This is a genomic window from Acidobacteriota bacterium, assembly GCA_020845575.1.
In the GTDB taxonomy this organism is placed as follows: Bacteria; Acidobacteriota; Vicinamibacteria; order Vicinamibacterales; family Vicinamibacteraceae; genus Luteitalea.
In genome coordinates, this window is sequence record JADLFL010000076.1 from 1 (window position 1) to 56,346 (window position 56,346).

At 67.3% G+C, this 56,346-nt stretch carries 58 protein-coding genes and 1 pseudogene (1 of these 59 only partly in view); 31 read left to right on the forward strand and 28 right to left on the reverse strand.

Features of this window, described 5'->3' with window-relative positions; all coding sequences use genetic code 11:
- Positions 1–692: efflux RND transporter permease subunit (locus tag IT182_19095; GenBank protein ID MCC6165458.1), on the forward strand; the 692-nt coding region annotated here is incomplete at its 5' end.
- Between the two features lie 164 nt (positions 693–856).
- Here the strand turns inward: IT182_19095 and IT182_19100 are convergent.
- Positions 857–2,149, reverse strand: a complete 1,293-nt coding sequence (locus IT182_19100) for an MFS transporter (GenBank protein MCC6165459.1) — start codon at positions 2,147–2,149, stop codon at positions 857–859.
- Entirely contained in the window at positions 2,146–2,742 is a 597-nt protein-coding gene (locus IT182_19105) for a TetR/AcrR family transcriptional regulator (GenBank protein MCC6165460.1), read from the reverse strand. Before IT182_19105 ends, IT182_19100 begins: the two co-directional genes overlap by 4 nt.
- Before the next feature lie 78 nt (positions 2,743–2,820).
- On the opposite strand from IT182_19105, the gene IT182_19110 reads away from it, so the two are divergent.
- The 4 genes from IT182_19110 to IT182_19125 all read left to right on the forward strand — a co-directional run bounded on the left by IT182_19110 (position 2,821) and on the right by IT182_19125 (position 5,564).
- Positions 2,821–3,498 carry an alkylmercury lyase family protein gene (locus IT182_19110; GenBank protein MCC6165461.1) on the forward strand — a complete coding sequence of 226 codons (678 nt, stop codon included), beginning with the start codon at positions 2,821–2,823 and terminating at the stop codon, positions 3,496–3,498.
- 17 nt (positions 3,499–3,515) lie between these two features.
- Positions 3,516–3,926 (forward strand): PaaI family thioesterase, encoded by a 411-nt coding sequence (locus IT182_19115; protein ID MCC6165462.1) that lies wholly within the window; start codon positions 3,516–3,518, stop codon positions 3,924–3,926.
- Between the two features lie 187 nt (positions 3,927–4,113).
- Complete coding sequence (locus IT182_19120) at positions 4,114–4,509, forward strand: GntR family transcriptional regulator (GenBank protein MCC6165463.1); 396 nt, start codon at positions 4,114–4,116, stop codon at positions 4,507–4,509.
- Positions 4,506–5,564, forward strand: coding sequence for a DUF1648 domain-containing protein (locus tag IT182_19125; protein MCC6165464.1), 1,059 nt, complete (start codon positions 4,506–4,508; stop codon positions 5,562–5,564). Before IT182_19120 ends, IT182_19125 begins: the two co-directional genes overlap by 4 nt.
- Positions 5,565–5,628: 64 nt before the next feature.
- Here IT182_19125 and IT182_19130 read toward each other — a convergent pair whose 3' ends face one another.
- A complete protein-coding gene (locus IT182_19130; protein ID MCC6165465.1) occupies positions 5,629–6,855 on the reverse strand; it encodes an MFS transporter in 1,227 nt (408 codons plus the stop codon).
- Between the two features lie 121 nt (positions 6,856–6,976).
- Here IT182_19130 and IT182_19135 point away from each other — a divergent pair, with 121 nt between their 5' ends.
- The 3 genes from IT182_19135 to IT182_19145 are packed head-to-tail and all read left to right on the forward strand — an operon-like array spanning position 6,977 to position 8,601.
- On the forward strand, positions 6,977–7,204 hold the full coding sequence (locus IT182_19135) for a CopG family transcriptional regulator (GenBank protein MCC6165466.1): 228 nt from the start codon (positions 6,977–6,979) through the stop codon (positions 7,202–7,204).
- A gap of 9 nt (positions 7,205–7,213) precedes the next feature.
- Positions 7,214–7,696 (forward strand): VapC toxin family PIN domain ribonuclease, encoded by a 483-nt coding sequence (locus IT182_19140; protein ID MCC6165467.1) that lies wholly within the window; start codon positions 7,214–7,216, stop codon positions 7,694–7,696.
- Positions 7,696–8,601, forward strand: coding sequence for an amidohydrolase family protein (locus tag IT182_19145; protein ID MCC6165468.1), 906 nt, complete (start codon positions 7,696–7,698; stop codon positions 8,599–8,601). The genes IT182_19140 and IT182_19145 overlap by 1 nt, the downstream gene beginning before the upstream one ends.
- 293 nt (positions 8,602–8,894) lie before the next feature.
- On the opposite strand, the gene IT182_19150 is transcribed toward IT182_19145, so the two are convergent.
- From IT182_19150 to IT182_19165, 4 genes are all read right to left on the reverse strand, one after another.
- On the reverse strand, positions 8,895–9,095 hold the full coding sequence (locus IT182_19150; protein MCC6165469.1) for a UPF0175 family protein: 201 nt from the start codon (positions 9,093–9,095) through the stop codon (positions 8,895–8,897).
- 131 nt (positions 9,096–9,226) lie between these two features.
- Positions 9,227–9,730 (reverse strand): hypothetical protein, encoded by a 504-nt coding sequence (locus IT182_19155; GenBank protein MCC6165470.1) that lies wholly within the window; start codon positions 9,728–9,730, stop codon positions 9,227–9,229.
- A 78-nt stretch (positions 9,731–9,808) separates the two neighbouring features.
- Positions 9,809–10,033, reverse strand: coding sequence for a hypothetical protein (locus IT182_19160; GenBank protein MCC6165471.1), 225 nt, complete (start codon positions 10,031–10,033; stop codon positions 9,809–9,811).
- 76 nt (positions 10,034–10,109) lie between these two features.
- The gene (locus IT182_19165; protein MCC6165472.1) at positions 10,110–10,538 is read right to left on the reverse strand and encodes a phage tail protein; all 429 of its coding nucleotides are present in this window, start codon (positions 10,536–10,538) and stop codon (positions 10,110–10,112) included.
- A 250-nt stretch (positions 10,539–10,788) separates the two neighbouring features.
- Between IT182_19165 and IT182_19170 the strand changes: the two genes are divergently transcribed.
- From IT182_19170 to IT182_19180, 3 genes are all read left to right on the forward strand, one after another.
- A complete protein-coding gene (locus IT182_19170) occupies positions 10,789–11,040 on the forward strand; it encodes a hypothetical protein (protein MCC6165473.1) in 252 nt (83 codons plus the stop codon).
- Between the two features lie 72 nt (positions 11,041–11,112).
- Positions 11,113–11,376, forward strand: coding sequence for an AbrB/MazE/SpoVT family DNA-binding domain-containing protein (locus tag IT182_19175; protein MCC6165474.1), 264 nt, complete (start codon positions 11,113–11,115; stop codon positions 11,374–11,376).
- The gene (locus IT182_19180; GenBank protein MCC6165475.1) at positions 11,373–11,780 is read left to right on the forward strand and encodes a type II toxin-antitoxin system VapC family toxin; all 408 of its coding nucleotides are present in this window, start codon (positions 11,373–11,375) and stop codon (positions 11,778–11,780) included. Before IT182_19175 ends, IT182_19180 begins: the two co-directional genes overlap by 4 nt.
- 50 nt (positions 11,781–11,830) lie before the next feature.
- Here IT182_19180 and IT182_19185 read toward each other — a convergent pair whose 3' ends face one another.
- From IT182_19185 to IT182_19205, 5 genes are all read right to left on the reverse strand, one after another.
- Positions 11,831–12,316: an SRPBCC domain-containing protein gene (locus tag IT182_19185; protein ID MCC6165476.1), complete on the reverse strand. Its 486-nt coding sequence runs from the start codon at positions 12,314–12,316 to the stop codon at positions 11,831–11,833.
- Complete coding sequence (locus IT182_19190; protein MCC6165477.1) at positions 12,313–12,684, reverse strand: winged helix-turn-helix transcriptional regulator; 372 nt, start codon at positions 12,682–12,684, stop codon at positions 12,313–12,315. Before IT182_19190 ends, IT182_19185 begins: the two co-directional genes overlap by 4 nt.
- A gap of 72 nt (positions 12,685–12,756) precedes the next feature.
- Positions 12,757–13,809, reverse strand: a complete 1,053-nt coding sequence (locus tag IT182_19195) for a PEP-CTERM sorting domain-containing protein (protein ID MCC6165478.1) — start codon at positions 13,807–13,809, stop codon at positions 12,757–12,759.
- 68 nt (positions 13,810–13,877) lie between these two features.
- Entirely contained in the window at positions 13,878–16,793 is a 2,916-nt protein-coding gene (locus IT182_19200) for a serine/threonine protein kinase (protein MCC6165479.1), read from the reverse strand.
- 67 nt (positions 16,794–16,860) lie between these two features.
- On the reverse strand, positions 16,861–17,508 hold the full coding sequence (locus IT182_19205; GenBank protein ID MCC6165480.1) for a sigma-70 family RNA polymerase sigma factor: 648 nt from the start codon (positions 17,506–17,508) through the stop codon (positions 16,861–16,863).
- Between IT182_19205 and IT182_19210 the strand changes: the two genes are divergently transcribed.
- From IT182_19210 to IT182_19225, 4 genes are read left to right on the forward strand one after another with little or no spacing between them, the layout of a single operon-like run.
- The gene (locus IT182_19210; protein MCC6165481.1) at positions 17,482–18,879 is read left to right on the forward strand and encodes a sn-glycerol-1-phosphate dehydrogenase; all 1,398 of its coding nucleotides are present in this window, start codon (positions 17,482–17,484) and stop codon (positions 18,877–18,879) included. The two genes, IT182_19205 and IT182_19210, sit on opposite strands and share 27 nt — an antisense overlap.
- Positions 18,876–19,724 (forward strand): HAD-IIA family hydrolase, encoded by an 849-nt coding sequence (locus IT182_19215; GenBank protein MCC6165482.1) that lies wholly within the window; start codon positions 18,876–18,878, stop codon positions 19,722–19,724. Before IT182_19210 ends, IT182_19215 begins: the two co-directional genes overlap by 4 nt.
- A gap of 26 nt (positions 19,725–19,750) precedes the next feature.
- Entirely contained in the window at positions 19,751–21,019 is a 1,269-nt protein-coding gene (locus IT182_19220) for an MFS transporter (protein MCC6165483.1), read from the forward strand.
- On the forward strand, positions 21,016–22,590 hold the full coding sequence (locus tag IT182_19225; protein ID MCC6165484.1) for a ribulokinase: 1,575 nt from the start codon (positions 21,016–21,018) through the stop codon (positions 22,588–22,590). Before IT182_19220 ends, IT182_19225 begins: the two co-directional genes overlap by 4 nt.
- A 29-nt stretch (positions 22,591–22,619) precedes the next feature.
- Here IT182_19225 and IT182_19230 read toward each other — a convergent pair whose 3' ends face one another.
- From IT182_19230 to IT182_19245, 4 genes are all read right to left on the reverse strand, one after another.
- On the reverse strand, positions 22,620–23,063 hold the full coding sequence (locus IT182_19230) for a hypothetical protein (GenBank protein ID MCC6165485.1): 444 nt from the start codon (positions 23,061–23,063) through the stop codon (positions 22,620–22,622).
- A 110-nt stretch (positions 23,064–23,173) separates the two neighbouring features.
- Positions 23,174–23,989: a GNAT family N-acetyltransferase gene (locus IT182_19235; GenBank protein ID MCC6165486.1), complete on the reverse strand. Its 816-nt coding sequence runs from the start codon at positions 23,987–23,989 to the stop codon at positions 23,174–23,176.
- A gap of 84 nt (positions 23,990–24,073) precedes the next feature.
- Positions 24,074–24,397 carry a type II toxin-antitoxin system RelE/ParE family toxin gene (locus IT182_19240; protein ID MCC6165487.1) on the reverse strand — a complete coding sequence of 108 codons (324 nt, stop codon included), beginning with the start codon at positions 24,395–24,397 and terminating at the stop codon, positions 24,074–24,076.
- Entirely contained in the window at positions 24,385–24,642 is a 258-nt protein-coding gene (locus tag IT182_19245) for a type II toxin-antitoxin system Phd/YefM family antitoxin (GenBank protein ID MCC6165488.1), read from the reverse strand. The genes IT182_19240 and IT182_19245 overlap by 13 nt, the downstream gene beginning before the upstream one ends.
- A gap of 114 nt (positions 24,643–24,756) precedes the next feature.
- On the opposite strand from IT182_19245, the gene IT182_19250 reads away from it, so the two are divergent.
- From IT182_19250 to IT182_19265, 4 genes and pseudogenes are all read left to right on the forward strand, one after another.
- On the forward strand, positions 24,757–25,968 hold the full coding sequence (locus IT182_19250) for a beta-lactamase family protein (GenBank protein ID MCC6165489.1): 1,212 nt from the start codon (positions 24,757–24,759) through the stop codon (positions 25,966–25,968).
- Positions 25,907–26,158: pseudogene (locus IT182_19255) on the forward strand (hypothetical protein). Before IT182_19250 ends, IT182_19255 begins: the two are co-directional and overlap by 62 nt.
- Before the next feature lie 7 nt (positions 26,159–26,165).
- On the forward strand, positions 26,166–26,540 hold the full coding sequence (gene folB / locus IT182_19260; GenBank protein ID MCC6165490.1) for a dihydroneopterin aldolase: 375 nt from the start codon (positions 26,166–26,168) through the stop codon (positions 26,538–26,540).
- Positions 26,541–26,715: 175 nt separating this feature from the next.
- Positions 26,716–27,084: an FKBP-type peptidyl-prolyl cis-trans isomerase gene (locus IT182_19265; protein ID MCC6165491.1), complete on the forward strand. Its 369-nt coding sequence runs from the start codon at positions 26,716–26,718 to the stop codon at positions 27,082–27,084.
- A gap of 103 nt (positions 27,085–27,187) precedes the next feature.
- On the opposite strand, the gene IT182_19270 is transcribed toward IT182_19265, so the two are convergent.
- Complete coding sequence (locus IT182_19270; protein ID MCC6165492.1) at positions 27,188–27,808, reverse strand: class I SAM-dependent methyltransferase; 621 nt, start codon at positions 27,806–27,808, stop codon at positions 27,188–27,190.
- Between the two features lie 50 nt (positions 27,809–27,858).
- Here IT182_19270 and IT182_19275 point away from each other — a divergent pair, with 50 nt between their 5' ends.
- From IT182_19275 to IT182_19290, 4 genes are all read left to right on the forward strand, one after another.
- Positions 27,859–29,058, forward strand: coding sequence for a YeeE/YedE family protein (locus IT182_19275; GenBank protein ID MCC6165493.1), 1,200 nt, complete (start codon positions 27,859–27,861; stop codon positions 29,056–29,058).
- A 257-nt stretch (positions 29,059–29,315) separates the two neighbouring features.
- A complete protein-coding gene (fdhF, locus tag IT182_19280; GenBank protein MCC6165494.1) occupies positions 29,316–32,333 on the forward strand; it encodes a formate dehydrogenase subunit alpha in 3,018 nt (1,005 codons plus the stop codon).
- A 15-nt stretch (positions 32,334–32,348) separates the two neighbouring features.
- Complete coding sequence (locus IT182_19285; GenBank protein ID MCC6165495.1) at positions 32,349–32,816, forward strand: DUF1641 domain-containing protein; 468 nt, start codon at positions 32,349–32,351, stop codon at positions 32,814–32,816.
- A gap of 42 nt (positions 32,817–32,858) precedes the next feature.
- Positions 32,859–33,698 carry a flap endonuclease gene (locus IT182_19290; GenBank protein MCC6165496.1) on the forward strand — a complete coding sequence of 280 codons (840 nt, stop codon included), beginning with the start codon at positions 32,859–32,861 and terminating at the stop codon, positions 33,696–33,698.
- A gap of 79 nt (positions 33,699–33,777) precedes the next feature.
- Here the strand turns inward: IT182_19290 and IT182_19295 are convergent, their stop codons facing one another.
- On the reverse strand, positions 33,778–36,522 hold the full coding sequence (locus tag IT182_19295; protein ID MCC6165497.1) for an ABC transporter permease: 2,745 nt from the start codon (positions 36,520–36,522) through the stop codon (positions 33,778–33,780).
- Between the two features lie 26 nt (positions 36,523–36,548).
- Positions 36,549–36,881: a PadR family transcriptional regulator gene (locus tag IT182_19300; GenBank protein ID MCC6165498.1), complete on the reverse strand. Its 333-nt coding sequence runs from the start codon at positions 36,879–36,881 to the stop codon at positions 36,549–36,551.
- Positions 36,882–37,111: 230 nt separating this feature from the next.
- On the opposite strand from IT182_19300, the gene IT182_19305 reads away from it, so the two are divergent.
- On the forward strand, positions 37,112–38,062 hold the full coding sequence (locus IT182_19305; protein ID MCC6165499.1) for a TlpA family protein disulfide reductase: 951 nt from the start codon (positions 37,112–37,114) through the stop codon (positions 38,060–38,062).
- Positions 38,063–38,127: 65 nt separating this feature from the next.
- Here IT182_19305 and IT182_19310 read toward each other — a convergent pair whose 3' ends face one another.
- Entirely contained in the window at positions 38,128–38,685 is a 558-nt protein-coding gene (locus IT182_19310; GenBank protein ID MCC6165500.1) for a DsrE family protein, read from the reverse strand.
- 104 nt (positions 38,686–38,789) lie between these two features.
- On the opposite strand from IT182_19310, the gene IT182_19315 reads away from it, so the two are divergent.
- The 4 genes from IT182_19315 to IT182_19330 all read left to right on the forward strand — a co-directional run bounded on the left by IT182_19315 (position 38,790) and on the right by IT182_19330 (position 41,531).
- Positions 38,790–39,017, forward strand: coding sequence for a DUF433 domain-containing protein (locus IT182_19315; GenBank protein MCC6165501.1), 228 nt, complete (start codon positions 38,790–38,792; stop codon positions 39,015–39,017).
- A 6-nt stretch (positions 39,018–39,023) separates the two neighbouring features.
- Positions 39,024–39,377, forward strand: coding sequence for a DUF5615 family PIN-like protein (locus tag IT182_19320; GenBank protein MCC6165502.1), 354 nt, complete (start codon positions 39,024–39,026; stop codon positions 39,375–39,377).
- Between the two features lie 132 nt (positions 39,378–39,509).
- Entirely contained in the window at positions 39,510–40,439 is a 930-nt protein-coding gene (locus tag IT182_19325; protein ID MCC6165503.1) for a sugar phosphate isomerase/epimerase, read from the forward strand.
- 63 nt (positions 40,440–40,502) lie between these two features.
- Positions 40,503–41,531 carry a substrate-binding domain-containing protein gene (locus tag IT182_19330; GenBank protein ID MCC6165504.1) on the forward strand — a complete coding sequence of 343 codons (1,029 nt, stop codon included), beginning with the start codon at positions 40,503–40,505 and terminating at the stop codon, positions 41,529–41,531.
- 31 nt (positions 41,532–41,562) lie between these two features.
- Here the strand turns inward: IT182_19330 and IT182_19335 are convergent, their stop codons facing one another.
- Complete coding sequence (locus IT182_19335) at positions 41,563–42,999, reverse strand: glycoside hydrolase family 140 protein (GenBank protein MCC6165505.1); 1,437 nt, start codon at positions 42,997–42,999, stop codon at positions 41,563–41,565.
- A 469-nt stretch (positions 43,000–43,468) separates the two neighbouring features.
- Between IT182_19335 and IT182_19340 the strand changes: the two genes are divergently transcribed.
- Together IT182_19340 and gdhA are read left to right on the forward strand one after the other, a co-directional pair.
- Entirely contained in the window at positions 43,469–45,613 is a 2,145-nt protein-coding gene (locus tag IT182_19340) for a patatin-like phospholipase family protein (GenBank protein ID MCC6165506.1), read from the forward strand.
- Between the two features lie 187 nt (positions 45,614–45,800).
- Entirely contained in the window at positions 45,801–47,150 is a 1,350-nt protein-coding gene (gene gdhA / locus IT182_19345; GenBank protein MCC6165507.1) for an NADP-specific glutamate dehydrogenase, read from the forward strand.
- 51 nt (positions 47,151–47,201) lie between these two features.
- Here gdhA and IT182_19350 read toward each other — a convergent pair whose 3' ends face one another.
- From IT182_19350 to IT182_19380, 7 genes are all read right to left on the reverse strand, one after another.
- Entirely contained in the window at positions 47,202–49,427 is a 2,226-nt protein-coding gene (locus tag IT182_19350) for a carbohydrate binding family 9 domain-containing protein (GenBank protein MCC6165508.1), read from the reverse strand.
- A 104-nt stretch (positions 49,428–49,531) separates the two neighbouring features.
- Positions 49,532–50,101, reverse strand: coding sequence for a hypothetical protein (locus IT182_19355; protein ID MCC6165509.1), 570 nt, complete (start codon positions 50,099–50,101; stop codon positions 49,532–49,534).
- A gap of 19 nt (positions 50,102–50,120) precedes the next feature.
- Positions 50,121–52,685 carry an outer membrane protein assembly factor BamA gene (gene bamA, locus IT182_19360; GenBank protein ID MCC6165510.1) on the reverse strand — a complete coding sequence of 855 codons (2,565 nt, stop codon included), beginning with the start codon at positions 52,683–52,685 and terminating at the stop codon, positions 50,121–50,123.
- An 8-nt stretch (positions 52,686–52,693) separates the two neighbouring features.
- Positions 52,694–53,281, reverse strand: a complete 588-nt coding sequence (locus IT182_19365) for a hypothetical protein (GenBank protein ID MCC6165511.1) — start codon at positions 53,279–53,281, stop codon at positions 52,694–52,696.
- Between the two features lie 310 nt (positions 53,282–53,591).
- Complete coding sequence (locus IT182_19370; GenBank protein MCC6165512.1) at positions 53,592–54,299, reverse strand: response regulator transcription factor; 708 nt, start codon at positions 54,297–54,299, stop codon at positions 53,592–53,594.
- A gap of 91 nt (positions 54,300–54,390) precedes the next feature.
- Entirely contained in the window at positions 54,391–55,572 is a 1,182-nt protein-coding gene (locus tag IT182_19375) for a M20 family metallopeptidase (protein ID MCC6165513.1), read from the reverse strand.
- On the reverse strand, positions 55,563–56,150 hold the full coding sequence (locus IT182_19380) for a 4'-phosphopantetheinyl transferase superfamily protein (protein ID MCC6165514.1): 588 nt from the start codon (positions 56,148–56,150) through the stop codon (positions 55,563–55,565). Before IT182_19380 ends, IT182_19375 begins: the two co-directional genes overlap by 10 nt.
- A gap of 168 nt (positions 56,151–56,318) precedes the next feature.
- On the opposite strand from IT182_19380, the gene IT182_19385 reads away from it, so the two are divergent.
- Positions 56,319–56,346, forward strand: the 5' portion of a protein-coding gene (locus IT182_19385; protein MCC6165515.1) for an iron ABC transporter permease. 1,043 nt of this gene lie beyond the right edge of the window; only the first 28 of its 1,071 coding nucleotides appear in the window; it begins with the start codon at positions 56,319–56,321; its stop codon lies beyond the right edge, outside the window.

Consider the following 56,346-nt stretch of genomic DNA (forward strand, 5'->3'; position numbering starts at 1 on the left):
CCCTCACGCTCGTCCTGGTCGTCATCCTGCTCTACCTGTCGATGCAGGGATGGCCGCAGACGCTGCTCGTGTTGTCGAGCCTGCCCTTTGCGGTGGCGGGGAGCGTCTGGCTGCTGTCGTACATGCATTACAACCTGTCCACCGCTGTCTGGGTGGGACTCATCGCCGTAGCCGGTGTCGCAGCGGAGACCGGCATCGTCATGGTGGTCTACCTCGACGAGGCGTTCGCCCGGTACATGCGCGAGGGGCGAATCCTTGTGCCGGCCGACGTGGACGCAGCCGTCATCGAAGGCGCGTCGGCACGTGTCCGCCCGCTGCTGATGACCGTGGCGACGACCGTGCTCGGATTGCTGCCCCTGCTCTGGGAATCGGGCGTGGGTGCCGATGTCTCGGCGCGGACGGCCGCCCCGGTGGTCGGTGGTCTCTGGTCGTGCATGGTGCTCACTCTGCTCGTGCTGCCGGCCGGATACACGATGTGGCGCCGAGGGCAGGTCCGCCGTGCGATGCCAGTTGCGGCGCTGGCCAACACCGAGGCGGTGGACCCCGCGCAGACGCCCGGACTTGCCGAAGCGAGCACCCTTGTCCCTCGCGAGCAGGAGCCGTCACCCGTCGATGCGGGCGCCACGGTCGCTTCTGAAGATCCTCCCGCTACACCGTCGTCCACGAAGCCGGATTCGGAGGTGTCGTCGTGACACGGCATCGTCGACGCTGGCGAGAGCCAGGTGTGGTGTCGTGGGACGATGTGGCCCAAGTCAGGAGCACTCTCACTGAGAGTGGTTCGAATCCCGAAGCGTGTCTCCGCAGCCGCGGAGCAGTGCCCGCCGACACGTGTGCAGACTCTCAACCATGTCACCGCCTATGAAAACGTGGGGACACCGATCTGCGTCCCCGTCCGTCTCGGTTGCAGCGCCACGCAGCCGACGATGATGAACGCCGCCCCGGCGAGCAGGCAGAGCCCGCCTGCGATCAGAAAGGCGAGCCGATAGTCGCCCAATGTCGTCCGAATCGCTCCGGCGCCGAATGCCGCCAGCGATGCACCCAGCTGATGACTCGCGCCGATCCACCCGTAAACCACACCGGTGTTCTCGCGTCCGAATGCGTCCGTGGTGAGCTTTACTGTCGCCGGCACCGTGGCCACCCAGTCGAGACCGTAAAACACGGCGAACACCGCAAGGCCAGTGCCGCCGTCGAGTAACGTCGCAGGGAGGAACAACAGCGACAGGCCGCGCAACGAGTAGTAGGCAAACAGCAGGTGGCGTGCCGAGTATCGATCGGTGAGCCATCCGGATGCCGTGGTGCCGAGAATGTCAAACACCCCCATCATCGCGAGCAGATGCGTAGAGCGTGTCGCGGGAATCCCGACGTCATGGCAGGCCGAGATCAGGTGAGTCCCAATCAACCCGTTGGTGCTGGCGCCGCAGATGAAGAACGTCCCGGCCAGCAGCCAGAACGCCGGCGTGCGAATGGCGTGCGCGAGTGCGGCGAGCGGACGCATGGCGATGGCTCGCACTGGGCTCGCAGCCTGTGGATCGTGGCCATAGGGAGTGAGGCCGAGATCGGACGGTCGGCCTCGCATCAACACGAGCACCAGCACGAAGACCGCAGCGGCAGCGCCAGCCACCACGAAGGTCGCGGAGCGCCAGTTCGACGCCTCGACGACCTTCGCCAGCAGCGGCAGGAAGAGCAGCTGCCCCGTCGCATTGGCGGCCGACAACATCCCCATCACGAGGCTGCGATGCCGATCGAACCAGCGTGTCGCGACCACGGCACCAAGCACCAGGGACGTCACGCCGGTCGTCATGCCGACGAGGACTCCCCAGAGCAAGAAGAACTGCCACTGGCTCGACATCTGCGCCGACAGGGCGACCGCCGTCGTCATCACCGCAAGCGCGCACAGGACGACACGTCGTAACCCCCAGCGATCCATCACCGACGCGGCGAAGGGGCCAACGAGACCGAACAGCGCAATGTTGACGGCGATCGCCGCCGAGATCGTCGCGGTGCTCCACCCGAACTCCAATTCGAGCGGCACGATGAAGAGACCAGGTGTGGCGCGGACCCCGGCGGTGATCAGCATGACGACGAAGGTGACGCCGGCAATGGTCCAGGCGTAGTGCCAGCGGTCCTGCGTTCCGGGCGCGCCGATCACCGCGGACGTCCTTCCTGAACAAGCTGTGCACGGACCGCACCGGCAATCTCGTCGGCAAGAGGATCGCCATGCGCCGCACGGGCCAGCAACAACCCACCCATCATCGTCGCCAGTCGAACGCATGCCGCCGCGCGATCGCGGCGCGCGTCGCCGGAGTCCATCAATGTCGCAAGCGTCTCGATCTGCTGACGCACCCCCTCGAGGTAGGCCGGCCGGATTGGATGACCGTGTCCAACCCGCGCGACGTCGGTGGCCAATGTTGCGGTGGGGCACGTGGCGACCGCCGGATCGCGATTCTGGGAGCTGAGGTAGCCTTCGGCAATTCTGCGGCGCGCAATGGTTGGTGATGGGGCCGCATCTATGCGCCGCCGCCACTTCTCGGCCGACATGGCGAACGCCGCTTCGCACGCGCTCGCTGCCAGCGCATCCTTCGAAGGAAAGTGCCCGTAGAACCCACCGTGGGTGAGGCCGGCTTCGCCCATGACGTCAGCAATGCTGACGGCATCCAGCCCCCGCTCGCGGAACAGTTTCGACGCCGCATCCTCAATCGCACGGTGATTGGCCTTGGCTTGCGCTCTGGAGACTCTTGACATCGCTGTCGTCCATCATATATCTATTCATGATGTATGTCATGTAATCCAGCGCGCTTCGCACGCAGGTCGGGGCGCACGATGACCGACTCGAGCCTGCACCACACGATCATCGCGTCGTTTCTGGAGCGTCAGCGTCCTCCGACCATTGCGGAGATCGCCGCACGCTTCGAATCCAGCGAGGTCGACGCTCGGCGCGCGCTCCGGCAGCTTGCAGCCAATCACGGAGTGGTACTTCACTCGAGTTCAGACGAGGTCTGGGTCGCACATCCGTTCTCCGCGGCGCCGACGACCTTCGTGGTGAGATCGGGCGCACGCACCTGGTGGGGCAATTGCGCCTGGTGCTCGCTGGGTGTGGCCCATCTCGCCGGCGGTACCGCCACAGTTGAGACGAGGCTCGGCGCGCTCGATGACCAGGTGGCGATCCGGATTGAGAACGGCAGGGTGATCGACACGGATTACGTCGTGCACTTTCCCATCCCCATGCGTCACGCGTGGGACAACGTCATCTACACCTGTTCGATCATGTTGTTGTTTCGCGACGAGGCACAGGTGACCGCATGGAGTGCTGCGAGGGGGCTCCCTCGGGGTGACGTGCGGCCGATCGAGCAAGTGTGGGCGTTTGCGTCGGAATGGTACGGACGTCATGCCGCGCCCGACTGGACCAAGTGGTCCACTACCGAGGCGGCGGAGATGTTCTGCAGGCACGACCTGACGGGACCGGTCTGGGCGCTCTCGAATGGCGCCGCACGTTTCTGAGCTGGCAACGAGGAGCCATGAGTTCTGAAAGAGATCCCTTTTGTTTCGTGTGCGGCTCTGAGAATGCCTCGGGCCTGGGTGTTGTGTTTCACCGCGGCGAGGACGGACACAGCCTGACGACGTACCGTGCCCGTCCCGAACATGAGGGTTGGCCCGGCATGATGCACGGAGGCGTGTTGTTCGCGCTCCTCGATGATGCGGTGGGCTGGGCAGCACGGTTCAGCGGAACGCCGACAGTGACAGCGAAGGCAGAGATCAGGTATCGGAGAAGCGTCCCGACCGATACCGCATTGCTCATCGAAGCGCGAATCGTCAGCCGGGGCCGCATGCTGACGGCCGAAGCTCACGCGAGATGTCGCGACACCGGCGTCGTGTATGCAGAACTCGGCGCACGCTTGTTCCCGCTTGACAAGATCAGAGAGCGCTAGCAGCCGTCCCCGAACGACAACCGGGGAGTGAGCGTGCCCCTCGCCGCGACGATGGGGAGATGCACCGGAGCGTCAGACTGGAGATCGCTCCAACAGCGTTGGGCGGTTCGTGCGTAACTGGTCTCCTGCGGCATCGCGATCGCACGGACTTGCGGGGGCAGTCGTAATTGTATATGATGACTATACAATGACGACCGTTCCGCTCGTCGAGATCCACGTCGACTCTCCTGTCCCGGTCTATCGACAGATCACAGACTCGCTGCGCGGCCACCTCGTGGCCGGCCGCTTGGAGCCCGGCGACCTGCTGCCGCCGGTACGGCAACTGGCGATGGACCTCGGCGTGCACTTCAACACCGTGGCGCACGCCTATCGCGACCTCGCCGAAGAAGGGTGGCTCGACCTGAAGCGCCGGCGCGGCGCGATGGTCATCGCACGCGGCCGGCCCGGGAAGCCTGACCAATCGCGCATCGGCATCCTCATGACGCGGTTACGCGATCTGACGGCTGAATTGCGCAGCGCTGGTCTCACCGACGCGCAGGTCGCCGCGGCGCTGCGACACGTCAGCAAGGGATCGAAGCCGTGACGCTCGCCACGCTCCCGTCAGTCGCCATCATCGTCAACGCGCTGATCTTCCTCGTCATCCCGGCGCTCAGCCGACATGACATCTTCTTCTCGATCACGGTGTCGCGGGATTTCCGCGACACGACGATCGCCAGGGCCACCCTTCGTCGGTATCGCGTGGGCGTACTGGCAGGTTCGATCGGCGCGCTCGTGGCCGTGCAGATGGCGACGTCATCACCACACCTGATCGTACCGGCGGTCTTCGTCCAGACCATCGCGGCCACCGCCGCGTGGGCCTGGGCCCATCGCACGATCCGGCCGCACGCGGCGATACCCTCCGCCGTTCGAGTGGCCGCGCTTGTGCCACGAGACCTGAGCTATCCCGGCGGTGCGGTCGCGATCGTCGGACCGTTCCTCGTGCTCGGCGCCGCCGCGTGGCTCCTGCACGCGAACTGGGATTTCATCCCCGATCGGATCCCCGCACACTGGAACATCTACGGCACACCCGATCGCTGGACAACGAAATCGGGCCGCGGCATGTTCGTCCCATTGGCATTCGCGGCGGTCATCATCCTGGCGGTGCAGGTGCAGGCGTGGTTCATCGTTCGCCGGACACGGCAGATCGTCGTGACTGGTGCGTCGGCCGACGCAGAGCAGCAGTTCAAGCGGCGCACGGCGGCATACAGCGTACTCTCGACCTTCAACGTTGCCGCGCTCTTCGGCTACTTCGCGATGCGCACTGTCGTGACCTCCGACGACAACCTCGGTTGGGGTTTCGCGCTCATCATGGGCCTGGTCGTCCTGTCCGGTCTCGGCTTCGCCGGATGGCTGTTGATCGCGGGCCAGGGCGGTCAGCGTCGCGTGGCGCCAGACGCCCGGTCAGCCACGCTCGGCGACGCCTCGCCCGACAGCGCCTGGAAGGCAGGCGTGTTCTACTTCAATCCCGACGATTCGGCGATCCTCGTCGAGAAGCGCATGGGCCTGGGCTGGACGCTCAATCTCGGCAACAGACTGGCGTGGTTGTTCCTGCTTCTCGCGATCGGCGTGCCGTTTCTCATCGCGCTGTTCATGCGCTGACGCGCGCAACCGCATTCGGTCCGCGTGGCCTGACACACGCTGGCGCTCACGCGGGTCCGGACCATCAATGCGGCAGCGGCGCCGCGCGCCGCGCGCGGCGCACGTTGAAGGCGCTGACGATCAGCACGCCCTGCACCAGCGCCAGGCCGAGGATCACGGCGCCGTGGTGACCATGGTCCATCAGCGGGCCGAAGATCAGCGGTGTCACTGCCTGACCGATGTCCAGACCCGCGTAGACCACGCCGTACACGCGCCCGCTGGCGTTGGCCGGGGTGGAGCGCTTGACCAGCAGGTCGCGCGAGGGACCGGCGATGCCCGTCGCGAAGCCCATGGCGCCGAACAGCACCGGCACCACCGCCGGCGGGAAGTCCGCCAGCACCATCACCAGCGCGAAGACGGCCGCGATGCCGAATCCGGCGCCCACGATGCGCTCGCAGCGCGACGGGTCGGCCGCGAGGAAGCCGCCCACCGCCATGCCCATCGAACTGGCCACCATGTACACCGTCAGGCAGATCGCCACCAGTGCCACGGGTACCGCGTGCAGATGGCCCGCGGCGGCCGGCGCGAAGGTCTGCACGATGCTGAGGACCATCGCGTAGAAGAAAAAGAAGCCGAAGCACATCCACACCGCGGGGATGCGCAGGAAGTCGAAGGTGCCGGCGTCCGGTGCATCGTCGCGGCTCGCCGCCTTCTGCGCGGTCCTGACGTCCAGCGCCAGCCCGCCGCGGTTGACCCACAGCACGACCAGCACGGCCAGCGCCAGCACGCCGGCGGCCGCCAGCGCTGCGCGCCAGCCCCAGGTCATGGCGATCGGCACCACGAAGGCCGGTGCCAGCGCCCAGCCCAGGCTGCCGGTGATGCCGTGCACGCTGTAGGCATGGCTCAGACGAGTAAGCGACACCTTTCTATTGAGCAGCGTGTAGTCAACCGGGTGGAACACGCCGTTGCCCACGCCCGCCAGCACGGCACCGGGTAGCAGCACCCAGTAGTTCGGCGCCAGCGCGTAGACGAACGCGGCCAGGCTCAGGCAGCCCAGGCCGACAAACAGCACCGGGCGCGGCCCGAGCCTGTCGACCACGAAGCCGGAGGCGGCCTGCACCCCGCACGACACGACGAAGAACATCGTCAGCACCGCGCCCAGCTCGGTATAGCTCGCGCCGAAGGCGTCTTTCAGCCAGGGAAACAGCGGCGGGAGGATGAGCTGGCCGAAGTGGCTGAGGGCGTGTGCCAGGCCGACAAGGCCGATCAGCCTGGCATCGGAACTGATGGACGGAGTGGAGGCGGAAGACATGCGGGAGGGGCGGCCCACCACCGACGGCAGACGACAGGAAACAGTAGGGCTGTTTCGTCGTGGGCACAAACGAACCCTCCTTCTGTTGACATCGTGATGCGCGATGCGTGATGCTTGATGCGTGCGTACGACCTTCGACCTCGATCTCGACGTTCTCCTGGCTGTGAAGGAGATTGCCGGTGCCCGGCGCAGCACCGTCGGCAAGGTGCTGTCGGAACTCGCGCGCAAGGCACTGCAGCCGGCCGAATCGCCTGCCGTACGGAACGGCGTGCCCGTGCTGCCGCGCCGGCCGGCCACGGCCCCGCGGCCGACGATGGCGCTGGTCAACGCGCTGCGGGACGGCGACTGAGCCACTGCCATGGCGCGTGTCGCTCTGCTGGACGTCAACGTTCTCGTCGCGCTGTTCGATCCCGATCACGTCCACCACGAGATTGCGCACGACTGGTTCGCCGAACATCGAGACGGCTGGGCCACGTGTCCGCTCACCGAGAACGGTCTCATCCGCGTCATCACCAACCCGGCGTATCACCCGGACGCCATCCGTCCGGCGCAGGCGGGTGGTTCGCTGCGGAAATTCCGTCGCAGCGGTGGTCATCACTTCTGGGTGGATTCGCTGTCGCTGACTGATGCCAAGACGTTCGATCTGACGCTCGTGCGCGGTCATGCGCAGCTCACGGACATCTACCTGCTGGGGTTGGCTGTGAAAAACGACGGCTGTCTGGTGACGTTCGACGGGAAGATGCCCCTGGGCGCCGCCGTGGGCGCGACGCGGGATCATCTCGCCGTGCTCGGTCCCGTCCCGGAGAGTCGACAACAGACCGACGCGAGGGACACCCACTGATGACGACGCACGATTCGCGAACGCCCGTCCTGATCACAGTGGCGAGCATCGCCATTGTCTTCGCACTGACGCTCACCGGATCGGCCACGCAGGTGCCACCGTCGCGGTTCGTGATCGACGCGCACCAGCACTGGCGCTCCGCATCGGACTACATCCAGACGCTCGTCAGGACGTATCGCCCGCGCAATGCGATGGCCTGCGTACTGACGCCGATCGCGAGCCTCGACGCGTTGATGGCCGCGGCGCGCGAACACCCTGACGTGATCATTCCGTACGGCTATCTCGACGTCGATCATCCCGACGCCCGGCGGCAGCTCGACACGTTCATCAAGGCCGGCGTCAAGGGCATCAAGATGCACCGGCCGAAGTACAACTGGGACGATTTCGGCTACTTCCCGCTGTATGGGCGCATGCAGGAGGCCGGGCTGGTGGCGCTGTTCCATACCGGTATCGTGTCGGGCAACGGCACCGGCGAGCCCGAGCCATCGTCGATGGCCCGGATGCGACCGTCGTTCCTCCACACGATCGCGCGGTCATTCCCGGCGCTGAAGATTCACGGGGCCCACCTCGGCAACCCGTGGTACGACGAGGCCGCCGAAGCCGCGCGCTGGTCGCCGAACCTGTACTTCGACGTCACGGGATCGACGCTGCAGAAGAAGCAGCACAACCTCTCCGTCTTCCGCGAGTACCTGTGGTGGGACGGCCCCGCCGAGCACAGTCCCTCCACCGCCGTGTATGCGTTCGAGAAACTGGTCTTCGGCACTGACGAGGGACCGGAGGCCCTCGACAGTGTTCTCAGCCGCTACGAAGCGATGCTCGACGCCAACAAGGTGCCCGAAGCCAGCCGCAGGAAGATCTACGGCGAGACGATGGCGCGCCTGCTGGGCATCAAGGTACGCGGCTGATCCGATGATGCAGACGCTTCAAGGCATCAGCCATCGAGCGAGCGCGATAGCGGCACGCTCACCAAGGTCCAGATCGTCAGTGATCCTTGCGGCGCTCTCCGGTGAGACGAGACGAACGTCCACCCATGATGGCGGTCTCTCGATCCACTCCCGGACGGCAGGAGGAGCACCGGCGGCGGCCAGCTCATTGGCGACGAAATCCGGTACGACGACGGGACTGTAGAAGCGCTGAAGGAGCTCCGCGTGATCCAGGAGGATCAGCTAGTGCAGCGGCCCTGCGTCGGCCACGACGATCATCGGCCGGGCAGGACTCCGAGTTCGCGTTGCGTGTCCAGGTCGTCTTCCAGATCCTGCGCGGTGTACTGCAGGGGCACATGATGTGCCTTGAGCAGCGCGTGCACCTGGAAGCGCGACTCGAGCCCCAGCAGCCGGCGCACCTGCGGCTCGGTCAGGACGCCGGTGCGATATGCCTCGACTGCGAGTGCTTCGAGCACACGCGACGCGGCACGTCGTCCCACTGTCCTTGCAGGACCGCGGAGATGTCGTCGGGCAACTGAATGGTGACCCGCATATTCCGATTGTATCGCGTCGATCTCCCGCCTGGGCCCAGGGGGTGCCAAGCGCATCACACCTGTCGCAGCGCTTCGGTTGGTTGAATGCGCAGCGCTCGACGCGCCGGGCCGGCGCAGGCCAGCACGCCCATGGCGGCCATGACGAGGGACGTGACGATCGACGACACGATGAGATCCACTGTCAGGTTGTCGCTGCGCCATGCGAAGAAGAAGATGAGACTGTTGCCGGCGAGGATCCCGCCGCCGAGTTGACGGCCGGCACGGGCGAAGACGCTGCGGAGCGCGCGCCGTGGGTTGGCGCCGAGGGCGATACGGATCCCGATCTCGCGCGTGCGATGCGCCACGGCAACGGCCATGAGCGCGTGCGGACCGGCCGCGGCGAAGACCAGCGCCACGAGCAGGATGCTGCCGAAGACGACGCTGCCGATCGCCATCCGCATCTGCTCCTGTGCGGCGATGTCATCGAGCGTGAGGATCTGTCCGATGTGCAAGCCCGCGTTGACCTGTCGCGCAAGGTCGGCAAGGCGGGGTGCAAGCGGCGCCGCATCGCCGGCCACGTGCGCAGGCGCGTGGGAGGCGCGTCATCCTGTCTTGCTGTCAAGAGGAGAGGCGCCGGTCGGGCTGACGGCTCTGACTCAGCTCAACAGATCTGCCAGTTGCGGCAGGGCCGTCGTGAGCGGCAGAACCTTGATACCGTCGACTTCGTACGCACGCGTCCCGCCATAGAACAGGAATGGACGTGCCATGGGATAGTCGCGTACGAACAGGCGCAGCGGCGAGAGGTCGGCATCACGGAAGACCGACGCGCGCTTCACCTCGATCGCCACGAGTCCTCGCTCTCCGTAGAGCGCGAAATCCACTTCCTTCCCATCGCGCGTGCGCCAGAAGTGCAGGGCGTATTACGACGCCGTTTTGTCGAGGTGTCTCATTCCTCCGTCAGTCCGCCCAGTCGAGACCCTCGTGCGTGATCACGAGGGTTTCGGTGGCCACGTCGTTGCCCAGTCCCTCGAGCGTCGGGCCCTCCCACTTCGACGGCCAGCCGCTCGTGAACCTCCAGCGCGCCACCGGCTGCCCTGTGCCGTCGAGCAGCACGATCACGCCGTCGCGGCGGTCGACCTGTCCATCGATGACGGCCTTGCGCCAGAGCCAGAGGGACCGGTCGGTGGTGAGACCCCGTTTCATCGTGATGTCGGAGACCTTGTGAATGCCGGGGACGCGTCGCACGCGCGAAGGATCCGTCCCGTCGCGATGCGCGATCACCTCGGACTCGCTGATGAGGCCGGTCACCTCCGCGAACTCGCCGACCACCAGGCCATCGATCTCCGCACGGAAGCGGAAGTTGCCATACGGATCCGGACGTGCCATCGCTGTGCTCCTCTGAAGGGACAACGACGCACCCGCACCGATCGCACGCGATCGAATGACGGGTTACCGCACGGCAAAAGGATTGACGATCTGTACGCCGGCCTTGCGGAAGTCGGAGCCATTGCGCGTTGCGACGGTCAACGAAGTAGCCCTTCTCCGGGCAGGCGAGCAGCCAGTCGATCGCGCCATCGTTGGGCCGAGCCGCCCGCCGGTCCAGGCGCAATCCGATTGTGCGACGTTCCTCCGTGGCGTGGAGAAGCCCGTCGGCAAGGGTTACCAGATGCCGGCGATGTCTGAGTCCGAGTCTGCACGCGTCAGGGCGACGAGGAGCCGCATCGACGACCTCCATTCCACTCTCCTCGCCACGCCAGAGAAGCACTTGATGGAACAGATGGAGACCGAGATTCACGGGCTTGTCGCGGCTGTGAGGGACTTGCCCGGACATCGTCTCGGTGAGGTCGGCCGCCAACAACACGCCGCCATCGTGCAGGACGGAAGCTGAACGGCGGCTGAACGCGTCGGCACCGTGCTGTGGCCACGTGTCTTACATCGTAAGCCAGGCTACAATGACGTCATGTCCACTCTCGTCATGTCGTCCAAGGGGCAGATCGTCCTGCCGGCATCCACTCGGCGCCGACTGGGGCTCGGCGCCGGTTCGACGCTCGAGGTGCTGGAAGAGGGTGACGGCCTGCGGTTGCGCGTCGTGCGAGCCGTTGCGCAGACCGACGTGACCGACCTCGCGGGCCTGGTGAAGGCGCCCTCGCGCGGCGTGCCGCGCAGGCTCGATGATTTCGACGCCGCGTCACTCACCGCGCGCACGCCGCCGAGCAGGCCATGAAGGCGCTGGACACCAACGTCCTCGCCCGCTTCTTCATCGACGACCCTGATGACCCTCAGGCCGCCAGACAGCGGCCCGCGGCGGTAGCGGCACTGTCCGCGCGGGCGTTCGTGTCCGTCACGGTGTTGCTCGAGTTCGAGTGGGTGATGCGTGGCTTCTACGGCATGACGCGCAAGGACATCGCTCGCGTGCTGCGCGCGCTCGCCGGGATCGAGCACGTGACGATCGAGGATCGCGGTGCCGTGCTGGGCGCATTGGACGCGTTCGACAAGGGCTTCGACCTCGCCGATGCGCTGCACGTGTGTCGCGGCGGACGCGCGGCGGGATTCGCCACGTTCGATCGCAAGCTGGCCAGGCGGGCCAGGCGCGTGACCCTTCCGCAGGAGATCGATCTTCTGACCTGATTGACCAGGGGCTGAAGCCCCTGGCCTCCATCAGAAGGACGCCTCGGAGATCAGCGCGGCTCTGCGAGCAGGGCATCGAGCTTGGCGTATCCCTCGTTGACGCCGGTCTCCATGCCCGAACGCAGCCACGCGTCGCGGCCTTCGAAGCTGTCGACGAGAGACTGGGCGTGCAGCCGCGTCCAGCCGTCGCCGAGATCCTCGAACCGCAGCGTCTCTAGCGCGACGTCGTCGGGCATGCCTTCGAAGGTGAACGTCTGCACGATGCGGGTATCGGTGATCTGGTGGAAGCATCCGCGGAACCCGTACGCCTGGCCGCTGCGCTCCGCGACGTAGCGCCACTCGCCGCCGTTCCGTGCGTCCCACGTGAGGATGTGCGTGTCCATGCCGTTCGGGCCCACCCATCGCGCGAAGAGCCGCGGATCCGTGTGGGCGGCCAGGAGCTGACTCGGCGTGGCGGCGAAGTCACGAGTGATGCGGATGACGGGCAGCTTGTCGTCGGCTTCGATCGTGGCGGTGGCGATGCGGCGTGCGGTCATGAGAGACGTCCTTTCCGAATGGCCCGCTTCGGGGCTTTGGCGTTCATCTCGGCGAGCAGCGAATCGAGTCGCCGATAGCGGCTCTCTGCCTGACGCCGGTATCGTTCGATCCACGTGGTCATGAGATTGAGGGGGGCGTGCTCGAGGTGCACCGTTCGTCTCTGGGCATCCCGGGTCTTGGTGACCAGGCCGGCGTCTTCGAGGACCCGGAGATGCTTGGAGATGGCTTGCAGGGTGACGTCGTACGGCTCGGCCAGCTCACCGACCGTGGCGTCCGATCCGGCCAGACGGGCCACGATGTCGCGCCGGATGGGATCGCCCATCGCGGAGAAGACTTTCGACAACGTATCCACCTCATTCTCAATCATTGAGTTGACAATGGGCCAGGTCTCCGCATTTGTCAACCGTACGGTTGAGAATGCCTGCGTCTCAGCCTTCGATCAGCGACGCCGCCTGCGGGCCAGCGAGGCGATCGCGGTGAGGCCGGCTCCAAGCGATGTCAGCGATGCCGGTTCCGGCACCGACTGTACAGGTGACCCGAGCGTCGAGTACCGAGTGCCGTCGGACCCCGTCACGATCGCGTCTGGCAGGAGGTTCCCGGCCGCGTCGTACACTTCGAGGCCTCGAAACGTCACGGTGTTCGAGAAGTCGGAGTCCAGGAGGAACTCCAGCGCGCCGGCGTCCAGGTTGAGCAACTCCATTTCGACGAGGCTCGACAACCACAGGTTGATCGTGGCCGTGCCATCGGCGCCGATGTCGAAACGCGGTGAGATCACGGATTCGTTGGCCGGGGTTTCGTCATACTGGAACTTCGTGTTCCACGCTTCGGGCTGCCCGGTGAACGCCGCACGATAGAGTTCGTCGTACGTGGGCGCGGCGTCGGTCGAACTGCTGAACGAGAACTGTGTCTCGAGGTGGTAGCGCGGGATCGTGTACCCCCCGGGAGGGACGTCGGCGAGCCAGTCGACCCACCTCGCGTTCAGGCCATCGATGTCGTACACCAGACGCCCCGTGGAGGGCGTCCCGGAGGCGCTCGTGATCCTGAACTCGTCGAAGACCAGGGCTTCGGCCAGGACGCTGAACTCGTAGGTCTCCCAGTTGTAGGCGTCGTTGAACGCACAGAAGGGCGTGTCGATCGGGCACGTCGCCGGGTTGTAGACCGGGGCGACCACGCCTTCCATGGAGGCGCGGGTCTTCAGGTTCATGGCGTTGGCCGTGGCAGTGGCCGTGGCGTGGACCGCGGCCGCGTACGAGTCCCAGCGGACATCGGCGTCAGCGGCGCCAATCGACCCGGTCCACCGGTCGCCTCCCGACTGGATCACGGGCGGACCACTGGTGTTCGTGGCGGTCACCGGCGTGACGCCGCTCTCGCGAACGATGACCTCCGTGCCTGCGCCCGTGAACCGCACCAGGGTGATGACGTCGGCGCTCGCGGGGACGACGGCGAGCAGTGAGGCGGCCGTCAGGGCCGCCAGGGTGAATCCATTGCGCACGTGATGCCTCCTGTGACACGAAACCGGATGGTCTCGTCATCACTGGCGACATTCGTGGCGACCGTTGGTCACGGCAATCGGCGCGAGCGATCCCCCGTGTGAGCTGTCGCGTCCAGCGCCCTGGCGCGCAGCGACAGCGCCTCACCCAGCCACCGGCTCTCGGGCGAGAGCTGCCGCCAGACGGCTGCGGCGGCATCCGCATGGACCAGTGCGTCGTCTGGCTGCCCTTCGCGAAGATCGATCCGGGCGAGTGCCACGTGCGCGTCCGCGTGCGCAGGCGTCTCCACCGGATACAGCTCGCGCAAGCGAGCGAGGCTTCGCTCCAGAGCGGCCCTCGCCTCGGGCGCTCCGTCCTCGGCGGCCAGCAGCGCCAGATCGACGTGCATCTGCGCGACATCGCGCGCGGCGGCTGGCACCGTGCCCGACACCTCCACCGCTTCCTCCAGTTGTTGACGCGCAACGTCGCGGCGCCCCGCCAGCGCGTTGAGGCGCCCGGCCATGAACAGGACACGCGCGACAGGCTTGCCCGCCGCGCGCATGTCAGCCACCACCTGGTCGATCTCGCGCGTGGCCGTCGCGAAGCGACCCGCGTACGCGTGGCCGAGCGCGCCATACGTCCTGTTGCTCAGCACGATCGGGTGCGTCGGGCCCAGGAAGTCCCTCGTCGCCTTCATCCCGCGATCGATGGCAGTCACGGCATCGTCTCCGCGCCGGACGAGCGCCATGAGCATGCCGCGCAGGTTCTGCACGTGGACGAAGTCGAGCGCGTCGGCGTCGAGATGCTGTTCGAGAATCGCGAGTGCCTTGGTGTTGTTCGCGATCGCATCGGCCAGGCGACCGATGCGCATCTGGTTGCCGGACAGGTTGTGGGTGCTGATGCCGACGCCACGCGACGATTCGCCCTGCATCGCGATCTTGATCGCCAGTGCCTGCTGCAGCTCGGTCACCGCCGGTACGAGATCGCCAGCGTCCGCGAGGGCCTTGGCGCGCAGTTCCCGCGCGCCAAGTACCCACGGGTGATTGGGTTGGCTCGCATGCGCCGACAGCGTGCGCTCCAGGGCCTGCGCAGACACTTCTACAGCCTCTTCGGAGTGCTTGGCCTGCTGGAGCGCTTCGCCGAGCGTGCGCCATGACGCCGCGGTCTCCTGGTGATTCCTGCCGAGATATCGTTCGCCGAACTCGATGGCTCGCCGCGCCGCCGCACTCGCGTCGGCGTACTTCCCGCCGACGATGGCGACGTCGGCGCGCAGGCGCAACGCACGCGCCAGGTCCAGGGCTCTCGCGTCCGGGCGACGCTCCATCAGCGGGACGATCGCGTCGAGCACCGCGGTGGCCTCGACAGGCTGGCCGCGCTGCATGTGCGACGAGGCGCGCAGCATTCGCGCGTGCAGGGCTTCCGGGTGATCGACGGGGAGCGCGGCGGCGGCTTCGGTCTCGGCCTGGGCGACCACGGCGTCGAACTCGTTCGATCGTCCGAAACCGCGCAGCCCGTCGCCGATGAGATTCAGCAGTTGCACGCGCACTTCGGGTGGCGCCTGGAGTTGGGACACCTGCTGGTGCGCGCGTCGCAGCAGATCGACGACCAGCAGTGGCGACTGACTGTCCGGGGCATCCACATTGGCGTCGCGAAGAATCGAGGCGACAAAGCCCGCCACGCTCTCTGCCCGCTGCTGGGCCACACGAGCCTCGCGGGCCTGCCACACGGCGATGGCTGCGCCTCCGAGGACGGCCAGCAGCGCCACCACCGCCGCCGTTACGGCCATCCGATGACGATGCATGAACTTCGACGCGCGGTACCACGTGCTGTCCGGCTGTGCCGTCACGGGTCGCCCGTCGAGCCACGCCGCGACATCGTCGGCGAGCCGGCCCGCCGATTCGTAGCGCCGCTCGGGATCGGGCTGCAGGGTCTTCGCGACGATCGTGTCGAGGTCGCCGCGCAGCATGCGCGACAGCTCGGTCGGCGTCGAGGCGCGGCTCGCGGCCAGCGTCTCCGGTGCCGCGACACTCGTGTGCTTCAGCACGAGACGACTCGGTCGAGGCAGATCTCGCGTCACGATGTCGTCGGCCGTTGCCGGAGTCGAGACCTCGTGAGGCAGCCGGCCGGTCAGCAGCTCGTGCAGGAGCACCCCGAGCGCCCACACGTCGGTGGCCGGAGACGGCGCCTGGCCGCGCAGTTGTTCCGGCGCCGCCCGCTCGGGTGTCATCGGTGCGGGCAACTCACGCGTCACGCCGCCGTCTTCTTCCGCGGGATCCGGTTGGAGAACCTTGGCGATGCCGAAATCCAGCAGCCGCACGTCGCCTTCCGGCGTGACGAGGATGTTCGACGGCTTCAGGTCACGGTGCACGATGAGACGCGCGTGGGCGTACTGCACGGCCCGGCACACCTGAAGGAATTGACGCAGCCGGCCGCGCACGTCGAGGCGGCGCGCGTCTGCGGCGCGTGTGATGGGTTCACCGTCGACGTACTGGAGTACGAGATAGGGACGTCCGTCGTCTGCCAGTCCGCCATCGAGGAGCGGCGCGACGGCCGGGTGGGTGAGGCGCGCGAGAATGCGGCGCTCGCGCGCGAAGCGCTCGAGAGCATGACGGCCGGTCAGACCCGTCCTGAGGATCTTGAGCGCCACCTGCTGTGTGTACGGGGCATCTGTCTTCTCGGCCAGATAGACCTCGCCCATCCCTCCGCGTCCGATCTCCCGAATCACGCGATAGGGACCCACGCGGCTGTTCTCGGCGCGGCTGACGTCCTGTTGCCCACGCATCCAGCGTTCGAGTTCGAAGTCGACTTCCGCCGCGGGCACGTCGAGCATCTCGAGCAACTCGCGGCGAAGGTCGGGCTCGTCGCCGGTCGCGTCGAGGGCGAACGCGGCACGTTGGTCCGGCCCGAGGGCCATCGCCTGTTCGTACAGCTCCGACAACCGTTCCCACACGCGCGTCCGGACCTGTTCGTCTGACACGAGCTTCTCCTCGGCAAGGGGTGGGGTCACGTCGACCCCTGTCAGCTACTGGCGTTGTCTCGAGTGCCTGATGGTCGGACTGGCTGGCCGCGCTGCGTCACGGTGTGGGCACGCCGCGGCCGATCTCCTTGCGCAACCACGCCCGTGCGGCTTCCCAGTCGCGCTGGGCCGTCTTGGGCGAGACGCCGATGGCCTGCGCCACTTCGTCGTTGGTCAGGCCACCGAACAGCCGTTGCTCGAAGATCGTCGCGGCGCGCGGGAAGGTGGCCGCCAGTCTGGTCAACGCGGCATCGAGCGCCAGCGTCTCGTCGATGGCGTGTTCCGGCAGAAGAGGTTCGACCTCGTCGAGAGGGACGGGCGACACGCCATCGCCGCGCTTGACGCGCCGCCGGGCGCGCGCATGGTCGACGAGCACGCGTCGCATGGTGTTGGAGACGGCGGCAAAGAACGCGTCACGATCGGCGGGCTGGAGATGGCGCTGCGACGACAGTCGGATGTACGCCTCGTGAGCGAGTGCCGTCGTTCCGAGCGTGTGTGCGTCGCGCTCGGATCGGAGGCGCTGACGGGCGAGGCGGCGGAGATCCTGGTAGAGCAGTGGCACCAGGCGATCGAGCGCTCCCGGTGCTCCGTCGCGCCATGCCTGGAGCGCGAGCGTCACCTCGCCCGCCGTGTCGCGCGGCCAGGTGACCGGAGGGTCGTCGTGAGCAGGCACGACGGGATGGTAACGCGAGCGCGAGCAGGACATACTGCCGCGGTGGAAAGCCACGACCTGATCGCCAGCGCCCTGCGAGCGGCGAGCGATACGAAGCACCTGTCCTGCGCGGCAGGGGTGCGACACGACGTGGCGGCGATCTTCGGCCGTCCTGAGCTGTTCGCCGATCGAGAGGCCATTGTCGTCGCGGATCGGAACACGTATGCGGCGGCCGGCGCGGATGTCCTCGACAGCTTCCGCCGCGCCGGTGCGCGCGTCGACGAGCCGTTCATCTTCGGGCCCGACGTCTACGCCGACGATCGGTGCGTGCGGCAGCTGCAGGCGGCACTCCAGGGAACGCCTGGCATTCCCGTGGCTGTCGGGTCGGGAACGATCAACGACCTGACCAAGCTCGTCGCGCATCGGCTGGGCCGCCCATACATGGCCGTTGCGACGGCCGCGTCGATGGACGGCTACACCGCATACGGTGCCTCCATCACGTACAAGGGCTCGAAGCAGACGTTCGAGTGTCCGGCCCCGCTGGCGGTGGCGGCCGATCTCGAGACGATTGCGAAGGCGCCAGCAGGCCTGAACGCGTCGGGGTACGCCGACCTCCTGGCCAAGATCGCCGCCGGTGCCGACTGGATCGTCGCCGACGCGGCGGGCATCGAACCGATCGATCCTGCTGTCTGGCAGGCCGTGCAGGGATTGCTGCACGACTGGGTGTCGTCGCCCGATGACGTTGCCGCCGGCGATCCCGTCGCCCTGCGCAATCTGGTGAACGGTCTGATGATGAGCGGGTTCGCGATGCAGGCAGCGCGCACGAGCCGGCCGGCATCAGGCGCGGACCATCAGTTCAGTCACCTCTGGGACATGCAGCACCACACCCACGATGGTGTGGCACCGTCGCACGGGTTCAAGGTGGGGATCGGGACGCTGGCGTCGACGGCGTTGTACGACGAACTGTTCCAGCGTGGACTGGGCGCGACGCCTGTCGCTGAACTCGTTGCTCGATGGCCCGCCGCTGACGCACTCGAACGGGAGGTCCGCCGCCACTTCGAACCGGGCGAGCTCGCGGACAAGGCCGTGGAGGAGACGCTGGCGAAGTATCCGGATCGCGAGCGCCTGCGAGATCAGCTCGAACGCCTGCGCCGCGCGTGGCCGCAGCTCGTGCCGCGCCTGCAGGCGCAACTGACTCCATTCCAACGGCTGCAGGAGATGTTGCGGCGGGCCGGTTGTCCGTGCGAGCCTGAGCAAATCGGAATCTCGCGACAGCGATTGCGTACCAGTTATCGGCAGGCGTACTGTATCCGTCGCCGCTTCACCGTGCTCGACGTGGCGATGCTGTTCGGAGAGTTCGATACGACTGTCGACGCGCTGTTCGCTCCCGATGGCAGCTGGGGCGCAAGGGCAACCCTGGCATGACCGATACCGGTGCGAAGGACCTGCAGGCGATCCGGCATGTCGTGCTCGATCTGGACGGCACCCTGTATCGCGGCGATCGCCTGTTCGATGTCTCGATCCCCTTCCTCGAACGATTGCGTGTCCTCGGGATCGGGTACACGTTCCTCACGAACAACACGTCCCGCAGCACGCGCGACTACGTCGAGAAGCTGAAGGCCCTCGGGATCGCCGCGAGTGAGTCCGAGATCTACACGCCTGCCGATTCGACGATTGCGTATCTTGCGGACGTCCTTCCCGATGTGACGCGACTCGGCGTGCTCGGCACGCCATCGCTGTGCCGACAGTTCGAAGAAGCAGGATTCTCCGTCGGCTGGGACGAGTGCGAAGCCGTGATCGTCGGCTTCGACACGACGCTCGACTACGACAGGCTGTGCCGGGCCGCGTACGGGATCAGCCGGGGCCTTCCGTACATCGCCACACATCCCGACCTCGTGTGTCCGACCGACGAGGCGACGGTGCTGGTCGACTGCGGTGCGATCTGCGCGTGCCTGTCTGCCGCAACGGGCAGGACGCCCGTCGTGCTCGGCAAGCCCGATCCGAACATGCTGATCGACCTGGCGCGCCGGCAGGGCGTGGCACTCGACTCGCTCGCGATGGTGGGCGATCGGCTGTATACCGACATCGCGATGGCGCAACTGGCTGGCGCGGTGTCGGTGCTCGTGCTCAGCGGCGAAGCGACGATGGCTGACGCCGCGGCGATGGCATCGCCACCGGATGTCATCGTCCAGGATGTCGGGGAACTGGGCGTCATGCTGTCTCGCGCGCGAGACGCGCGCGGCGCAGGCGCCAACCGCATCGTGAAGTGACCCACGTGACGCGTACGGAGTGAGAGATGCAGGCTGCAGACGCGCTCGACCCGACTCCGCGATCGATCCTCGATCGCATCGGCATCCATCCACCGCTCGCATGGGGATACGTGGGCCTGTTCCTGTTCATGATCGGGGACGGCATCGAACTCGGCTATCTCTCCAGGTACCTCATCGATCAGGGCATCGCCGACAAGGATGGTGCGGCGTGGGTCTTCACCGCCTACGGCCTCACGACGGCCATCGCGGCGTGGCTCTCGGGCGCGCTCTCCGACCTCCTGAGCCCGCGCAGGGTGATGGCGATCGGCCTCGCCATCTGGGTGGCGTTCGAGGTGGCGTTTCTCGTGCTCGGCCTCGGGCCCGGCAACTTCCCCCTGATCATGGCCATGTACGCGCTGCGTGGCTTCGGGTATCCGCTGTTCGCGTTCGGATTCCTGGTCTGGATCTCCGTGGCGGCGCCGCGACACCGGCTGGGGACGTCGATGGGATGGTTCTGGTTCGCGTTCACGGGCGGCCTGCTGGCGCTCAGTCCCCGCGTCGCCGACGTGGCGATCGCGACCGTCGGCAGGTTCGAAACGCTGTGGCTGTCGCTGGGGATCGTGATCGTCGGCGGGCTCGTCGCGCTTCTCGGCCTTCGAGAGCCGACGGGCGCGCAGCGTCTGGCGGGGCCTGGCGCACGCCCACTCCAGACGCTGCTCTCCAGCATCTCGATCGCGGGGCGTCATCCGAAGACGCTGGTCGGATGCATCGTCCGCATGATCAACACGACGGCGCAGCAGGGATTCGTCGTCTTCATGCCGGTGTGGCTGGCCGAGATCGGGTTCGCCGAAGGCGACTGGCTCCGCATCCTCAGTTACATGTTCATCAGCAACGTGATCTGGAACCTGTTGTTCGGCATCATCGGCGACAGACTGGGCTGGCGGCAGACGGTGGCCTTCTGCGGCGGCGTTGGCTGCACGGCGACGACGCTATTGCTCTATTACGCCGCACTCAGCGGCCCGGCCAACTACTGGCTCGTCGTGCTGGCCGCGGTGCTGTACGGCGCCACGCTGGCCGGGTACGTCCCGCTGTCGGCGCTGATGCCGTCGCTCGCCCCTGAGAGCAAGGGCGCAGCGATGTCGCTGCTCAACCTCGGGGCCGGCGCGTCGAACTGGCTCGGACCGGGCATCCTGTCGCTGTTCTGGAAGAGTCATGGCGTGGGCGTCGTCATGTGGATTTATGCAGGTCTGTACCTGGTCAGCGCCGTGATGGCGCTGTTCCTGACGCTGCCCAAGGATGAGGGAGTCACAGCATGAGCGTTGTCGCGGGGATCGACTTCGGCACACAGAGCGTTCGCGTCTCGATCATTGACAGCGAGCGCGGCAGGCTGGGCACCGGCACGGCGACGTATCCGCTGCACCGCCGGCGTGAGGATCCCGACTTCGCCACGCAGAGCCATGCCGACCACCTGACGGCGCTCGAATCGGCCATGCTGCAGGCGATCGCGTCAGCGGGCATCGATGGCCACGACGTCGCGGCGCTGGCTGTCGATACGACGGGCTCGACCATCGTGCCGCTGGACGACCACCTTCAACCGCTCGACGACTACTACGTGTGGTGCGATCACAGGGCGTGGCGTGAGGCAGCCGCGATCACGCAGACCGCTCGCGACACGGCGCTGCCGGCGCTGGAGTGGTGCGGCGGCAGTTACTCGTCCGAGTTCGGTCTCTCGAAGGTGCTGCACTGGCTCGTCAATAATCCCGATCGTCGCGCGCGCATGGCCACGGCCATCGAGCACTGCGACTTCATGACGGCCACGTTGTGCGGCGTCACCACGGTGGCCGACCTGCCGCGCAGCGTATGCGCGATGGGGCACAAGTGGATGTGGAACGCGTCGCTCGGCGGGCTGCCGTCCGAGGAGTTCCTGACGCGCGTGGATCCGCTGCTGGCTGGCGTGCGGGAGAAGCTCGACGGCCGCTATGAGAAGAGCGACGTGCAGGCGGGAGCGCTGTGCCCTGAATGGGCGCGGCGACTGGGTCTGCGCGCGGGTATTCCGATCCCGTTCGGTGCGCTCGACGCGCACTGGGATGCCATCGGTGCCGGCATCGGCCTGGGCGACCTCGTCAACGTCATCGGCACATCCACGTGCGTGATGGCGATCACCGAGAAGACGACACTGATCCCCGGTGTGTTCGGCGTGGTGGAGGGGTCCATTCACCCGGCGTATACGGGTATCGAGGCAGGACTGTCGGCGGCTGGAGACCTGTTCGACGCCATCGCGCGGCGGTCAGGGGCGACGTTGAGCGAACTGACGACAGCCATCGCGTCGCACCGCGTGGGACAGACGGGACTGCTGCGCCTGGCGTGGGACAACGGCGATCGCTGCGTCCTCGCGAATCCGCACCTGGGCGGCGTCACGCTGGGATGGAACCTGCAGCACACGGCCGCCGATGAACTGTTTGCCGCAATCGAGAGCACGGCGTTCCACACGCGGATCATCCTGGAGCGCATCGCGGAGTATGGCGTGCCGGTGCGGCGGGTCATCAACGCCGGCGGCATTCCGCAACGCAACGCCGTGCTGAACCGCGTGTACGCGAACATCCTGAACACGCCCATCCTGGTGCCGACGTTCGACCCGACGAGCGTGGGCTCGGCGGTCTTCGCCTTCCTGGCGGCCGGGACGTTCCGGTCGGTGGAAGAGGCGCAGCGGGCGCTGTGCCTGTCCTACGAGACGATCGAGCCAGACGACGCGTCCGCACGAACGGCAGACGAACTGTTCGAGATGTTCCGGACCGTCTACCAGGCGTTCGGGCAGCCGGAGTCCGCTCCGGCAGCAATAGGCAAGGTGCTACCGACACTTCGCAGCATGGCTTCGAACGCGCGTTGAACGGCTGCTGGCTATAGCTATAGCTATAGCTAGGCGGCGCGGGATCGGGCTGCAACGATTGCGATCGGAAGTCCGACCACGAGCATGTGCATCGCCAGTGGCACGGGCGCCCACGGCGGCGGCCACGCCGCGGCGCGCAACGCCGAGAGCGGCAGGACGATGCAGTTCATGCCGTAGAAGACGATCGCACCGTACAGCAACCCACTCGGGATCGGCCGGCGGTTCAGCGATGGTGCCATCCGCGTCGTGAACACGTAGATGGCGGCCCAGATGGTGGCGATCAGGAAGTGGAGCACGACGCCGATGACGTACGCCGGCACGCCGCCGGCGTACGCGGCCTCACGGCCGACCAGACCGGCCGTCACGTTCTGGAAGACGCGCAGCCCCGTGCCGTAGTAGGCGAGGGCGAACAGGAAGTCGCCAAGGCCGGCCAGCAAGCCTCCGAGACCGATCGCCGCAAGAGGGTTCGTCACACGTCTCATCGTCTCGCGGCGATCATCGTAGCGCGCTGCCGGCTGCCGGAGTGATCGTCAGGATCGTATGCAGGCGGTCCTGCGCGCCCACCAACTCGGCTTCCTCTGATTCAAGGTTCCCGTCGCCGCCACTTGATGCGGGTGTAGGCGATCCGGAAACCGTGCCGTTCGGCGTTGCGTTGCGAGGCGCTGCCCGGCCGTGCCGACATCATCGCCAGGTCGCAGCCCTGGCTCGACGCCTCGTCGAGACGTGCACTCAGGAGTGCCAGTTGCGCTCCGCGGCGACGGAATGCCGGCCGCGTGCTCGCACCTGCCAGCACGGCCACGCCGTCGTGGATGGCCAGCACACCCGTTGCGGCCGCTTCGCCGTGGTGCTCGGCCACGTAGCACGTCGCCGAGCGCATGCGCACGTAGACGCCACCGACCGCGCGCACGAACGGCACGACTTCCGGCGTGTCGCTCCAGCCGTCTGCGGCAACCTCGGCCCATGCATCCGCTTCATCCGCGTCGACGGCGCGTGTGGCAGGCGCATCGTCGCCAGGCGCCGCCACGCCGCCAGCCACCGGTCGGTAGAGCACGCTGGTCAGTTCGAACGGTTCGTAACCGGCAGCTGTCAGGACACCAAGAGCATCGCCGAGCGCCAGCGGACTCACCTCGTGCTCGGCCTGGACGCCACGCGCCGCGAAGAATGCCTCGATGGCCATCAGCGTGTCGTTTCGTACCGCCACGTCGAGACCGAGGCCGAAGGACTGCGTCAGCGGTGAGCCGACGCCGTCGAAAATCGCCCAGGCACCGTCGATGTCCTGCCAGCACGCGCCGAGATCGGGCACCAGCGCGGCCCGCGCCTCGACGAAGCGGCACCCGATCGCGCCTTCGGCGCGCTCGAGACGGATGGCAAGGGCGTGATCGACGAGTGGATAAGCCATGGTGTCGCTCGAAGAGCTTCGCACAGAGCGCCGACGTCTTGTCGAGCAAGGCATGGCGTTACGCTGTTGCCGGTCGGGCGTGTTCTACGGATTCCCGGCTTGTCTGGCTCTCGACGAGAGCCGTCCTGGACGAAGCAGGCGCTCCGAGCGCATGACGTACAGAATCAACACCCTGCGTCCATCGAAGCGGTAGAACACGCGACACGGCGGCTCGACGATCTGCCGATAGCGCGAGCGTCCGAGTTCCGATGGTCGACTCCCGCTCTCCGGGTGAGCGGCCAGCTGCTCCACATGGCCGAAGACGCGTGCAACCAACTCGGATGCGGCAACCGGATTCTCCAGGGCGATGTAGTCGGCGATGGCATCCAGATCGCCGAGGGCCGGCTCCGACCAGACTATTTCAGCCATCTGCCGAGACGCTTCCTGGCCTGCGCGTGGGTGGCGACACGCCCCTCGGCGATCGCCTGTTCGCCCCGGGCGATGCCCTCGAGCACGGCCATGCGCTGCTGCATGCGCTCGTAGCTCTCGACGTCCACCAGGTAGGCGCTCGGCAGGCCGTGCTGGGTGATGAGGATGGGTTCCCTGTCCCGTTCGATGTCCGAGAGGAGTTCGGTCGCCTGTCGTTTGAGTGTCGTGACGAGTTCCGTACGCATGAAGTGATACTACAGTATCACTATCGATCTGGCGCTACGCTGTTGCAGGATTCTGACGCAGTGGAAGAGGCTCATGCGCATGGAAGCGTCTCGAGCCGGGAAGGCACTGAACGCGTGGCGAAGCGGTGGAACCGAGCGGAGACGTGGCTGACGCTGATCGTGCTGGGCATCGGCGCGCTGGTGATGGCGGTGTCGGGGTTGTTCGTGTATTCCAGCGCCACGGCTCCGGTCTACTACCCGACGCCGCAGGATGTGCCGTCGGTCGCGCATCAGTTGCCATCGACGAGGTGGAACGATGCCGTTGCACGGGCGCGTGAAATCCTGCGCTCCGGCATCGCCGGCCAGAACCTTCCCGGTGTCTCGGTTGCCGTCGGCGTTGCCGGACAGCTCGTATGGGCCGAGGCATTCGGATGGGCCGATGTCGAACGGCGCGTGCCGTTCACGCCGGACACGCCGTTCCGCATCGGCAGTGCCTCGACGATGGTCACGGCGGCCGCCGCCGGGATGCTGATCGAGCAGGGCACACTCGAACTCGACGAAGCGATCCAGACGTACGTCCCCGTGTTTCCGGAGAAGCAGTGGCCGGTGACAGTACGCCACCTGATGGCGCATACCGCGGGCATCGAAGGCGACGCAGGCGACGAAGAGCCCATGCTGTTGCACTGCGACGCGCCTGCCGATGGCCTCGAGCGATTCGCCACCCGGAAGCAGCATTTCGAGCCTGGCACGACGTTTCACTACTCGAGCTTCGGATGGCGGCTGGTCACGGTCGCCATCGAGGCGGCCGCCGGCGAATCGTACGCGACGTTCGTGCGAACGCGGATCCTCGAACCGCTCGGTATGCGTCACACGACGATCGATGGCGTGAGCGGGCCGCCGGCCGACATGGCCACGTACTACTTCCCGCGATTCGCGGCCAATCCCCGCTACGGCCCGCAGGAACCGAGTCCTGTCGACTTCTCCTGTTTCTCGGGCTCTGGAGCTATCATCTCGACGCCATCCGACATGGTGCGCTTCGGTCTCGCCGTCAACGGCGGTGGACTCCTGAAGACCGACACGGTGGCGCGGTTGCAGGCGTCCGAACGCCTGGACTCGGGAGCACCGACTGGTTACGGGCTTGGCTGGGACCTCGAAACCGTCACCGTCGCCGGCCGGCCGACCGACGTGATCGAGACCGATGGCGAGTTGCGCGGCGGAATGGTTGCCACGTTCATCACATGGCCCGAACGCGGGATCGTGATCGCCATCATGTCGAACACGTCCCATGCCGACACGGCCTCGCTGGGAGGTCGTGTCCTCGAGATCTTTGCCGAGCCCGGACGCTGAGGATCCGAGCGTGGCTCCATTTGCCGCGCTTTCCGACGGCCGCCGGGATGTCGCTCTCCTGTACCGAGCGAAGGCGGTCATTCCGGTGGAGCGGCTGTGGGTCAACCCGGATCGCGGATCGAAGACGCGACGCTGGACGGAAGTCGAGGCCGCTCCCTCGCACATGGTGGCGGCAGCGAAGGAACTGCGACACGCGCATGACCAGGGAAGACACCCGTCTCGCAACGATCCGCATCAAGAGTCTGCGCTTCGACGCGTGGATCGGCGTGACGGACGAAGAGCAGGCGGCGCCACGGCCGCTCATCGTCGACGTGTGGCTCGAGCTCGACATCCAGGCGGCGGCAGCGTCCGATCGCCTGGACGCGACGATCGACTACCGTGCCGTCAGGGATCGCATCATCGCAGCCACCGCCCGCCCGTTCCGCCTGCTCGAGTCGTTCGCCGCGACGGTGCTCGACGCGGCCGTCGCCGACAGCCGAGTCCTGAGCGCCACGGTTGAAGTGCACAAGCCGAACGCGATGCGCATGGTGGAAGACGTGTCGGTCGTCACGCGGTGGTCGCGACCGAGCTGAGCGCACGTCAGCCCTGCCCGCGCGGCCTCGATCGCCGTCACGTCGCAGCACGTGCGCCACACGCTTGGGCGACTATCACTGGCGGAGGGCTTCGGTCGGCTCCACGTCGCGGTATTGATGGCGGTGCATCGTGCGATCTGGAGGGTGGCGCCGACGATGAGGACATACTTACGGGATGATTCCTGCGCCGTCAGACGTTGCTGCTCCTCCTGCTGATGCCACGACCACCCCGAGCGGGCTGGCGTCTCGCCAGCTCGAAGCCGGTACCGGCACCACACATCCCGGCCCGCGCTCGCGCGTGCTGGTTCACTATTCCGGCTGGACCACCGATGGCCGCATGTTCGACAGCTCGGTGAGCCGTGGTGAGCCCATCGCGTTCGGCCTGTACCAGGTGATCGCCGGCTGGACCGAGGGCGTGCAGCTCATGGTCGAAGGCGAGACCCGCCGGTTCTGGATTCCAGAGCACCTGGCCTACGGCGGACGCCCCGGCGCGCCAGCGGGCATGCTGGTGTTCGACGTCGAGCTGATCCGCATCGAGTCGTAGTCGGCCAACGAGTTGCCAGGGGTTGAAACCCCTGGCCTCCATCCCCATAGGAGAGTGGCCTCCATCTGATTGGGGATGGAGCGAACGGCTTTCAACCTGTTGGTCACGAGCTGTGGCGGCGTGACAGGCGGGAGTACTGGAACGACTGCGCGCTGCCCCACGGCGTCGTGTGGACGTGCGGGCGCGCGTCGCGCAGGTCGAAGTCCGGTCCGAGTTCGGCGGCGAGCGACTCCGGCGAATACCGTTGCACGGGCAGGCCGCTGCACCGCTCGGGTCCATCGAGCGCGAACGTCGCGATGATGGCGCTGCCTCCCGGCTTCAGCGTGTCCATCAGGTGTCGCTTGTAGCGCATCCGATCGTCGGGCGTCGTCAGGAAGTGGAACACGGCGCGGTCGTGCCAGATGTCCATCGGCTTCAGCTGCCATTCGCCCGTGACGTCGGCTTCGATCCAGATAGGCGTGCGCACCGTCGACCCGAGGCGCGACTTCGCGCGGTCGAGCGCGGCACCCGAGACATCGAGTACCGCCAGACAATCGAGGCCGCGCGCCGTCAGGGCATCGACCAGGTGCGAGTCGCCACCTCCGACATCAAGCACGCACGTCTCTCCCGTCATGCCGGCATCGTCCAGCATCTCGAGGGAGATCGCCGGCAGCGGCTCGAACCAGCTCACATCCTGCTCGGCCTTCGTCGTGTAGACGTGATTCCAGTGGTCGGCGCGTTTCATGTCATGCGTTCCCGGACCTGGTCGACCCGTTGCTATAGTGCTCCATCGCGATGAATCATGCAGCATCGGAGTCCGGGCGACGCTCTTTCGTGCAGTATCGCGGCCCCGCTGTCGTAGCCGCGGCGATCGCCGTGCTCGCGGCGTGGCTTGGCGCGTCGTTCGGTGCCCGACAGTCTGCGTTGATGCTCGTCGGTGTCGCGGCGGGGCTGGTGCTCTACCACGCCGCGTTCGGGTTCACCTCGTCCTGGCGCACTTTCATCGCCACCGGCCGCGGCGCGGGCCTCCGCGCGCAGATGCTGATGCTGGCGACCGCCTGTCTGGTGTTCTTTCCGCTGCTCGCGACGGGCGAATTCCACGGACAACCGCTGCGCGGGTTCGTGTCGCCCGTTGGGGTCTCCGTGGTCGTCGGCGCGTTCATGTTCGGCGTGGGGATGCAGCTCGGCGGCGGCTGCGCGTCGGGCACGCTCTATACGGCGGGGGGCGGCAACACGCGAATGCTCGTGACGCTGACGGCCTTCATCGTCGGCTCGGTGATCGGAACCGTTCATGGACCGTGGTGGACGGCCACGCCGGCATTCGCGCCCATCTCGTTGATTCAGCGCCATGGTGCGCCGGTTGCGCTCGGGCTCAGCCTGCTGCTGTTTGCCGCGATCGCGTCCTTCACGATCGCGATCGAACGTCGTCGCCATGGTTCGTTCGAGTCGCTGTCGGGACAAGCCGGTGACGACGTGCGCCATCGCTGGCTGCATGGCCCGTGGCCGCTCGTCGCCGGTGCGCTCGGGCTCGCCGCGGTGAACATCGCGACGCTGCTGCTGGCCGGGCGGCCGTGGGGCGTCACCGGCGCCTTCGCCTTGTGGGGCGCCAAGGCGCTCGCGTCGGCGGGCGTGCCGATTCACACGTGGCCGTCATTTGCGACTCCCGCCCAGAGAGCCGCGCTCGACGCCAGCGTGCTCGCCGACGTGACGAGCGTGATGAACGTCGGGATCGTGCTCGGCGCACTGACGGCCGCCATGCTCGCGGGACGATTCGCCCCCGTGTGGCGCGTACCCGCACGGTCGCTGGTCGCCGCTGTCGTCGGTGGCCTGCTGCTCGGTTACGGCGCGCGCATCGCCTACGGCTGCAACATCGGTGCGTACTTCAGCGGCATCGCGTCAGGAAGTCTGCACGGATGGCTGTGGCTCGTCGCGGCGTTCGCGGGCAACGTCATCGGCGTCCGGCTGCGCCCGTACTGCGGCCTGTCGGCGAGATAGTCCCCACGGGCCGGGCTCGGAGAGCCGACCCTGCCGTTTCGTTCGCAGACGCCACACCTCGACCTTCGCCCGGCGGGCTCCGAGCCGCCACCGCGCTGACGTCGAAGAAGAACGACGCGTTCGAGTTCCTCGATCGTCCGCACACGGCCTTCACGATCGAGCGTGCCATCGAGCACGACGTCGGCAACGGCAACGCCATCGATGCGTACGCCGGCCAGCGTGTCCCGTGGCGGCCCCTGGCGGTATGCTGGCGTGACATGAGCGAACGTGAGTCAGGCGGGGCGGGGCGGTCGGCGGAGACGCCCGTCGCGCGCGCCGCGGCGATCTCGCTGGATGGCCGCGCCATCGACGCGGTAGAGGGCGAGTTGTTGATCGACGCGGTCCTGCGCGAAACGGACATCCCGCACATCTGCTACCACTCGCCGCTGATGGGTCCCATCCAGGCGTGCGACACGTGCATCGTGGAGGTGGACGGGCAACTCGTGCGCGCGTGCGGCACGGACGTGAGCGCGGGCATGCGGGTGGAGGCGGCATCGCCGAGAGCGACGCGTGCGCGCGCGGAGGCGTTCGACGTGATTCTCGGCAATCACATGCTCTATTGCACCGTATGCGACAACAACAACCACGACTGTCGCATCCATCAGACCGCGCTCGCGCTCGACGTGGACGCGCAGCGCCATCCGTTCACGCCGAAGCCGTACGACGTGGACATGTCGAACCCGTTCTATCGCTACGACCCCAGCCAGTGCATCCTCTGCGGCCAGTGCGTGCAGGCGTGCCAGATGGTGCAGGTGAACGAGACGCTCTCGATCGGCTGGGACCTGGATCGCCCGCGCGTGCTCTGGGACGGCGGCATGCAGATCGGCGGATCGAGCTGCGTCTCGTGCGGGCACTGCGTCACCGTCTGCCCGTGCAACGCGCTGATGGAGACGTCGATGCTCGGCCAGGCGGGGCTCCTCACGAACCTGCCGAAGACCGCGCTCCAGTCGATGGTCGAGGTCGTCAAGGCCGTGGAACCCGAGGTGGGCTATCGCGGCATGATGCAGATGTCGGAGGTCGAAGCCGACATGCGCAGCGAGCGCATGCGGCGCACCAAGACGGTTTGCACGTACTGCGGCGTGGGCTGCAGCTTCGACATCTGGACGAGGGGCCGCCACGTCCTCAAGGTGGAACCGCGCCATGGCGAGGTCAACCAGATCTCGACGTGCGTGAAGGGCAAGTTCGGCTGGGACTTCGTCAACAACGAGGATCGCCTGCAGAAGCCGCTCATTCGCGAGGGTGACGGTTTTCGTGAAGCGGAATGGGACGAAGCGCTCGATCTCGTCGCGGCGACGCTGGGGCGCGTGAGAGCGGAATCAGGGCCCGACGCGATCGGCGTGATCGTCTCGTCGAAGGCGACCAACGAAGACGGGTACCTGATGCAGAAGTTCGCGCGAGCCGTCATCGGCACCAACAACGTCGACAACTGCTCGCGGTACTGCCAGGCACCGGCGACGACGGGCCTGCTGCGCACCGTGGGCCATCCGGGCGACTCCGGATCGATCGAGGACATCGCGGCGGCGTCGCTGGTGCTGATCGTCGGCGCCAACACGGCCGAGAGCCATCCGGTCCTCGCCGCACGCGTCAAGCGCGCGCACAAGCTGCACGGACAGGGGTTGATCGTGGCCGATCCACGGGCCAACGAGATGGCCAGGCGCGCCGACATCCATCTCAGGCCGCGTCCGGGCACCGACCTCGTGTGGCTCTCGGCGATGAGCCGCTACATGTTCGACTACGGATACGCGAAATCCGACTTCCTGCAGCAGTGGGTCCACGGCGTCGACGCGTACCGCGCGAGCCTCGAGCCGTTCACGATGGCGTATGCCGCTGCCACGTGCGGGGTTCCGATCGAGACACTGGTGCGCGTGGCGGAGGCGATCGCTGGCGCCGAGTCGATGTGCATCCTGTGGGCGATGGGCGTCACGCAGCACTCGTCGGCGTCGGATCAGTCGACGGCCATCTCGAACCTCCTGCTCGTGACGGGCAACTACATGCGCGCAGGCTGTGGCGCGTTCCCGCTGCGTGGTCACAACAACGTGCAGGGCGCGGGCGACATCGGCGCCATGCCCGATCGCTTCCCCGGATACCAGAGCGTCGAGGACGAGGCCATTCGCGCGCGATTCGAGGGCCGGTGGGGCGTGACGCTGCCGCCTCGGCGCGGGCTCGACAACCATCAGATGGTGGATGCCATCCACGATGGCACGCTGCGCGCGCTCTATCTCGCGGGCGAGGACATGATCTCGGCAGACTCGAACGCCAATGTCGTCGCCGCGGCGTTCGAGAAGCTGGACTTCTTCGTGGTGCAGGACGTCTTCTTCAGCGAGACCTGCCGCTACGCCGACGTCATACTGCCTGCGGTCCCGTCGCTCGAGAAGGAAGGCACCTTCACCAACACGGAGCGGCGCATCCAGCGTCTGTACCAGGCGCTGCCGGCGCTCGGAGACAGCCGTCCGGACTGGACGATCACGCAGGACCTCGCCAATCGCATGGGTGCGCGGTGGCACTACCGGCATCCGTCGGCCGTGATGGACGAACTCGCGTCGCTGTCTCCACTGTACGCGGGCGTGCGGTACGACCGCCTCGAGGGCTACCACACGCTGCAGTGGCCCGTCGCACCGGACGGCACCGATCAGCCCGTGCTGTACGTGGATGGCTTCGCATTCCCCGATGGCAAGGCGCGTCTCCATCCCGTGCCGTTCACAGAGCCGCCCGAGCAGCCGGACGAGGCGTTCGATCTGTTCCTGAACAACGGTCGCCTGCTGGAACACTTCCACGGAGGCAACATGACGTATCGCGTCGACGGCATCCGAGAGGAGACGCCCGAGCCCTTCCTCGAAGTCTCGCCGGCGCTCGCGCAGGCGCGCGGGATCGAGTCGGGCCGGTGGCTGCGCGTGGTCAGTCGCTACGGAGCACTGAAGGTCAAGGCGCTCGTGACCGATCGCGTGCGCGACAACGAGGTGTACCTGCCGCACCTGTCGCGCACCGGGCCGATCAACGTGCTCACGGGATCGCATGTCGACCGCGTGACGAACACGCCAGCGTTCAAGGAAACGGCCGTGCGGATCGAGCTGCTGCCAGAGACGGGCAGGAATCCGCTGCGGCCGCTGAACTTCAGATACGACGGCAGGCCGACGCCGCAGTTTGGCGTCGAGGTCGAGCGCAAGTGGCAGCGCGCCGACTATCGCATGCCGGGCTCCGGTATCCAGGTACGTCGATCCGGAGCCCCCCGATCGTAAGGGACACAGCCGACCATGGCACGAGCCGTCGACTTTCGAGAGTACACGCCGCGCGATTCCCGCGACGACCTGATCCGCCGCATCGAGCAGGCGCCGGCCGAACACGCCGAGGCGCTGCTCGCCGCCTGGGATCTGCTGCAGCAACTCCACGACAAGGGCGTGCTCGATGTCCTGACGGGCGCGCTGAGCGCACGCGACGCGATCGTCGATCGCCTCACGCGCCTCCTCGCGTTGGAAGACGGCGTCACCACGCTGCGCACGCTGCTCATCGCCGGCAAGCTCGTCTCGGCGATCGACCCGGCCCGCCTCGAGGCTGCGCTGTCGGCCTCCGCGCGGGACGAGCCCCCATCACTGCTGGCGTTGACGCGAAAAGCCGCATCGACCGACGCACGGCGAGGCCTCGCCGCCACCGTCGCCCTGCTGGAAGTCCTGGGTGGTGCATTGGCGAAGGAGCAATGCCGCGACGCCGGGAATGCCGAATGAACGGGTGCACGCTCCCGTGGCCGACGCGGGTATGCTGGGCGCGTGCGGATCCATCTCGTCGACGGCACGTACGAACTGTTCCGCCACTTCCATGCCGTGCCGCCGGCGCAGAACGCGCTGGGTGAAGAGGTTGCCGCCGTTCGTGGCGTGATGTACTCGATCCGCGGGCTCGTCCGCGATGGCGCCACGCACATCGGCATCGCCACCGATCACGTCATCGAATCCTTTCGCAACGCGATGTGGCCCGGCTACAAGACGGGCGAAGGCATCGATCCGCGGCTGCTGTCGCAGTTCCCGCTGCTCGAGGAGGGACTCGCGGCATGGGGACTGCGCGTCTGGCCGATGGTGGAGTACGAGGCCGACGATGCGATCGCGTCGGCGGCGGAGCGTGCGTCGCGCGACCCGCGTGTGGAGCAGGTGGTCATCTGTTCGCCCGACAAGGACTTCGCGCAGTGCGTGCAGGGGACGCGCATCATCCAGCTCGATCGCGTGCGCAGGACCACGCGCGACGAGGCTGGCGTCGTCGCGCGTTTCGGCGTGCCGCCGGCGTCGATCCCCGACTACCTCGCGCTCGTGGGCGACTCGTCTGATGGCTATCCGGGCCTCTCCGGGTGGGGCGCCAAATCTGCGGCACTCGTCCTTGCGCGCTACGGACACATCGATGCAATTCCCGACGATCATCGCGACTGGGACGTCGCGGTGACGCGTGCCGCCTCTCTTGCGGCCACGCTTGCGCGCGACCGCGCGCTGGCGCGCCTCTTCCGGGAGCTCGCCGTGCTGAAGACGGACGTGCCGGTGTTCGATTCGGTCGACGAGCTCGAATGGCACGGTCCCACACCGGCGCTCGCCGGCCTTCGTCGACGACTGGCCGTCGAGGAGTGACCAGCTACCCGATGAGTCCGGCGCAGGCGGCGCCGCAGCATCCGGCGGGGGAGCGGAACACGATGTCGTGGGGCCGCTCCTACTCCCAGCGCAACGCGCGCATCGGATCGATCGTCGAGGCGCGGCGCGCGGGGAGATAGCCCGCGGCCAGCGCGACAGCCGCCAGCGCCACGGCTGCGCCGCCGATCGCCAGCGGATCGTGCCCGTCGAGTTCGTAGAGCAGCGCCTGCGCCATCCTGCCGATGGCGAGTGCCGCGACGATGCCGAGCACCACGCCTGCCAGCGTCAGCCGTGCCACCTGTCCGAGCACCATGCCGCGCACCACGCGTGCGTCGGCACCGAGCGCCATGCGCAGGCCGATCTCGCGCGTGCGCTGACCCACGGTGTAGGCAAGCACGCCGTACAGGCCGAGCGCGGCGAGCAGCGTGGCGACGAGAGCATACGTGGCAGACAGGAAGCCGATCATCCGGTCCACGTACACGTTCTCGCGCACCTGTTGTGGCATCGTCTTGAGCATTTCGATCGGCAGGTACGGATCGCGGTTGGCGACAACGCGGGGGATGGCGGCCAGCAGCGACTCCGGTGCCGTGGACGTACGGGCATAGAAGTACGTGAAGCCCTGCGGCGGAACCTGACGATACGGCCGGAACACCACGGACGGGACGGCGGCCTCCCTGACGTCGGCATAGTGCGCGTCCTTCACGACGCCGACGATCTCGGTGTCGAAGCCCTCGTCCGGCGACGTCCAATCGGCCATCCGCGTGCCCACCGCATGCCCACCAAGGTTGAACTGCCGCACGAACGCTTCGTTGACCAGCGCCACGCGCGGCGCATCCGGCCCATCGGTCGAGGCAATGTCGCGCCCCCCCAGGAGGGTCATGCCGAGCGTGCGCAGGAAGCCCACGCCCACCTGGTTGGCGCGCACGTTCCTGTTCGTGTCCGGCCCGTTGTCGAACCCCTCCACGCGGATGTTGCCGCCGGTGGTGGAGGACGACAGCAGTGGCATGAGCGACGCCGTGGCCGACGTCACGCCCGGCAGCGCCGCAAGGTCGTCCTCGAGCTGTTCGAACAGCTGCAGCGAACGTTCCGGCGTGTACCCGCTCAGCGCGGGGGCCATGCGGAACGAGACGACGTTCTCAGGGCGAATGCCGAGTTCGACGCTGGTGACGTTGACCAGGCTCCTGATGAACAGTCCCGCCGAGACGAGCAGCGCCGTCGCGAGCGCGATCTGCGCGGTGACGAGCGCAGCACGGAACCGTCGCGCGCTCGGGCTCGTGGTCTGGCCCGCCCTGTCGCGCAGCGAGACCATCAGATCGCGGCGCGTGCTGTGCAGCGCGGGATACAGGCCGAACAGCAGGCCCGTGACGAGCGACAGGGCCGCCGCACTCAGCACGGCGCGGCTGTCGAGAGCGAGCGTGAACGTCGCGAGATTCTCCTGCGGCATCAGCGCGGTCAGAGCCGACAGCGTCGCGTGCGCGACCAGCAGCCCCGCGGCGCCGCCGATAGCCGCCAGCACGCACGACTCGGTCAGCAGCAGGCCGACGAGCTGAGCACGACTGGCGCCGAGCGAGAGCCGGACGGCCATCTCGCCGGCGCGCTCGGTAGACCTGGCCAGCAGGAGATTCGCGATGTTCGCGCACGCGACGAGCAGCACCGTCGCCGTCACGAGCAGCAGCAGCTTCAGCGGCGTGCCGAGCGACGCGTGCAACGCGCTCTGCCCGCGCGCGCCTGGCTCGACCTCCACGGTCCTGGCACGAAACGCCGCCATACCACGTTCGCTCATCTCCGTCAGTTCCGGCGCCTCGACCTCGTTGATGATGTGGCGATAGGGAACGTTGATGTGCGTGCGTGCCTGCTCGAGAGAGACACCGGGCGCGAGCCTGGCGAACAGATACAGCCATGAGCGCCGGCGCTCGAAGGATCGTCTGCTGAGCAGCATGTTCCGAGCGGCCGAGACGGGCACGAACGCGAGCGGGCGAATGCCCAGCGTCGTTCCGGTGAAGCCCTGCGGTGCGACCCCGACAATGGTCATCGGGTGCCCGTTGACGGTAAGCGTCTTGCCGATGACGTCTGGACTGGCGGCGTACTGCAACCGCCACTGGTCGTGGCTGAGGACCACCGCGTCTCCCGTGTCCGGCGCGCCATCGTCCGCAACGCCGATCAATCGGCCGGCTGCCGGTACCAGGCCGAGAAGGTCGAAGTAGTTGCCCGACACCAGCATGCCGTGGCCGCTCGTCGCCTGCGCGCCGTACGACAGATTGGCGAGGAAGCTGCGATGGGCGGCGATGCCGGTGAAGGGCGTCTGCTCGCGCTGCAGATCGAGGAACATCGGGTGGCTGAACACGACCGAACAGGGGCCTGCCTCGTCGCAGCTGTCACCGCCGGGTTTGGGGCCTGGTGCGGAGAGGTTCACGAGAGCCGCGGGATCCGCCACGGGCAACGGCCGCACGAGCGTCTGCTCGAACAGCGAGAAGATCGCGGTGTTCGCGCCGATGCCGACGGCCAGCGTGGCGACGGCCACGGCGGTGAACGCCGGGCGACGCCGCAGGAGACGCAGCGCGAAGCGCAGATCCTGGCCGAGCTCTCCGAGACGAGCCAGTCTTCGCTTACGGATTTCGAGTCGTGTGTCCGTGGTCGTGCAGCGCTCGACACCTTGCCGGCGGTTGCCGAACTCCTCGAGCGCCTGCTGGCGGGCGTGTGTCTCCGACAGGCCGTCGCGCACGAGCTCGGCCGTCCGCATGTCGATGTGGAACGTGAACTCGTCCTCCACATCGTCGAGGACCTCGTCGCGGCTGCGGAACGGGAAGCGGAACAGTGTCTTCACGACTACCTCCGGTAGCGTCGGTGGCGTCAGGCCGTGGCGATGACCTTGAACACGGCTTCCGCGTAGCGCTTCCAGTCGGCGACTTCGCTGCGCAACTGGCGGCGGCCTTCAGCGGTGAGCGCGTAGTACTTCGCGCGGCGATTGTTCTCCGACAGCCCCCACTCGGCTTCGACGTAGCCCTTCAGTTCGAGCCGATGCAGCGCCTGATAGAGCGCGGCATCTTCCATCGCCAGCACGCCCCCGGTGCGCTCGCGTACCCAGCGGGAGACTGTGTAGCCGTGGGCAGGACCGGTCTGCAGTGCGCGCAACAGCAGGAGATCCACGGTGCCCTGGAGCAGGGTCTGCTTGGTTCGCGTCATCGCGTCTCGTGGTTGGACGGACGGGGAGTCGTCGATGTTCCACTCATGGCGTGAGTGGAGAGAGCATCGCCGGCAGCTCCCCCACCACGATGTAGACGCCGGACTTGTCCGGCAGTCGGTGATATCCGCCCGCCGGACAAGTCCGGCGGCTACGTCTCGAGAGAGGAGTGCGCCGGGTTGTGGCGTTGCGACGCCGGCCGATGTGCGACAGCACGGGGTAGTATTCGAGGATGGCACGAGTACTCGTCATTGCCGCGTTGCTGGCGGGCATCGGTTCCTTCGCCTGCGCGCCGGCAGCACCGCAGCGGACCATCGTTCAGCAGGTGCGCGCGGAGATCACGAAGGGCGACTTCGCCGCCGTGGATGCCCTGTTGGCCGGCTATCGGGCCGACAAGGGGATCACACCCGAGTGGCTCGAGGCGTATTCATGGATCGGGCGCGGCCATCTGGCCGCCAAGCGCCTCGACGAGGCCGAGCGGTACGCGAACGAGACGTACGAGATGACGTCCGACGCGTTGAAGACCCGGCCGATGGATCAGGAACCGCGGCTGCCGATTGCGTACGGTGCGGCAGTGGAAGTGCTGGCACAGGTGGCCGCGGCGCGCGGGGCACGCAGCGAAGCGCTCGTGATGCTCGAACACGAGTTGCAGACGCACGGCGCCACATCCATCGCGAAGCGCCTCCAGAAGAACGTCAACCTCCTGAGCCTCGAAGGCACGAAGGCACCGGCGATCGTCGCCACCGACTACCTCGGATCGCAGCCTCCCACGCTTGACGATCTCCAGGGCAAGGTCGTCGTCCTTTTCTTCTGGGCGCACTGGTGTGCCGACTGCAAGCGCATGGCGCCGGTCCTTGCCGAGCTCGACGCGCGGTACAGGGACAAGGGCCTGGCGATCTACGCGCCGACGCAGCGATACGGCTATGTGGCGGGTGGGAAGGATGCGTCGCCGGAAGACGAGCGGGCGTACATCGATCGGGTGCGACTGGAGCAGTACCCGGTGCTCGCCGCGCAATCGGTGCCGCTCGACGCGGCCAATCATCTCCGCTATGGCGTGAGCACGACACCCACGCTCGTGCTCGTCGATCGCGAGGGCATCATCCGCCTGTATCACCCGGGCCAGATGACGCTGGACGAACTGGGCCCGCGCATCGCAGCGCTGCTCGGCAGCGCTGCGGGGTGACGCATGCGCCACCCCTGCCCATCGCCGAACACGCGGCGCGGTGATACGCCGCACCGACCGCGCGCTCAGAACGGGTTCAGGACATACCCTTCCTTGTCGAGCACCAGGTGCGCCACCATCGCGGAGAGCGCGATCTCCGCGGCGGGCGTGACGACGGCGCGCGGCAGGTTGCGGCCGACCGACGTCTGGCCGCACAGATAGATCCGCACGCCGGCGGCTTTCAGTTCGTCGAGCAGGCGGACGTTCGGATTCTCCTTGCCATACCGCGTGCGGTACTCGGCATCTGTCAGTAGGTCCTTACCGGCTGTCCCATGCACGATGAGCGCCGCCCTGACGCGATCGCGCGGCACACCGGCGCGGCCCTGCATGTTGAGGAAGCGCGCCACGGTGTCGAACTGCAGGTTGAGCTCACCCGGTGCGGCACCCTCGCGCACGTCGAACCGCAGCTTGAGGTCCTGGTCCTTCGGCGGCCGCAGCGTGGCGCCAGGGACGTCGAACACCCCGCCGTAGTGCGGGACCACCTCGCCGGCCTGTCGGGCCGGCGCCGAGGCTGGCGCTTGGCCGCCGGACGTCCCGCTGAAGACGGTACACACCATCACGACGGCAAGGGCTGCGCTGCGCATGCCGCCCATTCTGGCACGCGATGGCACGGGCCGCGCGACCTCCATCGATGCAGGGGCACCCCTTGTGGGTGCCCGAACCAGGGATGTGCCGTACACTGGCGGGCATGTCCCTGCTGCAGCGCATCGCCATCGATCCCGCCGTGCGGTTCGGGAAGCCCTGCATTCGCGGGACACGGATCACTGTCGGCGATGTGCTCGCCTACCTCGCCGGCGGGATGACCGACGCAGAGGTGCTGGCTGATTTTCCGCAGTTGTCACGCGACGATATCCGCGCGTGCCTGGCGTATGCCGCCGAGCGCGAACGTCGCACCCACAGTATCCCCGCCGCGTAGGTTGCGATGCGGCTGCTCTTCGACGAGCAACTGTCCAGTCGATTGCCCGGGCTCCTTGAGCCCTGGTACCCGGATCCGTTGCACGTCGAACAACTTGGTCTGCTTGGTGCGCCCGACACCGTCGTCTGGCAGGCCGCCATCGACCACGACTGCATGCTCGTCTCGAAGGACGAAGACTTTCACCGCCTCAGCGTGCTGAAGGGAGCGCCGCCCAAGGTCGTCTGGCTGCGGATGGGCAATTGCACGACGCAGGATCTCGTCGATCTCCTGCGCCGCCACGTCGACGACGTCGAGCGCTTCTCGATCCAGGACGAGGCGGCGTTCCTCGAGCTCGGTGGCGCGTCGTCTGCCACGGGCTGAAGCCCGTGGCCCCTACACCGTCCCTACCTCGAGCGTGGCGCTCGTGAGCGTCGGACCTCGGGTCATGTGTCTGGCGTGGCGCGGCGATCGCGTGTACTGTCTGCACGAACCACCCACCACTGGAGTGAAGCGATGACGAGCACGACGACTCGACGAGCGTTTCTGGCAGGCGTAGCTGCCGGCATTGCCGTGCCGCGGCTGTTGCGGGCGCGGGCGGCGGCACGCTATCCCATCAGTTTCTCGACGCTCGGCTGTCCGAAGTGGGGCTGGAAGCAGATCCTCGATCAGGCGGATCGCCTCGGATACGCGGCGATCGAACTGCGCGGCGTGGCCAGCGAACTCGACCTGACGAAACTGCCCGAGTTCTCGCCGTCGCGCATCGCCGACGCGAAGAAGGATCTCTCGGCGCTCGGTCTGGTCATCTCCGATCTCGGTGCGTCGGCGAACATGCACGAGAAGGAGCCCGCCGCGCGCCAGAAGCATCTCGACGAAGGGCGGCGTTACATCGACCTCGCGAAGGCGCTCGACGTGAAGTACGTCCGCATGTTCGGCGACAGGGTGCCCGAGGGCGAGCTGAAGTCCGACGTCATCGCGCGCGTCGCCGAGGGCTTCCGGCAGATGGCGGCGCACGCGAAACCCGCCGGCGTGACGGTGATCATCGAGTCGCACGGCGACTTCACCAGTTCAGTCGATCTGGAGCACATCGTCACCGACGTCGGGTCCGACGCGTTCGCCGTGCTGTGGGATGCGCATCACACCTTCGTCAGCGGGAAGGAGCAACCCGCCGACACGTACGCGCGCCTCGGCAAGTGGGTGCGTCACACGCACCTGAAGGACTCGAAGCCGGGTGGCAAGGGCCGCGACTACGTGCTCGTCGGCGAAGGCGACGTGCCCGTCAGGACGCAGATCCAGGTGCTGGCCGCCAACGGCTACAAGGGCTATTACGGATTCGAGTGGGAGAAGCGCTGGCATCCGGAGATCCCGGAGCCCGAAGTGGCGTTCCCGCACTATGCGAAAACGGCCGGCGAGTATCTCGCCGCGGCGGGCGTCTCACCGTCGTAGGCAGTGTCGTCCTCGCACGGAGCGTGGACGAGTTGATGGATCGACGATTCGCGGGAGGCAGAGATGAAGAGCAGAGTGACGACCGCACTGATCGCGATGACATTGGCTGGCCTGGTGAGCGGGTGCAGCAGCGAGCCACAAAGCCCGCCTGCGTCCACGTCGGCGCCCGCGGCGGCGCCGGGGTTGCGGATTGCGATGATCGCGAAGAACGCCACAAATCCGATCTTCCAGTCGGCGCGCAAGGGGGCCGAGACTGCGGCCAGGGAGCTGGCGTCGACGCACGGCATTCCCATCGACATCGTCTGGCTGACGCCCAACGACGAGGACGGCGACGTCCAGGCGCAGAAGATCGCGCAGGCGGTGGAAGACGGCGTGAGCGCCATCCTCATCTCCTGCTCCGATGCCGGGAAGGTGACGGCCGCGATCGACGCCGCCGTGGCCCGCGGCGTGCCCGTGATGACCTTCGATGGCGACGCCGCCGGGTCCAGGCGCTTTGCGTACTACGGGGTTGACGATGAAAAGCTGGGGGAGGCGCTGATGCGGGACCTGGCCGCCCAGATCGGCAACAAGGGACCTGTGGCGATCCTGGCCGGGAACCCCGACGCGCCGAACCTGCGCCAGCGAGTGGACGGGGTACGGAAGGAAGCCGCCAAGCACCCCGGCATCTCGATCGTCGACACCTTCCACCATGCCGAAACCGTACGGGATGCGGCCGACGCGGTGGTCGGCGCGCAGAAGGCGCACCCGCAGATCAAGGGGTGGGCGATGGTTGGCGGCTGGCCGCTCTTCACGCCGAAGCTGTTGTCGGACATGGGAACCACGCCCATCAAGGTCGTTGCCGTCGGCGCGCTGCCCGCGCAGCTCGTGTACGTGGAGAAGGGGCTGGCTCCCGTGCTGATCGCGCAGCCTACCTACATGTGGGGCTACGAGTCCGTCCAGCGCATCGTCGACAAGGTGCACCTGAAGAAGGACGTGCCGGAAATCATGACGATGGACGTGATCCGCGTCACGAAGTCGGACCTGGGACCGTGGGCGCGTCAGTTGGCGACGTGGGGGTTCACGGTCCCTGACATGTACCTGAAGATGCCGTGACGGCCTGAGCCTGTCTTTGTCGTCCCCGCGATCAGCGCGCGCCAGGCGCGCCGTAGCCGCGCGCGCTGTCGTCGAGGACCAGCACCCAGTCGATCATCTCGCCGGGATCGGGCGACACGAACGTGCGTTCGCCCGTGCTGGGGAACGTGCCGATGCGTGTCGCCGCACCCGTGCGAGGGTCGAACCACCAGGCGACGACCTCGCGACCCGCGATCGCGCTCATGCGCACGGTGAACGGCCTGCCGACCGGCGCGTACACCATCGCGTACGTACGCTCCGCGTCGCGCGTGGCGAGGAATCGATAGCGCCCCGCGCCGGGCACGCTCGTCGGCACGTCACTCGCGACGATCACATCGTCGGCAGGGATGCGCGTGAGGAAGGGGCGCGACTCCATCAGCGCCCTGCCGTGCTGCATCTGTGCGGCGCCCTGCTGATCGATCGCCTCGTACCAGGGCATCAGCGGGTTGTTGACGGGCGTGCGCGGCGGGGCCCACATCTGCCAGACCGAGTGGTGTCCGTACGTGTGCCCGAACGCACCGCCGAACAGGTTCCAGTAGCGCGGGCGACGCACGTCCGACGCGATCGAGTGGCCGAATTCCGCGGCCTTGAACGAGACCGGATGGTCCTCGTAGATCGGTTCGCCGTCGAGCACCGGCTTGACGGGCGTGCGGTCGTAGTCGGCGCGCGTCTGGTCGTACCGGCCCGTGAACTCCGCCACGTGGCCGTTCTGGCGCATGTTGAAGTCGAGCCAGTCCTCGTCCTGAAACCAGTGTGACGATCCCTGACCGCCGCTCGTGTGGAACGTCATCAGGTGTGCACCGCCGTCGCCCTCGGCGAGCCCGCGCGCCATCGCCTGCGTGATCGCACGATGCGCGTCGCTCTCGATCTGCCTGTCGCCGCCGAGAATCCAGATGATGTTCGGCCTGTCGCGATAGCGGCGCCCGAGCCATCGTCCGTACGCCTCCGCGTTCGCGGGCGTGAACACCTCAGGGCCCTGGCCCCACCGCTTGTTCCACTTGTCGCCCCACGTGGGGAGCAGGCCGATGTACAGACCAAGCGCGCGCGCTTCATCCACGATGAAGTCGACGTGATCCCAGTAGTCGTTGCGCGGACCGTCGCGTTCGTCGGGACGCGCCGGATCCGCGTCGACGAGCGGCAGGTGTCCGTACGCGTTGGGCTCGGTGAGTCCACCGAGCTCGGCCAGCGCCACGGCCTGGATCACCGTGAAGCGACGTTCGGCCCTGTTGCGCAGGTATCTGACGGCCTCCTCGCGATCGAGCCGATGGAACAGTTCCCACGCGGTGTCGCCGAGCCAGAAGAACGGCGCGCCGTCGGCCGTCACGAGGAAGCGCCGGTTCTCCGAGACCTTCAGTGGCGGGACGCTGCCGTGCTGGCCTGCGGTCGCCGCGCTCGCGACGGCCAGCGCCAGCGTCATCGCCGTTCCGACCTGCCGCCATCGTCTGCGCATCCGTGCACGATACACGGAGTGCCGGAATGAACCGATATGTGATGGCGCGCGCCGGAGGCCACGGCGTAACGTACCGCTCGGAGACGACACCCGTGATCACTGATTGCACGGCGGCCGGGCCCGGAGGGCCGGCCCTACCGATGAGCCAGTCGGCCCTGCCAATGGATGCGTCGGTTCGGTCCGATGCGCGGTGCCCGGTCGTGGGCGATCACCTGCGGCCTGGGCGACCACCGCGATCGGCGGCGCGCTCATGACGCCCGGGCCGCCCGCGGAAGGGGCTTGCGAAGCTCGCGCGGACGCGGCAGCATCTCCAGTCATGCCGATTCGGTATGACCGCGCGGGCACCGGGTTAGTCGGGGTCGCATTGGCTCTGGTGATGGTCGCTGCAGGCTGTGCCTCGCCCGTGCGACTCACGTCACGACCGGTGGGCGTGGCGCCCTCCGTTCGCACGGAGCCCACTCGGGTTCCGATGGTCACCGACCGCCCCACGGTGGGCGTGGCCTTCGGCGGCGGCAGCGCTCGCGGCATCGCCCACGTCGGCGTCCTGCGCTGGCTCGAGGAGCACCGCGTGCCCGTGGACGTCGCGGCCGGCACCAGCATGGGTGGCCTGATCGGCGGGGCCTTTGCGACCGGCATGGACGCCGCGGAACTCGACGCGCTGCTGGACTCGCTCGATTGGGACGAGTTGTTCGGCTCCTCGACCTTCGCCTACAAGAACATCCGCCGCAAGGCTGACGGACGCGCGTTTCCCTGGCGTCTCGAGTTCGGCCTCAAGCACGGCATCGTCGCCCCGACGTCGCTCAACAGCGGTGAGTACGTCGAGCTGATGCTGGCGCGAATCGCGGCGCCATACCACGAACTGGAGTCCTTCGACTCGCTTCCGACGCCGTTCCGGGCGGTGGCCGTCGATCTGGTGACCGCCAGACAGGCGGTGCTGGCACGCGGGTCGCTCGCCGACGCGATGCGCGCCACGATGTCGATTCCGCTCATTTTCCCGCCCGTCGAGACCGATGGGCAGGTTCTGGTCGATGGCGGGGCGATGAACAATGTCCCGGCCGACGTGGTCAAGGGCCTTGGTGCCGATCGGGTCATCGCGGTGAGCGTCGGCGACCTGTCGGACCGCGAGGCTCTGAGCCACACGCTGCTCGGCGTCGCCGGTGCCACGCTCGACGCCATGATGCGATCGACCACACGCGCGTCGTTGGAGTCGGCCGACGTCGTCATCAACGTCCCGCTGCAACGCTACGGCTCGCTCGACTGGCGCCGCGCCGACGAACTGGTCGAAGAGGGCTACAAGGCGGCCGAGGCAATGCGCGAGCAATTGCTGCCGCTCGCGGTGAGCGAGGCCCAGTACGACGTCTGGCGACGCGGGCGTCAGGATCGTCGGCGATCGACCATCGCGCAGCCGGAGTTCGTCCGGCTCGAAGGGTTCGGCAGCAGCGATGCCGGCCGTCTCGACGTGCTGCTCGCGCATCACGTGGGCCGGCCGCTCGACATCACGTCGATCGAGAAGGACCTGGCGGAGCTGACCGGCCTGGATCGCTACGAGACCATCACCTGGAGAACCGCGCGCGACCAACGCGGGCGGCTCGGCCTGCTCGTGCGCGGCCGGGCCAAGACGTACGCGCCGCCGTTCATGATGCTCGGTGGCAGCCTGGAGAACACCACGTCCAACGACTTCCGCGTCACCGCGACCGCGCGCTACCTGGGCTTCGACGTCGGCGGATCCGGCGCCGAACTCCGCATCGACGGCACCCTCGGCTCCGACCCCGCCGTTTCGGTCGATTGGTATCGACCACTCGGCAGTACGCCGTTGTTTGTCGCACCCTACGCCCGCATCGGCTCGGACCAGGTCAACTTCGCGCAGGACGACGTCGTCTTTGCGCGATATGGGCTGGTCACCAGTGCCGCGGGCGCCGCTGTCGGCGTCAACCTCGGCGCGGTCAGTGACCTGCGCCTGGGGGCATTCATCGGTCGGACCCGCGCGTCCATCGAAATCGGCGATCCGGGCCTGCCCGAGATCAGAGGACGCGAATCGGCGGCCGATCTCACGTGGCGTCTCGACACGCAGGACAGCCCGGTGGTGCCGTCGCGCGGGGTCAACACACTGGTCCGTCTGTCGCACACCATCGATTCGCCGGACATCTCCATCGACAGGCAGACGGTGTTGAGGTCTTCGTCGTTCACGCAGCTGGCGTCATCGATCACGTCGTTTCGGGCGGTCGGTCCTCACGGCCGACTGTTCCTGTTCGGTGCGCTCGGGACCACGCTCGACGGAGAACCGGCGCCGACGTCGCTCTACGCACTCGGTTCGACATTCCGGCTCGGCGCCTACGCCTCCAACGACATCGTCGGCCGGCACGCCTGGAACGCGACGGGCGGCTATCTCCACCAGGTCGGACGGTTGCCGGACTTCCTCGGAGGTCCGATCTTCGTTGGCGGCTGGCTCGAGAACGGCGACGCCTTCGCCGCCTGGAAGGACGCCGGCTGGCGCACCAACGCCAGCGTCGGAGTCATGATGGACACGTTGCTCGGGCCCGTGCTGGTTGCCGGGACCGCCGGTTTCGATGGCCGCTGGCGCACCTACTTCGGCGTCGGTCGCATCTTCCGCTGACATCCCGGCACCTCCTGGACCACTGCCGCGTCGCCGGTTTCTGACGGCCCAGGGCGCCAACGGCTACACTTGGCAGCGCCTCCCGAGCGTCAGCGCTCCAGAGGTGCTGCGTTTCCAGAGTTCCTGAGCTCCTGACGTCCTCGACGCTGGAGTTCGTGTCTCTCTTTCCTGCTTTCAGGGTGCCCGCTTGTCCGTCCATATCGACCCACGCATCACCGACGTCTATGACGATGTCGTCAGGCGCAATCCTGGCGAACCGGAATTCCACCAGGCTGTCACCGAGGTCCTCGGATCGCTCGGCCCCGTGCTCACCAAGCACCCCGAGCTGCGCGAGCACAAGGTGCTCCAGCGCATCTGCGAGCCCGAGCGGCAGATCATCTTCCGCGTGCCGTGGCAGGACGATACCGGCACGGTCCACATCCATCGCGGGTTTCGCGTCGAGTTCAACAGCGCGCTCGGGCCGTTCAAGGGCGGGTTGCGTTTCCACTCCTCGGTGAACCTCGGCGTCGTCAAGTTCCTCGGGTTCGAGCAGACGTTCAAGAACGCGCTGACGGGGATGCCGATCGGCGGCGGGAAGGGCGGCGCCGACTTCGATCCGAAGGGGCGGTCCGACGGCGAGATCATGCGGTTCTGCCAGAGCCTGATGACCGAGCTGTACCGGCACATCGGCGAGTACACCGACGTGCCGGCGGGCGACATCGGCGTCGGCGGCCGCGAGATCGGCTTCCTCTTCGGGCAGTACAAGCGCATCACCAACAAGTACGAGTCGGGCGTGCTCACGGGCAAGGGCCTCGACTACGGCGGCGCGCTCGTGCGGCGCGAGGCCACCGGCTACGGTCTCGTGTTCTTCGTGCGCGAGATGCTCGCGGCGCGCAAGGACAGCCTCGAGGGCCGCACGTGCATCGTGTCGGGATCGGGCAATGTGGCGATCTACACGATGGAGAAGGCGATGCAGCTCGGCGCGAAGGTCATCGCGTGCTCCGACTCCACGGGCTTCGTGATCGACGAGCAGGGCATCGACCTCGATCGCATCAAGCAGATCAAGGAAGTGGAGCGCGGGCGGTTGAGCCGGTACGTCGAGGATGGCCACCGCGGACGCTACATCGCCAACGGGAACATCTGGTCGGTGCCGTGCGACGTGGCGCTGCCGTGCGCCACGCAGAACGAGTTGAACGGCCGCGACGCGCGCCTGCTCATCGACAACGGCTGCACGCTCGTCGCCGAAGGCGCGAACATGCCATGTACGCCCGAAGCGACGCAACTGCTGCTCGATGCGGGCGTGGCATTCGGGCCCGGCAAGGCCGCCAACGCCGGCGGGGTGGCGACGTCGGCGCTGGAGATGCAGCAGAACGCCAGCCGCGACGCGTGGTCGTTCGAGCACACCGAACAGCGGCTCGACGAGATCATGGTCGGCATCCACGAGTCGTGCTACTCGACGGCCGAGGAATTCGGCACACCGGGCAACTACGGCAACGGCGCCAACATCGCCGGCTTCTTGAAAGTCGCCCGCGCGATGCTGGCCCTCGGATTGGTCTGAGAGACGCCGCAACGCTCGACGAAGGCGGCATCGGCCGCCTTCGTCCTTTCGTCAGAACCTGACCTTGTAGGTCCACTTGGCCAGCAGGCGACGATTCCGCGGCATGAGCTGCGGCGACTCGAAGCGGTCGCGGACTTCGTCGTACACGAGATAGATCTCGCTGCCAGGCCTGTACTCCCAACCCACGAGGATGTTGGCCGACACCTTTTCGTCGAGGTCGTTCCACTGCACGAACGACTTCACGAAGAAGTCGGTCGTGAACGCGTACAGCACGCGGTTGCTGAGCGTGGTCGCATCGAAATCGCCTCGCGGGTGATGGACGATGTTGTGCGCGTAAATCAGGTCGACCGACAGGTTCGCCGTCGGGTGGACGTTGGTCGAGAACGAGATCTGCCGGCGGTCGCCGCCCCAGTAGTCGATGTGACTGTATGCCGCGCTGGCCGACACCGGGCGGCTGGGGTTGCTGTCGACGTTGACCTGGTGCGTGAGGTTGTCGTAGTCGCCGGGCTGGATGCTGATCGGTCCGACGGTGAACGGCGAGACGACGCGCTCGCGTGACGGCGCGTACGAGTAGCCGACCTTGTCGTTCGACTCGAGGGTGAGCGTGGCGCCGCCGCTGGCCCGCTGGCCGAAGAAGCCACCATCGTAGAAGGTGTCGTACGTGAACGAGCCGGCATAGACCACGTTCCTGAGGTGGCCGGTGTTGATCCAGTGCGTGAAGCTGGCGTCGGCAGTGGAGCGGCGCAGGTCGTTCTGCAGCACGAACCCCATCTCCGGGACGAAGTCAGGTCCCACCGAGTAGTGCCGCACGTCGGCCACGACGTTCCGCTTCGAGAAGAGGAGCCTGCCGATCCCGAGACTGCCGTTCTTCTCGCCCGACGGCGTGAACGTGCGCGCGACCAGCATCTCGGCCTTGAGCGCGGGGCTGAACCAGAAGTTGCCGTCCACGCCGGCCAGCCGACTGAAGTCGCCACCGCCGCTGTCGTTGTTGGTGACGATCACGCCAAGGCCGCTGTTGGTGAACAGATCGCGCTTGACGCGAATCACGCTGTAGTTAGTACCGGGTACGTCTCTCGCGCCGCCACTGGCCGACCTCACGTCGGTGTGCTCGGTCTGCACGTTCATCACGCCCATCGAGTAGGCCCCGACGCGTCCCGACAGCTTCCCGGCGGCGAGAATGGGTACCTCCTGCCCGTCCGAGAGACCGATCCGCCGGCTGTAGAACATCAGCATCTGCTCGTCGAACCCGACGTTGAACAGCCCGGCGTCTTCCAGGAAGAAGTCGCGGCGTTCGGGGAAGAACAGCGGGAAGCGCGTGAAGTTGATGACCTCCTGATCGGCCTCCACCTGCGCGAAGTCGGTTCGCAGGGAGACGGTGGCGCGCAGGTTGGGCGTGAAGTCGTGCACGACGTCGCCGCCGGCGTTGAAGCGCGACGTGGTCGAACCGGACTCGGCCCCGCGCACGGCGCCGCCGAGTACGTAAGGCTCGACTTCCCATTTCGCCTGCGCGGCGTCGGTGCGGATGCCGTGCAGATGGCCGAAGCGCTCGGCGCGCCACGATGCGCGGCCGCCAAGCCATCTCGGGATCGGCGCCCAGTAGTCGGACTCCTGCTTGCGGCGGATCGCACGGCTCAACTGGAGTCCCCACGTCATCGGCGCGGCACCGCCGAAGCGCAGCGTCGAGAACGGGATGCGGAACTCGGCGGTCCAGCCGTCGGCGGTCTTCTGCGTGCGGACTTCCCAGATGCCGTTCCACGCGGTGTTGTAGAACCGCGCGTCGGTCACGATGCCGTCGCGGCGCGTGCCGAGGACGTTGGTCGAGAAGTAGTAGAAGTTCCGGTGGTCGTGGTAGGTGTCGAGATAGATGCCGATGTAGTCGTCGTTGGACAGCGGTGCGTCGCGCCGCATGTCCAGCGCGATGATGCCCGACGGATCCGAGTCGCGACAGATGACGCCGAAGTAGAGCGCGCGATCGTCCTGGACCACGCGGACCTCCGTGGATTCGGTGGCGGGCACGCGATCGAGCGGCGCGTACTGCCAGAATCGCGTCGCAGGGACTGCCTGCTGCCAGACGGCATCGTCGAGGACGCCGTCCAGCCGGATCGTCTCGCCGCCTGGCACGACGGTGAGGTTCAAGTGCTCGGGTTCCGGGAGGTCGGGGCGATCGACAGGCTGCGCCGTCGCAGTGCCGGTCAGCACGACAGCGAACACGCCGCACGCGATCGCCGAGAGCCACGCCCGTCGCGGGTTGCGGGGGGATGGCCGATCAACGAGCACGAGAGGCGACGCGTCCTGCGTGAAGTGATGGTCGGCCGAAGATGCGCATGCGGCGTCATCTTACAGCCCGGCGCATCCCGTGCGGGCCGGGCACGCCAGGCCCCCTACGGAGCGACGGCGACGTTGACGCTCTTGCTGAACGCGGTGCCGTCGGCATCTTCGAAGGAGAACGTGACCTGCGCGACGGCTTCGCGGCGCTGGCTCGGGAGGTCGTACCACATCTCGAACGTCAGCGTGATGCCGGCGCCGACGTTGGTCATCGCGTTGCCCGTCGCGCCGAGCGTGACGAACTCCGAGCGCTCCGTCTCGGATCCGGTCGGCGGCGTGATGATGCCGGCCGACGCCTGCTTCATCGTCAACTGCGTGGCCGTGACGCGCACCGGCCAGTCGATATCCAGCTTGCTGTCGTTGGCGGTGGAGTTCATGGCCAACGTCGTGGCGAAGACGCCGTGCCATCTGTACGGCAGGATCTCGTCCGGCTGGTTGTTGCCGCGCACGACACGGTACGTGCGGCCGCCCGTGTCGCTGTCGGCGATGATCGGGTCCGGTGCGGCGGTGATCGTCACGGCGTCGGCGTAGGACGTCGTGCTATCCGGCGACGTGGGGCTCTGGCACCCGGGCAGTACGGAAAGAGCCGCAAAGACGACGAGAGCCGGTCGGAACAGCGAGGACATGCGAATCTCCATGAATCGGTCAGAACGTGGTGCCGACGGCGAACTTGAGCGCACGCGCCGGCTGGTAGGGGTCGCGATAGAGGTTCCAGGCATAGATGAGGCGGAAGGGCACGTTGAGCATCGGCATGAGGAAGCGGACTTCCACGCCGGTCGACGTGCGCAGCTGGCGCAGGTCGACGCGCTCCTGCTCCGCGAAGGACTGGCCCGCGTCGTGGAACACCAGCGCACGCACGGGGCCGAAGAGGTCGAAGTAGTACTCGGCGTTGAAGAGGAAGAACCTGTTGCCGCCGAGCGCACGCTGATCCGCGTCTGTCGGTCCGACGGTGCGGATGCCGTAGCCGCGAATCTCGTACTCGCCACCGAGGTAGTAGCGCAGGTAGTAGGGCAGCGCGCTGGTCTCGCCGTACGGACGCAGGTAGCCGCCTTTCACACGTGCGCCGAATCCCGTGCGCCGCGTGACGGGCAGGTACTGCACGTACTCGATCTCGGGCCGCACGTACTGCACCGTGCCGCCCAGCGCGCCACCGGCGATGGGCATGTTCAGCGTCAGCCGGCGTCCGCGCCGTGACATCAGCGGTACGTCGACGGTGTCGTACACGAACGCCGGCGAGATCCGGCTCTCCACGTTGCGCGCATCGTCCAGGCCCATCGTGAAGAGAGGGATGCCGAGACCCGAGCTGCCGAGCGCCTGCTCGAGGTCGTCGCTCACGGCGGTTTCAGCCACTTCGTAGCCGTAGCCGAGGAACAGGCGTGCGAAGCCGAACACGCGATAGCCGCCTGTCACAGACACGCCGCTGCGCACCTCGCTGTAGCCGACCTGATCGATGGCCGTCAGGAAGTCGACCTTGCGCGAGTAGAGGTCGATGCCGCCGCTGAGCGGTCGATCGAAGAGGAACGGCTCGGTGAACGAGATCTGATAGACGGAGGAGCGGTTGCCCTTCTGTGCCGCCACCGACGCGCTCTCGCCGCGGCCGAGGAAGTTGGTGGTCGTGTAGCTCGCGTTGGCGAACAGGCCCTCGTACTGCGAGACACCGCCGCCGAACTGCAGCGCGTTGCGGTTCTGCTCGTTGAGCGTGAGCGTGAGGTCGACGCTGTCGGCCTTCGACGGCGACTTGGCCACCTGCACGTCGGTCTCGTTGCCTTCGATCGGCTTGAAGTATCCGAGCTGGTTGATGCGCTGCACCGTGGCCTTGAGCGCCTCGGTGTTGAACACGCCGCCTTCGAGCAGCCGAAGCTCGCGACGAATCACGCTGTCGCGCGTGGTCGTGTTGCCCTTGAAGGTGATGGTGTTGACGGTGAAGCGCGGCCCTTCGGTGAGCCGCACCACGATGTCGACGATGGCGGGATCGTCCGGCTCTCCGGGCCTGGGCGTGAGATCGGGGAAGCCGGTGAACTCCATGTGCCCGCCGGCTCCGTAGATCTCGCGGGCCTTCACGAACCCCTTGCGCATCGCCGCGAGGCTGTACCAGTCGCCTTCCTTCGTCTTGAACAGCGCCCGTAGCGCCTCCGACTTCAACGCGTCGTTGCCCTCGAACGCGAGCGTGCCGACGCGGAACCGGCGTCCTTCGTGCACGGGGACGCGCAACTGGGCCCATCGCGTCCTGCCGTCTTCGGAGTCCTCGATCGTGCGGACTTCGGGCTGGCCCACGCGCGCCTCGATATAGCCGTGATCGCGATAGAACTCCTCGACGAGCGTGGCGTCTTCCTCGAACTTGTCCGGCAGGTAGTGCCCGCCTCCCCTGAGGAGCGAGATGAGCGTGCGCGGGACGTTGGTCTTCAACACCTTCCTGAGCGTGTCGTCGTCGAACGTCGTGTTGCCGAGGAACTCGACGTCGCGCAGCGAGACGCGCGGGCCGTCGGTGATGGCAAACGTGATGTTGACGATCTTCGGGCTGCCGGGCAGCGACGCGATCTCGTGGGTGACGTCCCCACTGAGATAGCCCTTCTCCGCGAGCAGATCGCGGATGGTCGAGCGCACGGTGGCGAGCTGGCCCTGATCGGTGAAGCTGTCCACGCGGAGCGCGACGTTCTTCTTCAGCAGGGCCTTCTCGATGGTGTCGGTGTCGAGCACCTTCGAGCCGCGGTACGAGATGATGCGCGCGCGCTGGCGTTCTTCGATGTTGTAGGTGACCAGCTTGCCGATCACGCCGTTGGAGAACACGTAGTCCTCGGCTTCGATCGACAGGTCGTCGAGGAAGTTGGTGGCCCACAGACGACGGAAGTCCGCGAGCATCGTGTCGCGCGCGCCCTCGTCGAACGGGACCCAGGCGTCCTGCGACGGGCGGCTCGGTCGCGTCTGGACGTAGTAGAGATAGGTCTCGGCGCTGATCAGCGACACGTTGCCCTGTGCCGCGAAGCACAACGCGAGCAGATAGATCACCGGTCCGCTGCCGGCTGGCGGCAGACGCGCGGGTTCGGTCACCGGCTGTCCACACAGCGTCGTCGGATTGGCCGCGGGGGATGGCGCGGGCGGCGCGACGGAGACCTGTGCAAACGCGTGTGCGTGCGAGACGAGCACGACGGCGACGAGCAGGCCGGCCCACGATCGTCGCCGGCGAATGTCGAGCGAGCAGACGGTGTGCATCGCGATCCCTACAACTTGAAGCGCACGCCGATGCGCGCCGCCATGCGCGTGGGCAGGCCTTCGTCGTTGCGCGTGAGGCTGTAGCCGTAGCCGCCTTCCACGAACAGGCTGGCGCGCGACGACAGCGCGCCCTGGATGCCGAGCGTGGCGAGCACGGAGCCGTTGTCGGGACCGTCGCGCTGCGTGATCTGGGACCAGTAGGTGGCGCCCGTGTACAGGCTGGCCATCGAGCCAGGCGTGAAGTACCAGAGCGCGCCACCGAAGGCGTGAAGGGCCGCGACGCCGCTGCCCGATTCGAGCGTCGGGTCGCCGCCGAACGTGCCGGTGCCGGCGATGCCGCCCTGCACGAGGATGTGACGCGTGAGGAATCGCCCGACGTCCGCGTTGATCGTGTAGTTCCAGGCCCTGTCGGCGTCTGCGGTGAACATGCGGTCGAGGTGTCCGCCGATGCCGAGCAGCATCGTGCCCGGGCGACCGATGATCCTCGGCTGCACGTTCTCGCCCATGGCACGAGACGGTGTATCGCCAACGGCCGCGCGTGTCGGCGGCGGTTCGACAGGTGCGGTGATCTGCGCGCGCGCGATCGATGGCAACAACGACAGGGTCAGGACGGTGATGCAACGGAAGGGAGCAGACCGACGAACACGAAGAACCGCCACGGGGCGCATGCAATGCAAGCGCGGTTCCACTCGCGTGTCGCGTGTCGCACGCACCATCGACGCATCGACGTGTCACCGCGCGGCACCGGGACACATCGCGACAGTCCTCATACGAGGCCGCCGCGTGTCCTCCATGAATGTAAGGTGGTGCTAACTTGTATCAGAGTTGATACAAAAGGACCGGGCTCGGAGAGCCGGCCCCACCGTGAGCCGCGAGCCGCGAGCCGTGAGCCGCGAGCCGTGAGGCTCACTCTGCGATCAGCGTGTAGCCGATGCCCCAGGCGGTGCGGATCAGGCGGGGTGTTCTCGGATCGGCCTCGATCTTCCTGCGCAGGCGGCTCACGAGGAGATCGACGGCGCGGTCCGGGGCCTGTGCGGCATCGCCCCAGACGTCGCGGCGCAGCTGTTCGCGGCTGACGATCTCGTTGCGGCACGCCACGAGGACGCGCAGGACATCGGCCTCGCGTGGCGTGAGCACGATCGTGCGATCGCGCCCGGTCACCACGCGTTGACGGGCATCGAAACGCAGATCCGCGGCCAGGACGAAGACGTCGTCTCGGCCGTGCGCCGCGCGGTGACGACGGAGCAGCGCGCTGACGCGCGCCTGCAGTTCACGGGGATGAAATGGAGCGATGACGAAATCGTCGGCCCCCGTGTCGAGGGCCTGAATCGCCAATGATTCCGTGCGTGAATCGCCGAGGAGCATGATGGGCGTGATGCTGTTGGCGCCACGAGCCCGGATCGCTCGGCACAAGGCCAGCACACCCTGCTGCGACCACGCCGCGCCGACGATCAGCACGTCGACGCGTTCGCGATGTGCGCAGCGCAGGCCCTCGTCGCCATCGCCGACGTCGTGCACCGCGAACCCGGCATCGAGAAGGGAGACGCGTACGAGACGGCGCACCACGATGTCGGCCTCGACGATCAGGGCCTTGCGTCGGTGCACCTGCGTCATCGGGACGATCAGACGGACGAGATCGACTCTCGGCCGCAGGAACACCACCTCGAGAATGTAAAAAAAGTAAAGCGAAGGCGGAGCCAGGCCCCTACGTGCGCGAACGATGCGACAGCAATCGATCGCGGGCCGACGCGGAAGTGGCCATGTCGACCGCCGTCCACGCCATCGCGATCGCGCCGTCGACGAGTGCCGCGTCGGCCACTGGGCCAAGACAGCGATCGGCGAACGCGGGCTGATGGTTCACGACAGGAAAGCAGCCGAGACCGATCATGGGATGGATCGACGGGATGACGCGAGAGACGTTGCCCATGTCGGTCGACGCCGCCGCGCGGTCGACGGCGGGTCCCGAGTCGACGAATGTGCGACCGAGTGCCGCCGCGTTCGCGCGATAGTACGCCGCCATCTCGCGATCGTGCACGACCTCGGCGTACGGACGATCCCCGCCGTCCACGCGAAGCGTCGCCCCTGTCGCGAGCGCGCCGGCATCGAAGCATCGCATCACGCGCGCGCGCAGGGCATCGAGTCCTTCGAGCGAGTGCGATCGGATCGTGTAGCGCGCTGACGCGAGCGCCGGCACGATGTTGGGCATGTCGCCGCCGTGCGTGACGATCCCATGGACGCGATCGCCGGCGGGCAGGTGCTGGCGGAGAAGGCCGATGGCGACCTGCGCCACGGTGAGCGCGTCGGCGGCGTTGATCGCGAGTTCGGGAAACGCGGCGGCGTGCGCGGCGCGACCCTCGTAGTGGACGTCGAACGTCGCCGCGGCGATGAGCGGCGGCAGCAGCACGTCGAACGGACCGGGGTGCACCATCATCGCGGCGTGGACCCCGTCGAACGCCCCGCGCTCCAGCATGAGGTCCTTACCGCCGGCGTTGCCCACTTCCTCCGCGGGCGTGCCGAGCACGCGCACCCGGATGTCGAGGTCGGCGGCCACTGACGCGAGACCGATGCCGGCACCCACACCCATCGTCGCGATCAGGTTGTGTCCGCACGCGTGACCGATGCCGGGCAGCGCGTCGTATTCGGCGCACACGCCGATCGTGAGCGTGCCGGTGCCGCTGTCGGCGATGAAGGCCGTGGGCAGATCGCACACGCCCGCAGACACGGCGAACCCCGACTGCACGAGCGCGTCGGCGACCCATCGCGATGCCTGGTACTCCGCGTAGCCGAGTTCGGGCGTCGCATGAATCCGCCCGCTCAGCGCGATCAGTCGCGTCGCGTCAGCCCTGATCGCCGTCGCCGCACGTGCCTTCAGTTGCGTCACGTCCATGGAATTGCAGTGCAGTGTCCCACGACCACGTCGTCGAGTGGGCCCGTCACGGCGACGGCGGCCACGTGGTGCGAGCCGATGTCGATCGTTCGGCACGCCAGCCTGCGCCGCGCGGCACGGCGTGCGGCGGCGCTGGTCATCAGGCCATCGCCAGTGGCCTTCGCGACGGCTTCCAGGCGCACCCAGGCGACGAGCGCGGCTCGTTCGCGGGCACTGCCTGTCAGCGTGTCGAGCGCACTCCGCTCGTCATCGTCCAGTTCCGCATCGATCACCGACGCGGCACGGCCTGCCGCGTCCCACGGTTCGACATCCACGCCAACGGCCTGTTCGACGGCGACGGCCACGACCAGCATGCCCGTCGTGTGCGCCACGCTCGCCTGCCATGGAAGTCCCGGGAACAGCGGCTTCCCGTACTCGCCGGACGTGAGTGACAGATCGCGCGGTGCGATGCCCGCGTATGCCGACACGACCCGCCGGAGCGCCGCGCGACCCTCCGGCCGGTCATGCCCGTGCAGGCTCATGCACCACAGGTGCGGCCGGCCGGCGACGAGCGGAGGCAGGCCAGACTCGCGAGACATGCCGCCCACTCTATCGCGCGCCCCGCAGACACGTCCCGGCCCCGGGTATCACCGAGCGTGGGGCAATGGCGACTTGACAGGTCGGCGTTGAGCGCGGTAGATTTCGACCGCAATCTTGAGACAATTCTCAAGATGTCCGGAGCCCGCCCCGCGCCGCCCCAGAAACCCATGAATCCGGCCACCCTCTCTTCGAGCG

Excerpts from the sequence above, each read along its gene's own strand:
- IT182_19320 (MCC6165502.1), top strand. The coding sequence starts at position 39,024 with ATGCGGCTGCTCTTCGACGAGCAACTGTCCAGTCGATTGCCCGGGCTC.
- IT182_19310 (MCC6165500.1), bottom strand. The coding sequence starts at position 38,685 with ATGCGCAGCGCAGCCCTTGCCGTCGTGATGGTGTGTACCGTCTTCAGC.
- IT182_19265 (MCC6165491.1), top strand. The coding sequence starts at position 26,716 with ATGATTCCTGCGCCGTCAGACGTTGCTGCTCCTCCTGCTGATGCCACG.
- IT182_19220 (MCC6165483.1), top strand. The coding sequence starts at position 19,751 with ATGCAGGCTGCAGACGCGCTCGACCCGACTCCGCGATCGATCCTCGAT.
- IT182_19185 (MCC6165476.1), bottom strand. The coding sequence starts at position 12,316 with ATGACCGCACGCCGCATCGCCACCGCCACGATCGAAGCCGACGACAAG.
- IT182_19355 (MCC6165509.1), bottom strand. The coding sequence starts at position 50,101 with ATGTCCTCGCTGTTCCGACCGGCTCTCGTCGTCTTTGCGGCTCTTTCC.
- IT182_19340 (MCC6165506.1), top strand. The coding sequence starts at position 43,469 with ATGGTCACCGACCGCCCCACGGTGGGCGTGGCCTTCGGCGGCGGCAGC.
- IT182_19190 (MCC6165477.1), bottom strand. The coding sequence starts at position 12,684 with ATGATTGAGAATGAGGTGGATACGTTGTCGAAAGTCTTCTCCGCGATG.
- IT182_19335 (MCC6165505.1), bottom strand. The coding sequence starts at position 42,999 with ATGCGCAGACGATGGCGGCAGGTCGGAACGGCGATGACGCTGGCGCTG.
- IT182_19105 (MCC6165460.1), bottom strand. The coding sequence starts at position 2,742 with ATGTCAAGAGTCTCCAGAGCGCAAGCCAAGGCCAATCACCGTGCGATT.
- IT182_19285 (MCC6165495.1), top strand. The coding sequence starts at position 32,349 with ATGGCACGAGCCGTCGACTTTCGAGAGTACACGCCGCGCGATTCCCGC.
- IT182_19240 (MCC6165487.1), bottom strand. The coding sequence starts at position 24,397 with ATGGCTGAAATAGTCTGGTCGGAGCCGGCCCTCGGCGATCTGGATGCC.
- IT182_19245 (MCC6165488.1), bottom strand. The coding sequence starts at position 24,642 with ATGCGTACGGAACTCGTCACGACACTCAAACGACAGGCGACCGAACTC.
- IT182_19175 (MCC6165474.1), top strand. The coding sequence starts at position 11,113 with ATGTCCACTCTCGTCATGTCGTCCAAGGGGCAGATCGTCCTGCCGGCA.
- IT182_19110 (MCC6165461.1), top strand. The coding sequence starts at position 2,821 with ATGACCGACTCGAGCCTGCACCACACGATCATCGCGTCGTTTCTGGAG.
- IT182_19270 (MCC6165492.1), bottom strand. The coding sequence starts at position 27,808 with ATGAAACGCGCCGACCACTGGAATCACGTCTACACGACGAAGGCCGAG.
- IT182_19275 (MCC6165493.1), top strand. The coding sequence starts at position 27,859 with ATGAATCATGCAGCATCGGAGTCCGGGCGACGCTCTTTCGTGCAGTAT.
- IT182_19180 (MCC6165475.1), top strand. The coding sequence starts at position 11,373 with ATGAAGGCGCTGGACACCAACGTCCTCGCCCGCTTCTTCATCGACGAC.
- IT182_19315 (MCC6165501.1), top strand. The coding sequence starts at position 38,790 with ATGTCCCTGCTGCAGCGCATCGCCATCGATCCCGCCGTGCGGTTCGGG.
- IT182_19370 (MCC6165512.1), bottom strand. The coding sequence starts at position 54,299 with ATGACGCAGGTGCACCGACGCAAGGCCCTGATCGTCGAGGCCGACATC.
- IT182_19375 (MCC6165513.1), bottom strand. The coding sequence starts at position 55,572 with ATGGACGTGACGCAACTGAAGGCACGTGCGGCGACGGCGATCAGGGCT.
- IT182_19300 (MCC6165498.1), bottom strand. The coding sequence starts at position 36,881 with ATGACGCGAACCAAGCAGACCCTGCTCCAGGGCACCGTGGATCTCCTG.
- IT182_19325 (MCC6165503.1), top strand. The coding sequence starts at position 39,510 with ATGACGAGCACGACGACTCGACGAGCGTTTCTGGCAGGCGTAGCTGCC.
- IT182_19235 (MCC6165486.1), bottom strand. The coding sequence starts at position 23,989 with ATGGCTTATCCACTCGTCGATCACGCCCTTGCCATCCGTCTCGAGCGC.
- IT182_19330 (MCC6165504.1), top strand. The coding sequence starts at position 40,503 with ATGAAGAGCAGAGTGACGACCGCACTGATCGCGATGACATTGGCTGGC.
- IT182_19130 (MCC6165465.1), bottom strand. The coding sequence starts at position 6,855 with ATGTCTTCCGCCTCCACTCCGTCCATCAGTTCCGATGCCAGGCTGATC.
- IT182_19120 (MCC6165463.1), top strand. The coding sequence starts at position 4,114 with ATGACGACCGTTCCGCTCGTCGAGATCCACGTCGACTCTCCTGTCCCG.
- IT182_19215 (MCC6165482.1), top strand. The coding sequence starts at position 18,876 with ATGACCGATACCGGTGCGAAGGACCTGCAGGCGATCCGGCATGTCGTG.
- fdhF (MCC6165494.1), top strand. The coding sequence starts at position 29,316 with ATGAGCGAACGTGAGTCAGGCGGGGCGGGGCGGTCGGCGGAGACGCCC.
- IT182_19145 (MCC6165468.1), top strand. The coding sequence starts at position 7,696 with ATGACGACGCACGATTCGCGAACGCCCGTCCTGATCACAGTGGCGAGC.
- IT182_19305 (MCC6165499.1), top strand. The coding sequence starts at position 37,112 with ATGGCACGAGTACTCGTCATTGCCGCGTTGCTGGCGGGCATCGGTTCC.
- bamA (MCC6165510.1), bottom strand. The coding sequence starts at position 52,685 with ATGCACACCGTCTGCTCGCTCGACATTCGCCGGCGACGATCGTGGGCC.
- IT182_19210 (MCC6165481.1), top strand. The coding sequence starts at position 17,482 with ATGGTAACGCGAGCGCGAGCAGGACATACTGCCGCGGTGGAAAGCCAC.
- IT182_19205 (MCC6165480.1), bottom strand. The coding sequence starts at position 17,508 with ATGTCCTGCTCGCGCTCGCGTTACCATCCCGTCGTGCCTGCTCACGAC.
- IT182_19165 (MCC6165472.1), bottom strand. The coding sequence starts at position 10,538 with ATGGCACGTCCGGATCCGTATGGCAACTTCCGCTTCCGTGCGGAGATC.
- IT182_19115 (MCC6165462.1), top strand. The coding sequence starts at position 3,516 with ATGAGTTCTGAAAGAGATCCCTTTTGTTTCGTGTGCGGCTCTGAGAAT.
- IT182_19380 (MCC6165514.1), bottom strand. The coding sequence starts at position 56,150 with ATGTCTCGCGAGTCTGGCCTGCCTCCGCTCGTCGCCGGCCGGCCGCAC.
- IT182_19225 (MCC6165484.1), top strand. The coding sequence starts at position 21,016 with ATGAGCGTTGTCGCGGGGATCGACTTCGGCACACAGAGCGTTCGCGTC.
- IT182_19140 (MCC6165467.1), top strand. The coding sequence starts at position 7,214 with ATGGCGCGTGTCGCTCTGCTGGACGTCAACGTTCTCGTCGCGCTGTTC.
- folB (MCC6165490.1), top strand. The coding sequence starts at position 26,166 with ATGACCAGGGAAGACACCCGTCTCGCAACGATCCGCATCAAGAGTCTG.